31 protein-coding genes and 1 riboswitch (1 of these 32 running past the window's edge) are annotated in these 57,671 nt (G+C 72.7%); of the genes, 22 read left to right on the top strand and 9 right to left on the bottom strand.

Annotated features, from left to right (window positions below; translation table 11 throughout):
• Both ACWDX7_RS24685 and cobN read right to left on the bottom strand, forming a co-directional pair.
• Positions 1-1,198, bottom strand: partial view of a terpene synthase family protein gene (locus ACWDX7_RS24685; protein WP_451489351.1) — the 5' portion only. It extends 1,019 nt beyond the left edge of the window; 1,198 of the gene's 2,217 nt are visible here — the first part of the coding sequence; its start codon is at positions 1,196-1,198; its stop codon lies off the left edge, out of view.
• Positions 1,199-1,410: 212 nt separating this feature from the next.
• Positions 1,411-5,019: a cobaltochelatase subunit CobN gene (cobN, locus tag ACWDX7_RS24680; RefSeq protein WP_451489352.1), complete on the bottom strand. Its 3,609-nt coding sequence runs from the start codon at positions 5,017-5,019 to the stop codon at positions 1,411-1,413.
• Between the two features lie 40 nt (positions 5,020-5,059).
• A riboswitch (cobalamin riboswitch) is annotated at positions 5,060-5,186 on the bottom strand.
• Positions 5,187-5,550: 364 nt separating this feature from the next.
• Here cobN and ACWDX7_RS24675 point away from each other — a divergent pair.
• Genes ACWDX7_RS24675 through ACWDX7_RS24665 form a run of 3 tightly spaced genes read left to right on the top strand, consistent with a single transcriptional unit; the run spans position 5,551 to position 9,090 of the window.
• The gene (locus tag ACWDX7_RS24675; protein ID WP_451489353.1) at positions 5,551-6,873 is read left to right on the top strand and encodes a cobalamin biosynthesis protein CobG; all 1,323 of its coding nucleotides are present in this window, start codon (positions 5,551-5,553) and stop codon (positions 6,871-6,873) included.
• Positions 6,874-6,877: 4 nt separating this feature from the next.
• Positions 6,878-7,525: a precorrin-8X methylmutase gene (locus ACWDX7_RS24670; RefSeq protein ID WP_451489354.1), complete on the top strand. Its 648-nt coding sequence runs from the start codon at positions 6,878-6,880 to the stop codon at positions 7,523-7,525.
• Positions 7,522-9,090 carry a precorrin-2 C(20)-methyltransferase gene (locus ACWDX7_RS24665; protein WP_451489355.1) on the top strand — a complete coding sequence of 523 codons (1,569 nt, stop codon included), beginning with the start codon at positions 7,522-7,524 and terminating at the stop codon, positions 9,088-9,090. The genes ACWDX7_RS24670 and ACWDX7_RS24665 overlap by 4 nt, the downstream gene beginning before the upstream one ends.
• Positions 9,091-9,158: 68 nt before the next feature.
• On the opposite strand, the gene ACWDX7_RS24660 is transcribed toward ACWDX7_RS24665, so the two are convergent.
• From ACWDX7_RS24660 to ACWDX7_RS24640, 5 genes are all read right to left on the bottom strand, one after another.
• Positions 9,159-9,998, bottom strand: a complete 840-nt coding sequence (locus ACWDX7_RS24660) for a cobalt-precorrin-6A reductase (RefSeq protein ID WP_451489356.1) — start codon at positions 9,996-9,998, stop codon at positions 9,159-9,161.
• Positions 9,988-10,737 (bottom strand): precorrin-4 C(11)-methyltransferase, encoded by a 750-nt coding sequence (cobM, locus tag ACWDX7_RS24655; RefSeq protein WP_451489357.1) that lies wholly within the window; start codon positions 10,735-10,737, stop codon positions 9,988-9,990. The genes ACWDX7_RS24660 and cobM overlap by 11 nt, the downstream gene beginning before the upstream one ends.
• Positions 10,734-11,999 carry a precorrin-6y C5,15-methyltransferase (decarboxylating) subunit CbiE gene (gene cbiE / locus ACWDX7_RS24650; protein WP_451489358.1) on the bottom strand — a complete coding sequence of 422 codons (1,266 nt, stop codon included), beginning with the start codon at positions 11,997-11,999 and terminating at the stop codon, positions 10,734-10,736. Before cbiE ends, cobM begins: the two co-directional genes overlap by 4 nt.
• A 375-nt stretch (positions 12,000-12,374) precedes the next feature.
• Positions 12,375-12,971 carry a TetR/AcrR family transcriptional regulator gene (locus ACWDX7_RS24645; protein WP_451489359.1) on the bottom strand — a complete coding sequence of 199 codons (597 nt, stop codon included), beginning with the start codon at positions 12,969-12,971 and terminating at the stop codon, positions 12,375-12,377.
• Positions 12,972-13,143: 172 nt separating this feature from the next.
• The gene (locus ACWDX7_RS24640) at positions 13,144-14,091 is read right to left on the bottom strand and encodes a trypsin-like serine peptidase (RefSeq protein WP_451489360.1); all 948 of its coding nucleotides are present in this window, start codon (positions 14,089-14,091) and stop codon (positions 13,144-13,146) included.
• A gap of 214 nt (positions 14,092-14,305) precedes the next feature.
• Here ACWDX7_RS24640 and ACWDX7_RS24635 point away from each other — a divergent pair, with 214 nt between their 5' ends.
• The 6 genes from ACWDX7_RS24635 (at position 14,306) to ACWDX7_RS24610 (ending at position 20,479) form a co-directional block, all read left to right on the top strand.
• Positions 14,306-15,373 carry a phosphatidylinositol-specific phospholipase C domain-containing protein gene (locus ACWDX7_RS24635; protein WP_451489361.1) on the top strand — a complete coding sequence of 356 codons (1,068 nt, stop codon included), beginning with the start codon at positions 14,306-14,308 and terminating at the stop codon, positions 15,371-15,373.
• Positions 15,325-15,831 (top strand): hypothetical protein, encoded by a 507-nt coding sequence (locus ACWDX7_RS24630; protein ID WP_451751664.1) that lies wholly within the window; start codon positions 15,325-15,327, stop codon positions 15,829-15,831. Before ACWDX7_RS24635 ends, ACWDX7_RS24630 begins: the two co-directional genes overlap by 49 nt.
• On the top strand, positions 15,828-17,159 hold the full coding sequence (locus ACWDX7_RS24625) for an erythromycin esterase family protein (protein WP_451489362.1): 1,332 nt from the start codon (positions 15,828-15,830) through the stop codon (positions 17,157-17,159). The genes ACWDX7_RS24630 and ACWDX7_RS24625 overlap by 4 nt, the downstream gene beginning before the upstream one ends.
• Positions 17,160-17,318: 159 nt before the next feature.
• Positions 17,319-18,530, top strand: coding sequence for a glycosyltransferase 87 family protein (locus tag ACWDX7_RS24620; protein WP_451489363.1), 1,212 nt, complete (start codon positions 17,319-17,321; stop codon positions 18,528-18,530).
• The gene (locus tag ACWDX7_RS24615; RefSeq protein WP_451489364.1) at positions 18,527-19,270 is read left to right on the top strand and encodes an FkbM family methyltransferase; all 744 of its coding nucleotides are present in this window, start codon (positions 18,527-18,529) and stop codon (positions 19,268-19,270) included. Before ACWDX7_RS24620 ends, ACWDX7_RS24615 begins: the two co-directional genes overlap by 4 nt.
• 54 nt (positions 19,271-19,324) lie before the next feature.
• Entirely contained in the window at positions 19,325-20,479 is a 1,155-nt protein-coding gene (locus ACWDX7_RS24610) for a glycosyltransferase family 4 protein (RefSeq protein ID WP_451489365.1), read from the top strand.
• A gap of 3 nt (positions 20,480-20,482) precedes the next feature.
• On the opposite strand, the gene ACWDX7_RS24605 is transcribed toward ACWDX7_RS24610, so the two are convergent.
• Positions 20,483-21,151 (bottom strand): LuxR C-terminal-related transcriptional regulator, encoded by a 669-nt coding sequence (locus tag ACWDX7_RS24605; protein WP_451489366.1) that lies wholly within the window; start codon positions 21,149-21,151, stop codon positions 20,483-20,485.
• Positions 21,139-22,416 (bottom strand): sensor histidine kinase, encoded by a 1,278-nt coding sequence (locus tag ACWDX7_RS24600; RefSeq protein WP_451489367.1) that lies wholly within the window; start codon positions 22,414-22,416, stop codon positions 21,139-21,141. The genes ACWDX7_RS24605 and ACWDX7_RS24600 overlap by 13 nt, the downstream gene beginning before the upstream one ends.
• Before the next feature lie 172 nt (positions 22,417-22,588).
• On the opposite strand from ACWDX7_RS24600, the gene ACWDX7_RS24595 reads away from it, so the two are divergent.
• The 13 genes from ACWDX7_RS24595 (at position 22,589) to ACWDX7_RS24535 (ending at position 57,480) form a co-directional block, all read left to right on the top strand.
• The gene (locus tag ACWDX7_RS24595; RefSeq protein WP_451489368.1) at positions 22,589-23,335 is read left to right on the top strand and encodes an ABC transporter ATP-binding protein; all 747 of its coding nucleotides are present in this window, start codon (positions 22,589-22,591) and stop codon (positions 23,333-23,335) included.
• Positions 23,335-25,320 (top strand): FtsX-like permease family protein, encoded by a 1,986-nt coding sequence (locus ACWDX7_RS24590; RefSeq protein WP_451489369.1) that lies wholly within the window; start codon positions 23,335-23,337, stop codon positions 25,318-25,320. Before ACWDX7_RS24595 ends, ACWDX7_RS24590 begins: the two co-directional genes overlap by 1 nt.
• 153 nt (positions 25,321-25,473) lie before the next feature.
• Positions 25,474-26,145, top strand: a complete 672-nt coding sequence (locus tag ACWDX7_RS24585) for a response regulator transcription factor (protein WP_451489370.1) — start codon at positions 25,474-25,476, stop codon at positions 26,143-26,145.
• A gap of 27 nt (positions 26,146-26,172) precedes the next feature.
• Positions 26,173-27,546, top strand: a complete 1,374-nt coding sequence (locus ACWDX7_RS24580; RefSeq protein ID WP_451489371.1) for a sensor histidine kinase — start codon at positions 26,173-26,175, stop codon at positions 27,544-27,546.
• 130 nt (positions 27,547-27,676) lie between these two features.
• On the top strand, positions 27,677-29,023 hold the full coding sequence (locus tag ACWDX7_RS24575) for a serine hydrolase domain-containing protein (RefSeq protein WP_451489372.1): 1,347 nt from the start codon (positions 27,677-27,679) through the stop codon (positions 29,021-29,023).
• Positions 29,024-29,261: 238 nt separating this feature from the next.
• On the top strand, positions 29,262-39,458 hold the full coding sequence (locus tag ACWDX7_RS24570) for an amino acid adenylation domain-containing protein (RefSeq protein ID WP_451489373.1): 10,197 nt from the start codon (positions 29,262-29,264) through the stop codon (positions 39,456-39,458).
• Between the two features lie 76 nt (positions 39,459-39,534).
• Complete coding sequence (locus ACWDX7_RS24565) at positions 39,535-39,738, top strand: MbtH family protein (RefSeq protein ID WP_451489374.1); 204 nt, start codon at positions 39,535-39,537, stop codon at positions 39,736-39,738.
• A gap of 53 nt (positions 39,739-39,791) precedes the next feature.
• Positions 39,792-52,244 carry an amino acid adenylation domain-containing protein gene (locus ACWDX7_RS24560; protein WP_451489375.1) on the top strand — a complete coding sequence of 4,151 codons (12,453 nt, stop codon included), beginning with the start codon at positions 39,792-39,794 and terminating at the stop codon, positions 52,242-52,244.
• Between the two features lie 20 nt (positions 52,245-52,264).
• Positions 52,265-53,245 (top strand): TauD/TfdA family dioxygenase, encoded by a 981-nt coding sequence (locus ACWDX7_RS24555; RefSeq protein ID WP_451489376.1) that lies wholly within the window; start codon positions 52,265-52,267, stop codon positions 53,243-53,245.
• Entirely contained in the window at positions 53,245-54,624 is a 1,380-nt protein-coding gene (locus ACWDX7_RS24550; RefSeq protein ID WP_451489377.1) for an MFS transporter, read from the top strand. The genes ACWDX7_RS24555 and ACWDX7_RS24550 overlap by 1 nt, the downstream gene beginning before the upstream one ends.
• A gap of 61 nt (positions 54,625-54,685) precedes the next feature.
• Positions 54,686-55,864 (top strand): cytochrome P450, encoded by a 1,179-nt coding sequence (locus tag ACWDX7_RS24545; RefSeq protein WP_451489378.1) that lies wholly within the window; start codon positions 54,686-54,688, stop codon positions 55,862-55,864.
• Between the two features lie 51 nt (positions 55,865-55,915).
• A complete protein-coding gene (locus tag ACWDX7_RS24540) occupies positions 55,916-56,731 on the top strand; it encodes an ArsR/SmtB family transcription factor (protein WP_451489379.1) in 816 nt (271 codons plus the stop codon).
• Between the two features lie 14 nt (positions 56,732-56,745).
• Positions 56,746-57,480, top strand: coding sequence for a thioesterase II family protein (locus ACWDX7_RS24535; protein WP_451489380.1), 735 nt, complete (start codon positions 56,746-56,748; stop codon positions 57,478-57,480).
• Positions 57,481-57,671 lie beyond the last annotated feature (191 nt).

Below are 57,671 nucleotides of genomic sequence, written 5' to 3'. Positions count from 1 at the left end.
GGGCGTGGGCCAAGTGCGGGCTCAGGGCCAGGGGGTGCGGCATGTAGATGTCGGGGATGACGGAGGGGCCGGTCTTCTCGAACGGCACGTGGGTGAAGGAGCGCCGGCGCAGCTCCATCGAGCGGGGTGTGAACAGGGAGCGGACGTCGAGCGCGGTGGTGCCGAGCCCCGAGGGGAGGAAGGGCAGGGAGAGCGGCGCCGTGGCGCGGGCCTCCTTGTTCATGTAGCGGCTGGAGACCATGTGCCACTCGTGGCCGCCGGACTGCCAGTCCTGCAGGCCCTTGGCGTAGGCCAGGACGGCCGCGATCTCCTCCGGGTTCATCGCGTGGTCGGCGAAGAGCTGGGGCAGTTCCGCGAGCGCGGTCTGCTCGAACTGCTGGAGGCGAGAGGTGAGCAGGTCGTTGGAGGCCTCGGCGGCCTCCTGCGTGGTGCAGCCGAGGAAGGTCTCCAGGACCAGGATGGCGTTGGACAGCTCGCCCTCGTCGGCGACCTCGCGTTCGTAGGAGAAGATGTCGTTCCTGATGTGCACGGCGTCGGAGAAGGCGTCGCGCAGCACGCCGAGCGGCCGGGAGTGCGCGACGCGGGCGGGGACCTCGGCGGAGACGTACTCGACGAGGCCGGCCGACCAGGGGGCGCCGCCCACCTTGCGGCGCATCTCGATGTATTCGAGGGGATTGGCCACCCGTCCGATGTTGATGTTGGCCAGTTCCCACATCGACTCGTTGAGCAGGTTCTTCGTGGACTCGGAGAATCGTTCCCGCCAGTGCGAGGACATCGCCGGGACGGTCCGCGCCCACAGGTCCGCGAGTCCCGCCTCCACCGGATTGGTGGCCTCCGGGAAGCCGTCGGCCAGGTCCATCGGCATGAAGGCGGCGAGCCGGTCGAGGTACTCCTTGGCGCCGTCCCGGTCCTGCGAGCGCTTGTACATCTCCAGGAAGTGGTCGTCGAAGAAGAACACCCACACGTACCAGTCGGTGACCAGGGACAGCGCCTCAGTGCCGCAGTCGGGGTGGGTGTAGGAGCACAGCAGCGCGTAGTCGTGCGAGTCGAGGTCGCTCTCCTCCCAGACGCCGGAACCCTCCAGCATGCCGAGGGCCCGCGCCCACTGCTTGGTGTGGACCCTCGCGTCCTCCAGGTGGGGGTTCAGTCGCGCCGGATAAGGCACATAGAAATCCGGCAGTTGAAACGGCTGCGTCACGGCGGGGTCGGCCTTTCGTCTGTCTGTGTCCCGGCGCTCTCGCCCGAGGTGCGGGGGCCGGGCCACCCGGCCCCCGCACGAGATCAGCAGTGCCCTACCCGTGCCGCCCCTGGGATAAGGGGCAGTTCACCGCTTCAGGTGACGCGGTCGCCGTTCCGCCCTCGCGCCCGCCTGACACCGGGTACGGCGGCCGCCCGGCGCCCTGGGAGCCGCTACTCCGCTTCGCCCTCCAGCCGGCCTTCCGAGTCCAGGTACACCTGGCGCAGGGATTCCAGGATCCGCGGGTCCGGCTTCTCCCACATGCCGCGGGACTCCGCTTCCAGCAGGCGCTCCGCGATCCCGTGCAGCGCCCAGGGGTTGGCCTCCTCCAGGAAGGCGCGGTTCTCCGGGTCCAGGACGTAGGTCTCCGTGAGCTTGTCGTACATCCAGTCCGCCACCACGCCCGTCGTGGCGTCGTAACCGAAGAGGTAGTCCACGGTCGCCGCCAGCTCGAAGGCGCCCTTGTAGCCGTGGCGGCGCATCGCCTCGATCCACTTCGGGTTCACCACGCGCGCCCGGAAGACGCGGCTGGTCTCCTCCACGAGGGTGCGGGTCTTGACGGTCTCCGGGCGGGTGGAGTCGCCGATGTACGCCTCCGGGGCCGTCCCGCGCAGGGCGCGGACCGTGGCCACCATGCCGCCGTGGTACTGGAAGTAGTCGTCGGAGTCGGCGATGTCGTGCTCGCGGGTGTCCGTGTTCTTGGCGGCGACGGTGATCCGCTTGTAGGCGCTCTCCATCTCCGCCCGGGCGGGGCGGCCTTCCAGGCCGCGGCCGTACGCGTACCCGCCCCAGACCGTGTAGACCTCCGCGAGGTCGGCGTCCGTACGCCAGTCCCGGGAGTCGATCAGCTGGAGGATGCCCGCGCCGTACGTGCCGGGGCGCGAGCCGAAGATACGTGTCGTCGCGCGGCGCTCGTCACCGTGCTCGGCCAGGTCCGCCTGGGCGTGGGCGCGGACGAAGTTGTCCTCGGCCGGCTCGTCCAGGCCCGCCACGAGCCGCACCGCGTCGTCCAGGAGGCCGATCACGTGCGGGAAGGCGTCCCGGAAGAAGCCCGAGATGCGCAGGGTCACATCGACGCGGGGCCGGCCCAGTTCGGCGAGCGGGATCGCTTCGAGACCGGTCACGCGGCGCGAGGCCTCGTCCCAGACCGGGCGCACGCCCAGCAGCGACAGGGCTTCGGCCACGTCGTCGCCCGAGGTGCGCATCGCGCTCGTGCCCCACAGGGACAGGCCGACCGACGCGGGCCATTCGCCGTTGTCGGTGCGGTAGCGGTTCAGAAGGGACTCGGCGAGCGCCTGGCCCGTCTCCCACGCGAGGCGGGAGGGGACAGCCTTCGGGTCCACGGAGTAGAAGTTGCGGCCCGTCGGCAGCACGTTGACCAAACCGCGCAGCGGCGAACCGGACGGGCCCGCCGGCACGAAGCAGCCGTCCAGCGCGCTGACCACGTGGGCGATCTCGTCCACCGTGCCCGCCAGGCGCGGCGCCACCTCGCGCGCCGCGAAGTCCAGTACGGCCGCCACGTCCGCCGAGTACCCGGAGGCGACGGCGGCGACCGCCGCCGGGTCCCAGGCCGCGTCCTCCATCGCCTGCACCAGCGTGCGGGCCTCTTCCTCCACGGCGTCGGCCGAGGTCCGCGTCGCGGCCGACTCGTCCAGGCCCAGCGCCTCGCGCAAGCCGGGCAGGGCCGTCGTACCGCCCCAGATCTGCCGGGCCCGCAGGATGGCGAGGACCAGATTGACCCGCGCCGGACCGGTCGGCGCCCCGCCCAGGACGTGCAGACCGTCGCGGATCTGGGCGTCCTTGATCTCGCACAGCCAGCCGTCGACATGGAGCAGGAAGTCATCGAAGCCGTCGTCGTCCGGGCGCTCTTCGAGCCCCAGGTCGTGATCGAGCTTCGCCGCCTGGATCAGCGTCCAGATCTGCGCGCGGATCGCCGGCAGCTTGGCCGGGTCCATCGCGGAGATCTGGGCGTACTCGTCGAGGTGCTGCTCCAGCCGCGCGATGTCCCCGTACGACTCGGCGCGCGCCATCGGCGGCACCAGGTGGTCGACCAGGGTGGCGTGCACGCGCCGCTTGGCCTGGGTGCCCTCGCCCGGGTCGTTGACGAGGAAGGGGTAGATGAGCGGGAGGTCACCGAGGGCGGCGTCGGGGCCGCAGGCCGCCGACAGGCCGGCGTTCTTGCCCGGCAGCCACTCCAGATTGCCGTGCTTGCCCAGGTGGATCATCGCGTCGGCGCCGAAACCGCCGTCCTCGGCGCGCGCCTGGATCCAGCGGTACGCGGCCAGGTAGTGGTGCGAGGGCGGCAGATCGGGATCGTGGTAGATCGCGATCGGGTTCTCGCCGAAACCGCGCGGGGGCTGGATCAGGATCAGCAGGTTGCCGCGGCGCAGGGCCGCCAGGACGATGTCGCCCTCCGGGTTGCGGGAGCGGTCGAGGAACATCTCGCCCGGAGCCGGACCCCAGTGCTCCTCGACCCGCTCGCGCAGCTCGGCGGGCAGCTCGGCGTACCAGCGCTTGTAATCGGCGGCCGGAATGCGGACCGGGTTGCGGGCCAGCTGCTCCTCGGTAAGCCAGTCCTGATCGTGGCCGCCGGCCTCGATCAGGGCGCGGATCAGCTCGTCGCCGTCACCGGAGACCAGGCCCGGGACCTCCTCGACGGGACCGAAGTCGTAGCCGCCGGCGATCAGGGTGCGCAGCAGCTCGACGGCGCTGGCCGGGGTGTCGAGCCCCACCGCGTTGCCGATGCGGGAGTGCTTGGTGGGGTACGCGGAGAGGACCAGCGCGATCTTCTTGTCACGGCGCTCGATGTGCCGCAGCCGGGCGTGGCGTACGGCGATCCCCGCGACCCGGGCGGCCCGTTCGGGGTCCGCCACGTACGCCGGCAGGCCGTCCTCGTCGAGCTCCTTGAAGGAGAACGGGACGGTGATCAGACGGCCGTCGAACTCCGGTACGGCGACCTGGGTGGCGGCGTCGAGCGGGGACAGCCCCTCGTCGCTCTCCTCCCACGCCGAGCGCGAACCGGTCAGGCACAGCGCCTGCAGGATCGGCACCCCCAGCGCGGCGAGCGCGCCCGCGTCCCACGACTCGTCGTCCCCGCCGGCTGAAGCGGTGGCGGGGCGGGTGCCGCCCGCGGCCAGGACGGTGGTGACGATCGCGTCGACGCCCGCCAGCTCCGTCAGCAACTCCGGCTCGGGGGTGCGCAGGGAGGACACGTACAGCGGGACCGCCTGCGCGTCATGGGCCTCGATGGCCGAGCACAGGGCGTGGACGAAGGCGGTGTTGCCGCTCATCTCGTGGGCGCGGTAGTAGAGCACGGCGATGCGGGGACCGTCCGTCCGCGACGCGGTGCGCTCCAGCGGGCCCCAGGTGGGGGCGGCGGCGGGCGGCTCGAAGCCGTGGCCGGTGAGCAGGACGGTGTCGGAGAGGAACCGCGCCAGCTGCTCCAGATTGGCGGGGCCGCCGTGCGCGAGGTAGCCGTGGGCCTCGGCCGCGATGCCGATCGGGACCGTGGAGGCCTCCATCAGCTGGGCGTCAGGCGCCTGTTCGCCGGTGAGGACCACGACCGGGCGGGTCTGGTCGGGCGCCAGGAGCACGTCGAGGCCGTCCTGCCAGGCGCGCAGGCCGCCCAGGAGGCGTACGACGACGAGGTCCACGCCGGCGAGGAGGCCGGGAAGCTCGTCCAGGGGAAGGCGGGAGGGGTTCGCGAACCGGTACGGGACGGGGCCGTCCGCGGCGCGGGCGCTGAGCAGATCGGTGTCGGACGTCGACAGCAGCAGGATCATGCGGCGGCAGGCCTTCCTCGGGGTTTCCGCGCCCCGGGCAGTGAGGACAGCGGGAGTTCCTGACTCACCCCGCCGATCGCTCCGCGGGGTTCACAGTGGCGGGACCGCGCCGGAATCTCACCGGGCTTCCTCCCATGTCGCCGTCCTCGGCGACGGCGGGCCGTGTGGTCCGCCGGTGGTCATCCTAGGTGGCCCTCGCCCTGGCCGGGAGTGGGGGTCGGCCCGGCCGGGGCGGACGGGCGGCGCAGGCGGCTCCGTCGCGGGGGCGCGTGGGCCGGCTGGGGCGGGCCGGCTCGGAGGGTGCGGGTCCGTTGCGGGAGCGGTGCGAGGGAGCCCGCGCCTCGAACGCCGGAGTTGGCAGGGGCGGCGCCTCCAACGCGGGCGGGGCCGACTCGGACGGACGGGTCGGCCGGGACGGTGGGGCGCTGGTGGGGCGCTGGTGGGGTGTGGTGCCGGGGTGGTGCCCGAGGTGGTGCCGGGGTGGTGACGGACACAGGCCGGGCGATCGGATTCGTGGGTATGCTCGCCGCCATGCCCCAGTCCCCCTCCGCCGCATCGCGGGACGAACCCGTCATACGGGACCGTGGCGACGCCTGCCCCGGCGCGCTGCGGCTGCACGCGGCGGACGACGGGTTCCTGGCCCGGGTCCGGATACCAGGCGGGCTGCTCGACTCCGAGGGCGCCGAGGCCCTGGCCGGTGCCGCGGACCTGCTCGGGGACGGCCACATCGAATTCACCTCCCGCGGCAATGTGCAACTGCGCGGACTCGCGGACGGATGCGGCGCCGCGCTGGCGGAGCGGCTGGACGCCGCCGGACTGCTTCCCGCACCCACCCATGAGCGGGTGCGCAACATCGTGGCGAGCCCGCTCAGCGGGCTCGACGGCCGCGGCCGGGCGGACGTGTCCGCCCGGGTCCGCGCACTGGACCGGATGCTGTGCGCGAGCGCGCGGGCGGCCGAGCTCTCCGGGCGCTTCCTGTTCGCCCTCGACGACGGGCGCGGGGACGTCGCCGCGCTCGCCCCCGACGTGACGCTCCTCGCGCTGTCCCCGCGGCGCGCCCTCGTCCGGCTCGGTGCGGCGGCCGACGCCTGCGAGGTGGCCGCCCAGGACGCGCCCCGGGCCGCGCTGCTCGCCGCCGCGTACTTCCTCGACGCCGCCGCGGCGGCCGGCACCCGCGCCTGGAGGGTGACCGAGCTTCCCCCCGAACACGCCCTGCACGCGACGGAGTTCGCCGTACGACTGGCCGCCGCCGGGATCGCCGGCCGGTATGCGGGCGAGGCGGACTGGCCGTACGCCGCCCCGCCCCGGCCCGGACCGGCCGGCGCCCGCGCGCTGTGCGTACTGGCGCCGCTCGGCCGGATGACCTCGCGCCAGTGGCGCCTGCTGCTGTCGGTGGCCGGCGGGGACGGGCTGCGGATCACACCCTGGCGCACCGTCGTCCTGCCGCGCCCTCGGCAGGCCGGACCGCTCGCCGACGCCGGGCTGGTCCTGGACCCCGACAGCCCCTGGCAGTCCGTCACCGCCTGTACCGGACGGCCCGGCTGCGCCAAAGCCCTCGCCGACGTGCGCGCCGACGCGCGGGCGCTGGTGCACGAGGCGGCCGGGGCGCTGCCCGTGCACTGGTCCGGCTGCGCCCGCAGGTGCGGGCACCCGCGCGGAAGCGCCTGGGTGGACGCGGTCGCGACCGGCGAGGGCTACGCGCTCTCCGTCCACGGCCGGCCCGTACACCACCACCCCGGTCCGGCGGCAGCGCCCCACCCCGGTCCGGCGGCGGCGCACCAACCCGACCTGGCGGCAGCCCTGGCCGCCGCGCGCAGCACCACCCCAGATGCCCAGAACCCCCAGCCGCAGTGAAGAAATGAGCGAGTACACAGTGTTCGAGTACGAGAAGGACGGCGCCGCGATCTACCGCCAGTCCTTTGCCACGATCCGCGCCGAGGCGGACCTCTCCGGGCTGCCCGCCTCGGTCGCGCAGGTCGCGGTGCGCATGATTCACGCCTGCGGAATGACCGATCTGCCGCAGGACTTGGGCTACACCCCCGAGGTGGTGCTGCGCGCCCGCGCGGCCCTGAAGGCGGGCGCGCCGATCCTGTGCGACGTGCAGATGGTCGCCAGCGGAGTCACCCGCAAGCGGCTGCCCGCCGGCAATGAGGTGATCTGCACCCTCTCCGACCCGGCCGTGCCCGGCCTCGCCGCGAAGACGGGCACCACGCGCAGCGCCGCCGCGCTCGAAGTATGGCGCGACCGGGGTCTGTTGGAAGGTGCGGTGGTCGCCGTAGGCAACGCTCCCACCGCGCTGTTCCGGCTGCTGGAGATGATCGAGGAGGGCGCCCCGCGCCCCGCCGCCGTCATCGGCGTTCCCGTCGGCTTCATCGGAGCCGCCGAGTCCAAGGACGCCCTCGCCGAACACGCCTCGCGGCTCGACCACTTGATCGTGCGCGGCCGGCGCGGCGGCAGCGCCATGGCGGCCGCCGCCGTCAACGCGATCGCGAGCGAGGAAGAATGAGCGACCACGACAAGGACCTCGACCAGGGACGCCTCGACCAGGGACCCCTCGGTGAGGGCCGTCCTGACACGGGCCGTCTCGGCCAGGGGCGTCTGTACGGCGTCGGCCTCGGGCCCGGCGACCCCGCGCTGATGACCCTGCGCGCCGTCGAGGTGATCGCCGAAGCCGACGTCGTCGCTTATCACAGCGCCCGCCACGGCCGCTCCATCGCCCGCTCGATCGCCGCTAAGCACCTGCGCGCCGACCACATCGAAGAGCCCCTCGTCTACCCGGTCACCACCGAGACCACCGACCACCCCGGCGGCTACCAGGGCGCCATGGAGGAGTTCTACGAGGCCGCCGCCGTCCGCCTGGCCGCGCACCTGGACGCCGGCCGGACCGTGGCCGTCCTCGCCGAGGGCGACCCGCTCTTCTACAGCTCGTACATGCACATGCACAAGCGGCTCGCGGAGCGGTACGAGACCGAGGTGATCCCCGGGGTCACCTCGGTGAGCGCCGCCGCCGCCCGGCTCGGCACCCCGCTGGTGGAGGGCGAGGAAGTCCTGACCATCCTCCCCGGCACCCTGCCCGAGGACGAGCTCACCGCCCGGCTCGCCGCCACCGACTCGGCGGTCGTCATGAAGCTCGGCCGCACCTTCCCCGCCGTGCGGCGGGCGATGGAGGGCAGCGGCCGGCTCGCCGAGGCCCGTTACGTCGAGCGCGCCACCATGGCCGGCGAGCGGACCGGAGCCCTGGCCTCCACCGACCCGGACAGCGTGCCGTACTTCGCCGTCGCCGTCGTCCCCAGCCGGACCGGAAACCCGGGCAGTGTGCCGTCCGGCCCCGGTGAGGTCGTCGTCGTCGGCACCGGCCCGGCGGGCCCGCTGTGGCTCACCCCGCAGACCCGGCGCGCCCTGGCCGACGCGGAAGTGCTCGTCGGCTACACGACGTACCTGGACCGGGTCCCGGTCAGGCCGGGACAGATCCGGCACGGCTCCGACAACAAGGTGGAGTCGGAGCGTGCCGAGTTCGCCCTCGACCTCGCCCGCCGCGGCAAGCGGGTGGCCGTGGTGTCCGGCGGGGACCCCGGGGTCTTCGCCATGGCCACGGCGGTCCTGGAGGTGGCCGGGCAGGCGCAGTACAAGGACGTGCCCGTACGGGTCCTGCCGGGGGTGACCGCGGCCAACGCGGCGGCGGCCGCGGCCGGCGCCCCGCTGGGCCACGACTACGCCACCATCTCCCTTTCGGACCGGCTCAAGCCCTGGGAGGTCATCGCGGAGCGGCTGCGCGCGGCCGCGGCGGCGGACCTGGTCCTCGCCCTGTACAACCCCGGTTCGCGCAGCCGGACCTGGCAGGTGGCGCAGGCCCGCGAGCTGCTGCTCGAACTGCGCTCGCCGCAGACCCCGGTGGTCGTCGCCCGCGACGTGGGCGGCCCGGCGCAGTCGGTGCGGATCGTCACGCTCGCCGAACTGGAGCCGTCCGAGGTGGACATGCGCACGATCCTGCTGATCGGCTCCTCGCAGACCCAGGTCACCGACCGGGCCGACGGTTCGAGGATCACGTGGACGCCGCGCCGGTACCCGTGACCGGCTGAGTGGTGTGCGGGCCGGGTGCCGGGGCGGTCAACCGCCCAGGCACCCCCGCCCGGGATGAGCTACGAGGACTGCGTGCCGCCGAGCCAGGACAGGACCGCGGCGACCGATCCCCCCTCCGGTACGTGCTCCGGCACGGGAGGACGGCGTACGACGAGGACCGGGATGCCGGCTTCGCGGGCCGCGGTCAGCTTCGGGGCGGTGGCCGAGCCGCCGCTGTCCTTGGTGACCAGGACGTCGATCCGGTGGCGGGCGAGCAGCTCCCGCTCGTCCTCCAGGGTGAACGGGCCGCGGGCCAGCAGCACTTCGAGGCGCGCGGGCACCGGCGCGGCCGCGGGGTCCCCGCGGACCAGGTCCGGGGGAGGGTCCACCGAACGGGCCAGGAACCAGGTGCCGGTGAGGTGCGCGAAGGCGTGCAGGCCCATCCGGCCGGTGGTCAGGAACGCACGGCTGCCGAGTCCGGGCAGCAGGGCCGCCGCCTCGGCGAGGGAGTCGGCGAAGGTCCAGGCGTCACCGGGGCCGGGCGTCCATCCGGGGCGCCGCAGCGCCAGCAGCGGGACTCCCGTGCGGGCCGCCGCCTCGGCCGCGTTGAAACTCATCCGCGCCGCGAAGGGATGGGTGGCGTCGACCAGGTGGGTGACGTGGTGGTCGGTGATCCACCGCGCCAGCCCGGCGGGACCGCCGAAGCCGCCGATCCGGGTCTCGCCCGGCGGGAGCACGGGCGCGGAGACCCGCCCGGCGAGCGAGGTCGTCACGCGGTCCGGGTCCGGCCGTCCCGCCGGGTGCCGCTGTGCGCCTTCCGGCGCCGCCGGAGGGCCGGTCAGGGCCACCGCGAGGCGCCTGGCCTCCGTGGTGCCGCCCAGGATCAGGACGTGCCGTCCGGGGGCCCGCTCAGCAGACATGCCGGTCGCGCTCGGGGGAGTACAGGTGGCTGTCGCGGAACTGTTCGGCGCCCAGGGTGCGGCCCACGACGATGACCGCCGTGCGGACCAGCCCCGCCTCCTTCACCTGGGCGGCGATGTCCGCCAGCGTGCCGCGCAGGATCAGCTCGTCGGGACGGCTGGCCATGGCCACCACCGCCACCGGGCACTGGGGCCCGTAGTGCGGCAGCAGTTCGTCCACGACCCGGTCCACGTACCGCGTGGCCAGGTGCAGGACCAGCAGGGCGCCGCTGCGGCCCAGGGTGGCCAGGTCCTCGCCGGGCGGCATCGGGGTGGCCTGCTGGGCGATGCGGGTGAGGATCACGGTCTGGCCGACGGTGGGCACCGTCAGCTCCCGCTTCAGGGCGGCAGCCGCGGCCGCGAAGGCCGGTACGCCGGGGACGACCTCGTACGGGATGCCCGCCGCGTCCAGCCGCCGCATCTGCTCCGCGACCGCGCTGAAGATCGAGGGGTCGCCGGAGTGCAGCCGCGCCACGTCCCGGCCCGCCGCGTGGGCCCGTACGCACTCGGCGATGATCTCGTCCAGGTTCAGCCGCGAGGTGTCGACGAGCCGCGCGTCCGGCGGGCACTCGGCCAGCAGTTCGCGCGGGACGAGGCTGCCGGCGTACAGGCAGACGGGTGCGGCGGCCAGCGTCCGGGCACCGCGCACCGTGATCAGGTCGGCGGCGCCGGGGCCCGCGCCGATGAAGTACACGGTCATGTTCGATCGTTCTCCTTAGACGCCGTGGCCGGCTTCGTCACCGACCACTGGGTGACCGGCATCGCCTGCCGCCAGCCCGTGAAACCGCCCACCGGCACGGCGTGCGCGACGGCGAGCTTCACCAGTTCCCCGCCGTAACGCCGGTAACGGCCGGTCAGGACCGCCTCCGACTCCAGGGTGACCGTGTTGACCACCAGCCGGCCGCCGGGGACCAGCGCCGCCCAGGCCGCGTCCAGCAGACCCGGCGCCGTCAGCCCGCCGCCGATGAAGACCGCGTCGGGGCCCGGGAGCCCGGCGAGCGCCTCGGGGGCGGCGCCGGCGACCACGCGCAGGCCCGGCACTCCGAGCGCCGCCGCGTTGCGGGCGATCCGTGCCGCCCGTACCGGGACGCGCTCCACCGCCACCGCCCGGCAGGAGGGGTGCGTCCGCATCCACTCGATGCCGATGGAGCCGGAGCCGCCGCCGATGTCCCACAGCAGCTCACCGGGTGCGGGGGCCAGGGCGCACAGCGTCGCTGCCCGGACGTGGCGCTTGGTGAGCTGCCCGTCGTGCTCGTACGCGGCGTCCGGCAGGCCGGGGGTCGCGCCGAGCCGCGGGCTCCCGCTCGTCGGGTCGCGGCGGCACTCCACGGCCACCACGTTCAGCGGGTCGCCGGGCGGACGGTCCCAGCCCTCGGCCAGTGCCTCGTACGCGTCCTCGCGCTCGGAGCCGAGCTGCTCCAGCACCCGCATGCGGCTCGGGCCGAAGCCCCGCTCGCGCAGCAGGGCGGCGATCTCGCCCGGGGAGTCCGGGCCCGCGCTCAGGACCAGTACGCGCCGTCCCTCGTACAGCGCGGCCCCGAGGCGGGCCACCGGGCGGCCGACGACCGTGACCACCTCCGTGTCCTCCACCGGCCAGCCGAGGCGGGCGCAGGCGTACGACACCGACGAGGGGTGCGGATGGACGAGCAGGGCCTCGGGGCCGAGCTCCTGAGCCAGCGCGCGGCCGATTCCGTAGAACATGGGGTCGCCGCTGGCCAGCACCGCGATCCGGCGGCCCGCGTGCTCGGCCATCAGCTTCGGTACGGCGGGCCGCAGCGGGCTGGGCCACGCCACCCGCTCACCGGCGCACCGATCGGGCGGCAGCAGGGCGAGCTGGCGCGGCCCGCCGATCAGCACCTCGGCGGAGGTCAGCGCGGAGCGCGCGGCGGCGGTGAGCCCGGCCCAGCCGTCGGCGCCGAGGCCGACGACCGTGACGGGTATGGGGGGTGGTACGGAGCTCACTGCGTGGTACCTCGGAGAAGGGGAGAGGGAAGGGGCCAGGCCGCAGCCTACTGGCCCGGCCGGCCGCGCCCGGGCGGGCACCGGCTACCCCCGGTAACTGGCCGCCTCGCGCGGGAGCCTCCAGGTCGCGCCGGACGCCCTCGCGGGGCCGGCTTCGGCGGGCTGGCGACGGCGAGTCGGCTCCGGCGGGTCGGCTCCGGCGGGTCGGCTCCGGCCGCCGACGCTGCGGGCGCCCCGGTGTGAGCCCGTCCGCCCCCGCGACGCCTCCGTCCGCCCCGTAGGGGACCTGACCCGCGCGCCCCCTCGGGCGCAGACTCGGTGGCATGGACGACGACGCCCCGGACAATCACCCACAAGCGCCCGGCCCGGGGGAGCCTAGGCCGGGCGCAGGGAGCGCCAGATGAGGTCCGGCAGCAGTCGCGCCGCCTGGTCGAGGTCGATGTCGCAGGTGCTGGAGAGCCAGCGGTGGGAGGCCTCGCGGGGCGGTCCGACGACCAGGACCTCCAGCAGTGACCCGGGGAGGGCCGCGATCTCGCCGCACTCGACGCGTGCCCGCATCCACTCCGTCATGACGGCCGAGGCGGCCGCCTCGGCGGCGCCGATCCGCTCGCCGTGGGCCGCCAGGTAGCCGGAGTAGGCGCAGGCGTGCAGGAACAGCGCGGAATCCCGGTGGTCCCGGGTGAAGCGCAGGTAGGCCGTCACGAGCGCGCGGATGCCGGTGCGGGCGGTGCGGGTCCGTCGCAGCGCCGCCGTCATCTCCTCGTAGAGCTCCTCCATGCAGCGGATGTGGAGGGCGGCGACGAGGCCGCCGAAGCTGCCGAAGTGGTGGTACAGGCTTCCGAGGCTGACTCCGCTGGCCGCGACGACCGCGTTCACCGTGAAGCCCTGCGGTCCGGCGGCGGCGTACACGCGCAGTGCGGTGGTCAGGAGGAGGTCGACGGTGGCCTCGCCGCGCTGCTGCTTAGGAGACATCGTTCGGTCCCGCCGGTCTCTCTCGTCGTGCCTGTCCGTCGTGCTGTCCGCACGGCGAGAGCCTAGCGCACCGGATAACTAGAGAGTCTTTCTAGAAAGGAGCCTCAGCAACCCGCCTACGGCCGGCCGGCGGGATGTGAAAAGCGGAGGATCCGAGGAGCTGGCACACGCCCTAAGGGCGGGGCCCGGTGGCACGTTCGTACAGGGCGCGGACGCCGTCGCCGAAGTAGCTGCTGTACGAGGTCTGGTCGTCGCCCCCGCCGTCCCGGCCGCCGATCACCCCGATCAGGGTGCGGGCGTCGGTGAGGACGGGGCCGCCGCTGCTGCCGTTGGGGATGTCCGCGCAGTCCAGGCGCAGTTGGGTGCGCCCGGCCGCGAAAGCCGTCGTGCGGCAGTCCACCGGGTGCTCCTCGACGTTCGGGTAGCCCACCACCCGTGCGGGGACGGGGAGTTCGCGCCCGAACGCGATCACCGCGGCCCCGGTGACGTCCTCCAGTCGCTGCCCGGGGTGGCCGGGACGGCGCAGCCGCAGGAAGGCGACGTCGTGGTCGGGATCCTGGTCCTCGGCCCAGCGGGGGTCGACGTCGATCCGGGTGGGCACCCAGATCCCGTACGGTGCCACGCCGTCCCGGTAGCCCGGTGCGAAGGCGAGGTTCGTGCGGAAACCGCCCCGGTAGACGCAGTGCGCGGCGGTCACGATGAGGTCGCCACCCGGGGAGTGGACCACGCCGGCCGAGCAGTGGTGGTCGGGGTCGGCGTCGTTGCCGGGGGAGAACAGCGCCCCGATCGCGGGTTCGGCGGGGGCCGGCCGGGCCTCCAGGGGGTCGGAGGGCCGCCAGCCGGCGGATCGCCAGTCCACCGGGGCGCCGTCGCCGAAGTCCTTGCCGTCGGTGGGGGCCTCCGCAGCCTCGCGGACGATCCCGTCGAGCACGGCGGAGGCCGTCCGGTCGGCGCGCTCGGGGTCCTGCCGGTAGCTGCCCTGTTCGGGATCGCCGTCGGCGAGGTGTGCGGTGATGCCGCGCCACTGCCAGGCGAAGGCGGCGCCCGCGAGGAGCAGCGCGCACAGGACGCCCGCGAGCAGGCAGACCCGTACGGCCCGCCTCCGACCCCTGCTGACCATGTGACACTCCCGCCCAGGCGACCCGTCCGGGGCGGCTCCCATGCGGCGCCCGGCGCCTCGTTCGACGGGCGGCGAGCGGAGATGGGTTCCGGAGACGGGACGTGTCCATGATCACAAACCTCCGCGCGTCATCCCCCGTCCTTCCGTACGTCACCCAACTCCCCTACGATCCGGGCGCCTTGAGCAATTCGACCGGACGGACGGGAACCGAAGCATGAGATCGCTCAACCGGATGGCGGGCACGGTGGTCGCCGCACTGGCGGCCGCAGCCCTCGCGTTCAGTACGGCACCGGCCGGCGCCACCGCGTCCGCCGCGTCCGCCGCGTCCCCCGCGGACGGGCTCCCGTACGCGCGATCGACCGGCGTCGGCGTGCACAACGCCTACGAGAAGTCCAAGTACCCCTACTTCGCCGATGCGCTGGACTCCGGCGCGGCCATGCTCGAACTCGACGTGTGGACCAACTTCTTCGGCAGCTCCTGGCGGGTCTCCCACGACAACCCCTTCGGCAACGACAACAACTGCGAGAACGCCACGAGCCCCGCCCAGCTGCGCACCAAGTCGCGCAACCAGAACCTCGCGGGCTGCCTCTCCGACATCCGCAGCTGGCACGACGCCCACCCCGGTCACCGGCCGGTCATCCTGAAGCTCGAACTCAAGGACGGCTTCGCCGCCAACCTGGGGCGCGGGCCCGCCGACCTCGACGCGCTGCTGACGGGAAAGCTCGGGGACGCCGTCTACCGTCCCGGCCAGCTGGCCGCCGGCCACCCCGACCTCGACACCGCGGCCCGCGCAGGGGCCTGGCCCAGCCGGGCCGCCCTGGCCGGGAAGTTCATCGTGGAGCTGATCCCGGGCACCGTGGAGGAGGGCAACGGCTCGGACACCCTGTGGACCGACCGGGAGTACGCCACCCACCTGCGCTCCCTCGCCGCGGCGGGCCGGCTCGGCCAGGCCGCCGCCTTCCCGGCCGTGCACCGGGCCGAGCCCGGTGATCCGCGCGGGCGGTACTCGGACGCTTCGATCCGGCCCTGGTTCGTGATCTTCGACGGGGACGCGGGGGCGTACGCCAGCGGCTCCATCGACACCGCCTGGTACTACCGCAACCACTACCTGCTGATCGCCACCGACGCCCATGGTGTCGCCCCCGCCATCGACTCCACCCGGCCGACCGAAGCCCAGGCCCGCGAACGCCTCGCGCTGCTCGCCGGACACCACGCCTCCGTCGTGTCGTCCGACTGGTATCCGCTTCCGCAGGTCCTGGGGACCGTGGTGCCCCGCGGTTAGGGCGTGTCTTTTCGGCTTCGTGCCGGGCAGCGCGGGCCCGGCACGACCGGAACCCGCCGTTTCCACCCGGCGGCGAGGTCGTTGGTCAGCCGGGTGATCCCGGGGCGGCGGCCAGGCTTTCGCCTCCCAGGCTCCGGAACCCACGCCTCGGCAACCGGACCACAGGTCCTGTACGGCGGCGAGGCCGTCCGCGCCGACGCGAGGGCAACGCCCTGGCCATCCGGGAGTTCAACGCGCACGTCCGCGCGGACGACCGGGTCGAATCCGTACTGCTGCCCATCGCGGACGGCCTCACCCTCGCCCGCAAGCGCTGGCCACCCCTACCGGGCCTCCCCGCACCCCCGCACGCGCCGCCCTTCCGGTTTAGCGGGGGGCCAGGGGTCGGGTCACCCGGGGGAATGACCGGGGGTGCGTCGGATGGCCGCGACGCCCGTCCCGGGCGGAGCCTTGCCCTATGACACACCACCGGCCCGCACTCCTGCTCGTACTGCTGCTCTGCCTGGGCGCCCTCCTCACGGCGGCGCTGCCACCACCCGAGCAGCGGGCCCTGTCCGCCATGGAACGCGCCGCCCGTCCGCTGGAGAGCACCGAGCCCGACGGCGACCTGAGCGACCTGCGGCCCTTCGGGCGGATGGTCGGCGACGCGCGGGTCGTGGGGCTCGGGGAAGCGACGCACAGCTCCCACGAGTTCTTCACCATGAAGCACCGCGTCATGCGCTACCTGGTCGAGGAGAAGGGCTTTCGGACCTTCGCGCTGGAGGCGAGCTGGAGCAGCGGCCTGCGGCTCGACGCGTACCTGCAGACCGGCAAGGGCGATCTGCGGCAGATCATGCGGGAGGAGTTCCAGGACACGTACGCGTGGTGGAACACCGAGGAGTACCTGGCCCTCGTCACATGGATGCGCGCCTACAACGAGGCGCATCCGCAAGACCCGTTGCGCTTCATGGGCGACGACTTCGCCTACGCCGGGCCGGAGCTCTACGACAAAGTGCTCGACCACGTGGCCCGGGAACACCCGGCGCTGCTGCCCCGCTTCAGCGAGCTCTACCGGGGCCTGCCGCCCACCACCGCGGCCGGTCCCTACATGAAGGGGTACCTCCACCGCCCCTTGGCCGAACGACGGGACATGGCGGACCGCGCGGAACGCGCCCTGGCCCTGCTCACCGAACAGCCGGTGCGCCCGGAGGTCGCAGCCCGGGAGGCGTACGCCTGGGCACGGCAGCATGCGACCGCCGTCGCCCAGACCGCCCGCGGCTACGCCTTCGACTTCGAGGACCCGGAAGACCTCAAGGAGTCCATGCGCTTCCGGGACCGGCTCATGGCCGACAACGTCGCCTGGTGGCACGCCCACACAGGACAGAAGATCCTGGTGTCCGCCCACGACGCCCACGTCTCCTACCGGACGTCCGACCCGCGCTATCCCACCATGCAAGGGGCCTTCCTGCGCGAGCGGTTCGGCGCGGACTACGTGAGTGTCGGTGCGACCTTCGGCCGCGGCTCGTTCAACGCGACCGGCCCCGACGGCGCCACCGGCGTCCACACGCTGGGGCCGGCCGCCCAGGGGAGCAACGAGCACCTCCTCGACCGTGTGAGCCGTCACGATTACGTGGCGGACCTGCGTACGGCCCCTGCGGCCGCACGGAGCTGGCTGGCAACCGCCCGCCCCACCCGGAGCATCGGCACCGCGTACCCGGAGCCCGAACACCGCATCGCACCGGTACGGTCGCACGACGTCCTCATCCACCTGCACCGGATCCGGGCCGCCCGGCTGCTGGCCGTTCCGTGAACCGCGCACGGTGGTAGGGGAAACCCGACCATCAGGTCTCGACCTGGCCGTCATGACGGGGCCCAAGGACCCCGCTGGAATGGACGGGTGCTTACTCATCGGGTTCAACAGCCTTGGAGCAACGGGGCCTTGTGGTGCGGGGGCTGGCTCCTCGCCGCTGTGTGGGCCGCCGGCTTCCCCCTGGTCTCCACCCTGGAGACCCACCGCGCCTGGGGCGTCAGCGCCGCCGTCGGTTACGGGTGCGCGGCTGCCGCCGCGCTGTGGATGCCGCGGGCGGGCGCTCGGACCGTCTCCGTCGCGTTCGCCCTCGCGGGAGCCGTCGTTGTGCCGTTCGCGTACCTCCTGCTGACGGGCGGCGCGCAGAGCGAGGTCGCGGTGATCGAGCGCTCGGGACAGCTGCTGATCCAGCAGGCCACTCCCTACCTGGCCGACCCCCGCACCGTCGGTGACGTCACTCCGTACCTGCCCGGGATGGCGCTCCTGGGCCTGCCCCGGGCCGTGTTCGGAACGGACGGCCCACTGCTCCGGCTGCTCGGTGACGCCCGGCTCTGGTGCGCGGCCGCCTTCTTCGCCTGCCTGTGGAGCGGGCGCCGGGTGCTGCGGCTGCCCGCCGGTCCGGACACCGGCCCCGAGACCGACCCCACCGGGCGGCCCTTTCCCTACGGGACGGCACTGGGCGCGCTGACCGCCTCGCCGATCGTGGCGCTGCCCCTGTGCGTGAGCGGGGTCGACCTGCCCCTCACAGGTCTGCTCTGCCTCGCCCTCGCCCTCGCGGCGCGTCGACGCCCGGCCGCCGCGGGCCTGGCCCTCGCCGCCGCCTGTTCCTTGAAGTGGACGGCCTGGCCGGCCGTCGCGGTCGCCGTGTCACTGCTCGCGTACGGTGCGGGGCGCCGGGCCGCCCTGCGCTGCGCCGGTGTGTCGCTGGCCGGCACGGCCCTGGCGCTGCTGCCGAGCGCACTGCTCTCGCCGGGCCCCATGGTCGAGCAGGTGCTGGCCTTCCCCACGGGGCGGGGCGAGCTGCGGACTCCGGCGAGCAGTCCGCTGCCGGGCCGGCTGCTCGCCGAGCTGGGCCCCTACGGCTGGTACGCGGCGGTGGGGCTGCTGCTGGCGGGCGGACTGGCGGTGGCGGTGTCCCTCGTGCTGCGGCCCCCCTGCGGCCTGGTGCCGGCCGCCGACCGCCTGGCCGCCGGGCTCTGCCTGGCCTTCCTGCTGGCCCCCGCCGGGCGGTTCGGATACCTCGCGCTGCCGGTCGTGCTCGCGGTGTGGGCCCGGCTGGTCCCCGGCGGGCAGCGGCCCGCCCTGGTGGCGAGCCGCCTCGTACGGGGCGCCGTACCGGGTCGCCGGCAGCTGACGGCGGAGGGCGCACGGTGAACGGCTCGCACCCTTCCCGGCGCACGGCCGCGGTCGCCGCCGCTCTGCGATGGAGTGCGCACCGGCTGGCGTGCGTCGAGGACGAAGTGGCGGGGCTGGGCGAGCTGGTGAGGCCGGGCGCGGTCTGCGTGGACGTCGGCGCCGAGTACGGGCTGTACACGTGGGTGCTGTCCGCACTGGCCGGCCCCACCGGCCAGGTGCACAGTGTGGAGCCGCTGCCGGGCCCGGCCCGGTGGTTGCGCACGGCCTCGCTGCTGCTCGGCTCCGGCAACGTGACCGTGCACCGCGCCGCCATGGGGGCGAGGGCCGGGCACGGGACGCTGAGCCTGCCGCGGCGTCGCGGACTTCCGGTCCATGGGCGCGCCTATCTCACGGACGACGCCCGCGGGCCGGGTCCGAACACCGAGTTCCGCACCTCCCGCCCGGTGGCGACCCCGGTCCGCACCCTCGACCAACTGGCCCGTCAGGAAGGCCTGGAGCGGATCTGCTTCGTCAAGGCCGACGTCGAGGGCGCCGAACTGGCGGTCCTGCGCGGCGGATCGCGGATACTGCGCCACCACCGGCCCACGCTCCTGCTGGAGGTCGAGAGCCGGCACCTGGAGAAGTACGGATCGCGGCCCGCCGACCTGCTACAGCACCTGCGCGACTACGGCTACGCGGCCCACCGGTGGCAGCACGGCCGCTGGTCGGCCACCGCGCGGATCACGGACGACAGCCGCAACTACCTCTTCACCGCCTGAGCCTTCCCCTCTCCTCCCCCTCCCCTTTCCCTCACGTGAGGCAGCGACGACCCCATGGGCACCACTCTGATCGTCACCAACGACTTCCCGCCCCGGCAGGGCGGCATCGAGACCTTCGTCCACGCGATGGCCACCCGCGTTCCGGGCAACGACGTCGTCGTCCACACGTCGAGCGAGCCGGGCGCGGCCGCGTACGACGCCACCTTGCCCTTCCCGGTGATACGGGATCGCACCCGCATGCTGCTGCCGACCTCCCGCGTCACCCGCCGCACCCTGGAGATAGCCCGTGCGCACGGCTGCGACCGGGTCTGGTTCGGGGCGGCCGCGCCGCTGGCCGCGATGGCGCCCGCGCTGCGCGAGGGCGGCATCCGCAGGATGGTCGCGACCACGCACGGGCACGAGATCTGGTGGGCCCGCACACCGGCGGCCCGGCAGCTGATGCGGCGGATCGGCGACCACGTCGACGTCGTGACCTACCTCGGCGAGTACACGCGGCGCCGCATCGCCCCGGCGCTCGGGCCCCGGGCCCGCCTGGAGCGGCTGGTGCCGGGCGTGGACGCGACGATGTTCCAGCCGGGTACGAGCTCCGGGCGCGCCGTGCGCGAGCGGCACGGCCTCGGGGAGCGGCCGGTCGTCCTGTGCGTCTCGCGGCTGGTGCCCCGCAAGGGCCAGGACATGCTGATCCGGGCACTGCCCCTGATCCGGCGGGCCGTACCGGACGCGGTCCTCGTGATCGTCGGGCAGGGCCCGCACGAGGCGCGGCTGCGTGACCTCGCCCGGCGCCACGCAGACGGGCACGTGGTGTTCGCCGGGGGCCGGGACCACGCGGCGACCGCCGGGTACTACGCGGCCGCCGACGTGTTCGCGATGCCGTGCCGGACCCGGAAGGCGGGCCTGGAGGCCGAGGGGCTCGGCATCGTGTTCCTGGAGGCCGCCGCCAGCGGACTGCCGGTCGTGGTCGGCGACTCCGGCGGAGCGCCGGACACGGTGCTCGCCGGTGTGACGGGCACGGTCGTCGACGGCACGGACGTACGGGCCGTCGCCGACGCCGTGGCCCGGACCCTGCTCTCGCCCGAGCGGGCACAGATGGGCGAGGCGGGCCGACGCTGGGTCGAGAAGCAGTGGTCGTGGGAGGTGTCGGCGGACCGGCTGACCCGGCTGCTCACCCCGGACACGGAGCGGGTGGGCGCGCCGGGACGGGCCGACTGACCGTCAGCGGCCCGGGTTCTCACCGCGCAGGTGGGCGAGGACGGCCAGTACGCGACGGTTGCCCTCGGTCGGGTCGAGGTCCAGCTTCATGAAGATGTTGCTGGAGTGCTTGACCACCGAGGCCTCGGTGATGGTGAGCCGCTCCGCGATGGACTGGTTGTTCAAGCCCTCCGCCATCCGGGCGAGCACCTCCCGCTCCCGGGGCGTGAGCCGCGCCAGCGGCTTGTCGGCGGTCTGCTGCAGGAGCAGGACGCGTACCACCTCGGGGTCGATGACGGTCTGTCCGCCGGCCACGCGGTCCAGCGCGTCGAGGAACTCCGAGACCTCGCCGACCCGGTCCTTGAGCAGGTAGCCCAGGCCCCCTCGGGCGGAGGAGCCGCCGCTGAACAACTGGGTGGCGTACGCGGTGGCGACGTACTGGGAGAGCACCAGCACCGGCATGCCCTCGTGCCGGGCCCGCAGTTCGAGCGCGGCCCGCAGCCCCTCGTCATGGAAGTCCGGCGGCATCCGCACATCGGTGATGACCACGTCGGGGCGGTGCTCGTCCACGGCGCACGCCAGTTCCTCGGCGTCGCCGACGGCGGCGGCCACCTCGTGGCCGACCCGGGACAGCAGCTCGACCAGCCCGGCGCGCAGCAGTACGGAGTCCTCGGCGAGCACTAGGCGGAGCACGGGACCTCCACGCGCAACTGGGTGGGTCCGCCGACGGGACTGGTCACGATGAGCCTGCCTTTCAAAATGGCCACGCGGTCGGCCAGCCCTTGCAGGCCGGCTCCGGCGGTGGGATCGGCGCCGCCGTGCCCGTCATCGGTGATCAGCAGGACGAGCTTGTCGTTCTTGAACCGGCCGACGACGGCGACGTGGTCGGCGCCGCTGTGCTTGGAAGCGTTGGTCAGTGCCTCGGTGATGGTGAAGTACGCCATCGTCTCGACGGAGGTGGGCATCCGGTGGGGGAGGTCGATGTCGACGGTCACCGGGATGGGGTTGCGGAGCGCGAGCTCGGCGACGGCCGCGGGCAGCCCGTGGTCGGTGAGCACCTGGGGGTGGATCCCGCGGACGAGTCCGCGCAGTTCGGCCAGGGCTTGGCGGGCTTCGCCGCGTGCCCGGGTGATCAGCGCGGCGGCGGGGGAGTCCTGGCCGCGCAGCTCCAGTTCGGCCAGGCCCAGGGTCATGCTCAGGGCCACCAGCTGCTGCTGGGCGCCGTCGTGCAGATCCCGCTCGATGCGGCGGCGCTCGGCTTCGAAGGCGTCGATCAACCGGGCCCGCGAGCGCGTGAGTTCGATCACGCGGCTGCTGAGGTCCTCCTCGCGGGCCGAGAGCAGGAACTGGGCGATGCGCACCTGCCCGCCCGCCAGCAGGCCGCCCGCGTAGGCGCAGACCAGCAGCCCGAACAGCCCTGCGGCGGTCCCCGGCAGGGCGCCGGCGGGATCCGAGATCGCCTGACCGGGGATCAGCATCACCGTGTCGGGGGCGATGGCCCAGACGATGACGGGCGCGACCGTCAGCATCAGGGAGAGTCCCAGGAGAGCGGTGAAGCCGACCCCGGTGGCGGTGAACACCACGCCGAAGACCAGGGCGTAGGCGAGCTCCCGCCATGTCGCGCGCTCCCGCAGCCGGGTCCGCAGCCACGGCAGGGCGCCGGTTCCGGGGAGCGAGCCGTGCGGGTCGAGCAGCGGGTCCGGTTCGATGATGCGCATGCGGCGCCGCTCCAGCGCGGCGACCGGGATGCCGGAGACCGCGGCGGCCATCAGCACCACGAGGCCGATGCCCACCACGGACAGGCCGACGCCGACGAAGAGCAGGGCGGCCAGGCCGAGCAGGACGAGGAAGCCCAGGACGGTCCCGCTCAGGAGGAAGGCCCAGGCGCGCAGTGGCCAGGCCGATAAGGGGAAGCCCAACGGCCGCCGTCGCAGGGCTTCCCAGACGGCGACGATCATGGCGCGGATCTCCCCGTGGTCGCGTCGGATCCTGCTCCTCGGTCGTGCCGGATCCTGTCCTGGACCTCGACTCTACCGTCCGGGGCGCGGGAGCGATGGTAGGGAAAACCCTCCCCCCATGACTCCGTGCAGAGCCACTGCGTCTGCCGGGACCCTCTGCTGAACTGGGGTTATGTCACTGCTCACCGACATCCAGCTGCCCGCCGTCCACCTCGCATCCGTTTCCAAGAGCTACCCCAGCGCCGCAGGCCCCGTGCCCGTGCTCCACGAGGTCAGCGTGGGCTTCCCGACGCGCGCCCTCACCGCGGTGATGGGCCCCTCCGGCTCCGGCAAGACCACCTTGCTGCACTGCGCGGCAGGTCTGGACAGGCCCGACAGCGGGAAGGTCCTCCTCGGCGACACGGATCTGGCGGCGTGCAGCGAGCGGCAGTTGACGGAGGTCCGGCGTCATCGCATCGGCTTCGTCTTCCAGCAGTTCAACCTGCTGCCGATGCTCACGGCCTACGAGAACGTGGCGCTGCCCCTCCGCCTCCGGGGCGGCCGCGTCAAGCGGGCGCAGGTCATGGCAGCGCTGCGCCAGGTGGGCCTGGAGGACAAGGCGGGCCGGCGGCCGGCGCAGCTGTCCGGCGGGCAGCAGCAGCGGGTGGCGATCGCGCGGACGCTGGTGGCCGAGCCGGAGATCGTCTTCGCCGACGAGCCCACCGGCTCCCTGGACCGGCGGAGCGGGCGGCAGATCATGGCGCTGCTGCGGGACACCGTGGACCGGGCCGGCCGTACGGTCGCCATGGTCACGCACGACCCGGCGGCCGCCGCATGCGCGGACCGGGTGATCTTCCTCTCGGACGGCAAGGTCGTCGGGCGGCTCGATCATCCCACCGCCGACGCGGTCGCCCACCAGCTGAGCCTGTGGGAGGGCTGATGTGGCGCATCTCGCTCCAGTCGGTGCGCCACTACTGGGCGCTCTTCGCCGGTACGTTCGTGGCGCTCGCCCTCGGTGTTGCGCTGATCGGGGTCTCGGCCTCCGCGCTGGCCGCCACCTGGGCGGTGGAGCAGCCCTCGGGCGCCGCAGCGGCGTCCGTGACGCTCACGGACGGTACGGGCACGGCCCGCACGCTCTCCAGCGGCGCGCTGGACATGGGCGGGGTGCAGAGCGTGCTGGCCATCGCCGGTGTGGTCTCGGCGTTCGTGACGGTCTTCGTCATCGCCGGCACCTGCGCCTTCAGCATCGCTCTGCGGCGCCGTGACATGGGTCTGCTCCGGCTGGTCGGCGCGGGCGGTGCGCAGGTGCGCCGCATGGTGATGGGCGAGTCCCTCGCGGTGGCCGTGCCCGCCGCTCTCATCGGCTGCGCCGTCGCGGCAGTGGCGGCGCCCCACGCGGTGGACGCTCTGAACGGCACCGGTCTGTCACCGGTGGATTTGCGACCGGGACCGCTGTTCGGGCCGCTGATGCTGGCGGCGGGCAGCGGCCTGGTCATCGCGGTGGCGGGAGTGCTCGCCGCGTCGAAGCGCGCGGCGCGGGTGCGGCCCACGGAGGCGCTGCGGGAAGCCGACCTGGATTCTCACACGATGACCGCCGGACGCGCCGTGATGGGCGTGCTGACGCTCGTCACCGGCGCGGTGATGCTGGCTCTGGCCCCGAACACGGGTGCCGAGGCGGCTACTCCGCTGGCGCTCTTCGGCACGATGGCGCTGGCCGTCGCGGCGACCCTGCTGGGTCCCCTCTACCTTCCGGCGCTGCTGCGCCTCGTGTCGCTACCGCTGCGCTGGGCCGACCCCGTCGCCGGGCGGCTCGCGGTGGAGGCGGCCGGTACCTCCCGGCGCCGAACCGCGTCACTGGTGGGGCCGGTCCTGGCGATCGTGGCGATCGTCGGGGTGTTCACCACGGTGATGTCCACCACCCGCGCGGCCACCGAGGCCGACGACCGGGCCCGCACGGCGGCTCAGCTCGTCGTCGAGCCGGCCGGGGGCGGTGGGCTGACCGAGGGTGAACTGGCCTTGCTGCGCGCCGACGTGCGGGTCGCGGCGGTGTCGGCGCCCGCGCCGGTGGACGTCGCGGTGGCCGGACCACACTCGGTGTGGAAGGACCAGGCCGCGGTCGCCGACCCTCTCGCCCTCGCACGCGCCCATCGGATCACCGTCACGGAAGGGGCTCTCGGGCCGCTCGTACCCGGTCAGGTCGCGGTCTCCAAAGAGTTCGCCGACTGGTACGGGCACCACGCGGGAAGCGAGATCACCTACGGGCTGTTCGGCGGCACACCGGTCAGGGCACGGGTGACCGCGGTCCTGGACGGCGGGTCCGCCGTACCGCATCTGCTGCTGCCCGCCGGCGCTCCGGACACGGCGGCGGCGCCGGCACGGGCGGACGTCGTGCTGGACGCCGCATCGGGGGGCCCGGTCGCGTCGGTCGCCGCGGAACTGACCCGGCGGCTGGGCCCGGAGCGCGTGAAGGTCACCCCGACGGACCTCTGGTTCCAGCACGCCGCCACCGACCAGGACCGCCTCAATCAGCTCGTGCTGCTGGTCCTGACGGGCCCCGCCTCCCTGTACGCGCTGATCGCCGTGGCGAGCACGCTCGTGATGTCGTACAGCCGGCGCGGGCGCGAGATCGCCGGCATGCGCATGGTCGGCGTGAGTACGGGACAACTCCGCCGGATGGCATGGTGGGAAACACTCGGCACCACCTTGGTCGGGGTCGCGATCGCAGCGGCCGTGGTGGCTCTCGGCGCGCGGGCCTACCGGGGAGCGCTCACGGTGTTCGGCGGCGAGGCGCCGCTGAGCGTGCCGTGGGCTCTGCTGGGAACACTGGCCGGAGCCTGCCTCCTGGTGGGCGTGGTGGTGAGCCTGTCGGCCGTCGGACGACTGGTGCGGCGGGGAGGCGTGGCTGCCATCACTTCGCGTCAGTGAACTGGGGCATAGGGTGTGGTGCGGCGGCTGGCGTAGCGTTCCCCGCCCGGCCGCCCCTATGCTGAGCGCCCCCAGACACTCAGATCTACTTCAAGGGCACCGTTCGGCGGCCGAGTCCGCCCAATGGCACGATCCTCACGAGCAGGAGTCTTCATGCGCGTCGCGATCGCCGAGGATTCCGCGCTCTTGCGCGCAGGAATAGCGCGGCTGCTGGCGGACGAGGGAATAGAGGTCGTCGCTTCCATGGGTGACACCACGAATGTGCTCGACGTGGTGGAGAACACTCGGCCCCATGTGGTGATTCTCGATGTGCGCATGCCGCCCACCTACACCGACGAGGGCATCCGAGCAGCCATCGAGATCCAGCGGCGCTGCGCGGACACCGCCGTCCTGTTGCTGTCGCAATACGTGGAACCCACGTACGCGGAGGAACTGGTCCGTAACGCCCGCGGCGGTACGGGATATCTGCTCAAGCAGCGGGTCGGGGACTTCGAGGAGTTCCTTTCGGCGCTGCAGCGGGTCCGGCGCGGCGAAACCGTCCTGGACTCCGACATCTTCAAGCAGTTCATCGGCAGTCCGCGCGAAAAGCGGGCCACGGACCTGCTGACGCCCCGGGAACGCCAGGTGCTGGAACTCATGGCTACAGGTCTGACGAACAGCGGCATCGTCAACCGGCTCGGCATCTCAGAACGCGCCGTCGAAAAGCATGTCACCTCCATCCTGGGCAAGCTGAAGATCCCCAACTCGGGGGAGAACCACCGGCGCGTGCTGGCGGTACTCGACTATCTGCGCGGCATAGAACGGCCGCACGACGGCACTGAGTGAAATGTAGTGGTTCGTAGTTCCGTGAAATTGCCGAATCCTTACCGCGTCGCGGCCGGGCTCATCTACCTCTCGGTCGGCAGCCTGGTCGGTCTGCTGGTCGCCCCACTGGTCGTCATCTCCCTGGTGCTGCGCGCCGTCTCGTGGTTGCTGCTCGTCGGACTGCCGATGTCGGTGGCCCTGTGCGTGCGCGGCGGGGCGCGTCTGGCCCGGCTGGCCGGGATCGGCACGGGGAAGAGCACGACCCCCGGGCAGGGGCAGGCGCTGCGCGATGCCCTGCGGGAAGTCCCGGCGCGGATGGCGGCCCTGCGCGACGGCCTCTCCTTCAGCCTGCCGCTGCTACGGGCGGTCGCCGACCTGGAACGGCTGCTGGCCCACTCCGTCGCCGGGGACTCCGTGCCCGGCGAGCCGGCGCACCGGGCGGCCCTGCGGGAGGAGCGCGGCCGTTCCTCGGAGGCGAGCTGGGACGACATCGGGTACCTGGGCCTGCTGCTGCTGGGCACGGTCTGGCTGGTCCCGCTCGCCGCTCTGATGATTCCCCTGGTCGCCTTCATCGTGGCCCTGCCGGTGGGGGCGCCCGAACAACTGGCCTTCGGGCCCGGCAACACGATCCTGGTGGCGGAGCCCGCCACGCGCGTGCTGGTCGCGCTCGCGGCCGTGCTCGCCTTCGCCGTGCTGGTCTGCCTGTTGTTCTGGATGGGGAAGCTGCGCGCCCGCATGGTGCGCGGAATCCTCAGCCGTATCGACGAGGCGGAGGCGCAGCGCCGGGAAGAGGCCGCCGAAAGGCAGCGCATAGCGGCCCTGCGGGTCAACGACGCCGACTACCGCCGGCTCGAACGGGACCTGCACGACGGAGCCCAGGCCAGACTCGCCGTTCTCCTCATGCACCTTTCGCACGCGAAACGCCGCAGGAGCGATGACGCGGAATACCTTGCCCGACTCGTCGACGAGACGCACCAGGAGATCCGAAAGGCGCTCGACGAGATACGTGACCTGGTCCGGGGAATCCAGCCCCCCATACTGAGCGACCGTGGACTCGACGCGGCGGTCACGGCCCTGACCGAGAGATTCCACGTACCCGTCACGGTGTCCAGCAGCCTCGACCGGCGACCGGACGTCGACGTGGAATCGACGGCCTATTACATCATCGCCGAATGTCTGGCCAATACGGTCAAGCATGCGTACGCCACGTCCATTCACGTGAGTCTGGAGCAGGACGACAGCCACCTGGTCGTCTCCGTCACGGACGACGGCGCCGGCGGGGCCTGCGTGCGGTCCGGAACGGGCCTGCGCGGTCTGGAGGACCGTGCCGCCGCTCTCAGCGGGCGGCTGGAAGTCACCAGTCCACCCGGTGGACCCACCAGGGTCCAGGCCACTCTCCCGTGGTCGAAGAACCCTATCTGACCTGCATCTTTGCCTTATATCGAAAGCCCTTGCCCTGACTCGATCAAGTGACCGAAGATGAGGGGGTACGGGTAGCCGCACCCTCGGGGGTGCGGCTACCCGTACCGAAGGCGCTCGACGAGGGGGAAACATGGAAGGGCAATTCCCGGCCGCCCGATTGCGTGAGATCGCGCACGGCCATTCGGTTCCCGGCGTGCAGCTGACCGTCCACCAGGCGGGCCGGACCCGGTCCGAGGCCGTCGGGGTGGCACATTCCGGGACCGCGGAGCCGCTGACCACGGCTACCGCGTTCCCTCTCGGTTCCGTGACCAAGGCTTTCACCGCGACGGTGGTGGCCCAGCTCGTATCCGACGGCGAACTCGACCTGGACGACCCGCTGGGCGAGTACCTGGCCGAGTTCGACGGAGCGGCGGACGAATTCCCGTCCTCCATCACTCTGCGGCATCTGCTCACCCACACCGCCGGACTGGTCGCGGACCACGAGCTCGACAATGCCGAGGAGTCCTCGCTGGCCCGTTATGCTGCGAGTCTCGCGACCACGTCCCCCCTGTACGCTCCCGGCGCCTGCTTCTCGTATTCGAATTCCGGCTACAACATTCTCGGCCGGGTCATCGAGTCCGTCGCCGACATGAAGTGGCAGGCAGCGATGGACAATCTCCTTCTCCGTCCGCTCGGTATCGAGCCGCTGTTCCTGGGCAGCGGAGATTCCGTCACCCGGGAGTCGGCCACCTGCCACGTCGTCCGGCCCGGCCGGGGTGGAGCGCAGCCGGTGGGCCTGTTCCTGCCGCGCACCTGGGCGCCGGCCGGCGGACTCGCGGGCAGCGCCGACGATCTGATCGCCTTTGCCCGGCTGCACTTGGGAACCCACCCGGCCTCCGAGAGCCTGCTGGAGGAGGAGCTGCGCGCCGCGATGCACGTGCGGGAACCCGCCGCCGAAGCCTTCGGCATGGCCGACGGCTGGGGCCTGGGCCTGGCCCACTACGCCTCCCCCGAGGGTGACTGGCTGGGCCACGACGGAACCGTCGACGGGGCAACCGCCCACCTGCGTTTCCATCCCGGTACCGGGACCGCCGTGGCGCTGACCACCAACTCCACCACGGGCACCCTGATGTGGGCCGACGTCGTGGACGAACTGCGCGCGCGGGGCGTGCCGGTCGGCGACTACCGGCCGAGCGTGCCCACCGCGACCGCGGCGGCTACGAGCGCTCATGGCGGCCTGCTGGGGGAGTACCGCAACGGCGACACGTACTTCTCGGTCCGCTGGGCCGACGGTAAGGGCGCCACCGGCCTGCGCCTGTCCGACGGCACTGGCCTCGTCGCCGACATGACCTTGCACGACCACCTGGTCTTCACCGCCCGGCGCCTGGACGCCGAGGAGGCCCCGTACACGGGCCGGTTCGTCACCGACCCCGACACCGGCGAGGCCACCCTCATGCAACTCGGCGGCCGTTCCGCCCGGCGTGCCGCCGCTGCCTGAGCCGCACCGCCCCACCTTCGCCCCCCACCTTCGCCCCCGCCTCCCGTCACCGGTTCCACCGGCGCCGAGTCGAGTCACCGCGGTACACCGTCCCGCCCGGCCGACGCGTTCGGCGGGCCGGCTCCCCACCCCTCTCCCCGCCCCCCGCTCCGCATCCCCTTTTGCCGGCTTCCGGGCTGCCACACCGTTGGCATGCCCATGTCCTACATCTGGAAGCCGCCCCGTCTGGAGGTACAACGTGGCTCGCGCCGACGCGTCGGTAAACCAGGGTCTCCCCGCTCAGGTGGAGCGCTGGCGAGACCGGCTGAAGGGCGTCGCCCCTCTCGATCTGCCGACCGACCGACCGCGCCCGGTCATCCGCTCCACCAGCACCGCGGTCCACGAGTGCCCTCTTCCCCGCTCCGCCGCCGCTGCCCTGACCGGGCTCGCCGCCGCAGCCGGGGCCACGCCGTCGGCGGTCCTGGCGGCTGCCTTCACCGCGGTGCTCACCCGCTACTCCGGGCAGGAGGACATAGCCCTGGGTGCCGTCTCCCCCCGCACCGGGCACACCGTGGTGCTGCGCACCGCCGTCGACGCGGCAGCCCCCTTCGAGTCGCTGCTGCGGGACGCCGTCCGCAGCGAGCGCGACGCCTTCTCCGACGACGGCCTCCCGTTCGCTGACCTCGTGGCGGCGCTCGCCCCGCAGCCGGACACCAGCACCACCCCCTTCACCTGCGCCATGGTCACGGCCTGCGACGAACTCACGCCGCAGCAGAGGCAGTTCGATCCCCTCGACCTGTCCGTCGAGGTGTCCGCAGCGGAGCTGCGCGTCCGCGTCCGCTACAGCACCGCCCTCTTCGACGAGACCACCGCCGCCCGGCTGGCCGGCCATCTCACCGTGCTGCTCACCGGGGCCGCCGCCGACCCGTCCCGCCCCCTGACGGCGCTGCCGATGCTCACCGACGCCGAGTTCGAGCAGGTCGTCAGGGAGTGGAACGACACGGCGCGCGAGGTCCCCACCGCCACTTTCCCGGAGCTGTTCACCGCCCAGGCCACCGCGCGCCCAGACGCCACCGCCGTCATCGACGAGCGGGGTCCGGTCAGCTACCGCGAGCTGGACGAACGGGCCAACCAGATCGCCCACCACCTCCTGGGACTGGGCGCCGGGCGTGACCAGTTGATCGGGCTCTGCGTGGAACGCGGCGCCGCCATGGCCGCAGGCCTGCTCGGCATCATGAAGGCAGGCGCCGCCTACCTGCCGCTCGATCCCGCCTACCCGGCCGACCGGCTCGCCTACATGCTGGAGGACTCCGGCGCCCGGATCGTCGTCACCCAGCGAGAACTGCGTGACCGGCTGCCCGCCACCGACGCCGCCCTCCTGGACCTCACCGCCGACCGGGCCGCCCTGGAGGCCCACCCGGCCACCGCCCCCGACGTGGCCCCGGCACCCCAGGACCTCGCCTACGCCATCTACACCTCGGGCTCCACCGGCCGGCCCAAGGGCGTGCTGGTCTCCCACACCGGCATCGGCAACCTCGCCGCCGTGCAGGCCGAGGCCTTCGACGTCACGTCCGACAGCCGCGTTCTGCAGTTCGCTTCGGCCAGCTTCGACGCGGCCTTCTGGGAGGTCTGCATGGGCCTCCTGACCGGCGCCGCGCTGGTGATGGGCTCCAAGGAGACCCTCGCGCCGGGTGAGCCGCTCGCCGCTTACGCGGCCGAGCACGGCGTCACCCACGCGACCCTGACCCCGGCGACCGTCGCCGTCCTGCCCGACGGCCGCGGCCTGCCCGCCGGCGCCACGCTGATCGTCGCCGGCGAGGCCAGTACGGGCGACCTCGTGGCGCGCTGGTCCCGGGGCCGCCGGATGGTCAACGCGTACGGTCCGACCGAGAGCACCGTCTGCGCGACCATGAGCGCCCCGCTCGGCGGGGCGGCCGTACCGCCGATCGGCAAGCCCATCGCCAACTTCCGGATCTACGTCCTCGACGACGCCCTGGAACCGGTCCCGGCGGGCGTGCGCGGCGAGCTGTACATCGCGGGTACGGGCCTGGCGAGGGGTTACCACCGCCGGCCCGGTCTCACCGCCGAGCGCTTCATCGCCAATCCGTACGGGGCCCCGGGCGAGCGCATGTACCGCTCCGGTGACATCGCCCGCTGGAAGTCCGACGGCACCCTGGAGTACCTGGGCCGCGCCGACGACCAGGTCAAGGTCCGTGGCTTCCGCATCGAACTGGGCGAGATCGAAAGCGCGCTCGCGCTCCACCCGGACATCGCCCAGGCCGTGGTCCTCACCCGCAACAGCAACCTGCTGGCCTACGTCTCACCCGCCGCCGGGCGCCGCCCGTCCCCGGGCGGGCTGCGGGCCCACCTCGCCGGCACACTGCCCGACCACATGGTCCCCTCGGCCGTCGTCGTCCTCGACACCCTCCCGCTGACGCCGAACGGCAAGGTGGACCGCAAGGCCCTGCCCGAACCCGGCACGCTCGCCGACAGCGCCGCCACCGACCGCGTCCTTCCCCGCACCGCCGTCGAGGAGACCGTCGCGGGAGTCTGGTCCGAGGTCCTGGGCGTCGCACCCGTCGGTGTCCACGACGACTTCTTCGCCCTGGGCGGCAACTCGATCCTCTCCGTTCGCGCCGTCTCCCGGATGCGGCAGGCCCTCGGCATCAAACTGTCCCCCCGCGTCCTGTTCGACACCCCGACCATCGCCGGACTCGCCGCCTCCGTCACGCCCGAGGAGTCCTTCGAGGAAGCCCCCATCCCCGCGTCCCCCCGGGATGACGTGCTGCCGATGTCCTTCGGTCAGCAACGGCTCTGGTTCCTGGAGGACTTCGACCCGGGCAGCGCCGAGTACCACACCGCCGTAGGCCTGCGGCTGACCGGCGACCTGGACACCGCCGCCCTGCGCGCCGCCGCCGTGGACCTCACCGGCCGCCATGAGTCGCTGCGCACCACCTTCGGCGTCGTCGGCGGTCGCGGCGTCCAGGTCGTCCATCCTGAACTGCCCCCGCAGTGGACGACCGCCGATCTGACGGACACCGCGGAGGAGGCACGCGAGGAACGGCTGCGCGACCTCGTCCGCGCCGAAACCGCCCGCGCCTACGACCTCCAGGCAGGACCTCTGGTCCGCGTACTCCTCGTACGCCTGCGCCCCGACGAGCACGTGTGCGTGCTGGGCATGCACCACATCGTCACCGACGGCTGGTCCATGGGCATCGTCACCCGCGAGCTCGGTGAGCTCTACGCGGCCCGTGCCGCAGGACACCCTGCCTCCCTGCCCGACGCCGCCGTGCAGTACCCGGACTTCGCGGCCTGGCAGCGGGGCCGCCTGCAGGACGGCGGGCTGCTGGAGAAGCAGCTCGGTTGGTGGCGCGAACGCCTCGACGGCGTCGCCCCGCTGGAGCTGCCCACCGACCGGCCGCGCCCGGCCGTACGCTCCTCCGCCGGTGCGGTCCACGAATTCCGGATCCCCGCCGCGACCACCGCAGCCCTCAAGGCGCTGGCCCAGGAGCGGGGCGCGACCCTCTTCATGGCCCTGACCGCGGCAGTGAAGACGGTCTTCGCCCGCTACAGCGGCCAGCAGGACGTCGTCGTCGGCACCGCCTCCTCCGGCCGGGGCCACCGCGACCTGGAAAACCTGGTCGGGTTCCTGGTCAACACGGTCGTCCTGCGCTCCCGCGTCGAACCCCACCTGTCCTTCGAAGAGCTGCTGGGACAGGTCAAGGAGACCGTCCTGGACGCGTTCGCCCACGAGGACGTCCCCTTCGAGCGCCTGGCCCCGGTCGTCCAGACCGAGCGCGACACCAGCCGCACCCCGGTCGTCCAGGCCGTGATCGTCCTGCAGAACGCCCCCGACGGGAAACTCGAACTGCCCGGCGTCCGCGTCACCGACTACCCGGTGCACCGCGAGGCCGTGCCCTTCGACCTGACCGTCGAGTTCTTCGACACCGGTGACGGACTCACCGCCCGGGTGGGCTACAGCACGGCCCTGTTCGACGAAGCCTCCATCGCCCGCTTCGCCGGCCACCTCAACACCCTGCTGCTCGCCGCCCTGACCGAGCCCGGCCGCGCCTTGAGCGCACTGCCCCTGCTGACCGAGGACGAGCTGCGCCAGGCCGCGCGGGACGGCCGCGGCCCCCGTGCGGCGGCCCTGGAAGGGACCATCCCGCAGCTCGTGCAGGCGCAGGCACGGCGTCGTCCCGACGCGCCCGCCGTGGAGGACACCCACACCACCCTCAGCTACCGGGAGCTTGACGAGCGCGCCAACCAGCTCGCCCACCACCTGGCAGCACAGGGCGCGGGCCCGGGCCGGTTCGTCGGCCTGTGCGTCGAGCGCGGCGCCGACCTGGTCGTCGGCCTGCTCGGGATCATGAAGGCGGGCGCCGCCTACCTGCCGCTGGACCCCAACTATCCTTCCGAGCGCCTCGACTTCATGCTCCGTGACTCCGGCGCCCGGATCGTCGTCACCCGGACGGAACTCCTGCGCGAACTACCGCGGACCGACGCCACCCTCGTCGACCTCGTACGGGACCGCGCCCTGCTGGCGGCCCTGCCCCGGACCGCCCCACGGGTGACGCCCCACCCCGCCGATCTGGCGTACGTGATCTACACATCGGGTTCGACCGGCACGCCCAAGGGCGTACTCGTACCGCACCGCGGGATCGGCAACCTCGCCTCAGCCGAGATCGAACGGCTGGAGGTCACCGAGGACAGCCGCGTCCTGCAGTTCGCCTCGTCCTCCTTCGACGGCGCCGTCATGGAACTCCTGATGGCGCTGCCCGCGGGGGCGACCCTCGTCCTGCCGCCACACGGGCCGGTCGTCGGGGAGGCGCTGCAGACCTTCCTGCGCGAGCGACGGATCACCCACGCGCTGCTCGCGCCCTCCGCCGTGGCCACCCTCGTCCCCGACGGGCTGGAGGGACTGCGCACGCTGGTCGTCGGCGGCGAGGCCAGTACGGGCGACCTCGTGGCCCGCTGGTCCCGGGGCCGCCGGATGATCAACGCCTACGGCCCGACCGAGAGCACTGTCGTCGCCGCGATGAGCGACCCGCTCGCCGGCGGCGCCGTCCCGCCCATCGGCACCCCCTTGCCCAACACCCGTATCCACCTGTTGGACGCCGCGCTCCAGCCGGTCCCCGTCGGCGTCCCGGGCGAGCTCTACATCGCCGGCCCCCACCTGGCCCGCGGCTACCACGGCCGGCCGGCTCTGACAGCCGAGCGCTTCACCGCAGACCCCTACGGCGGGCCCGGCGAGCGCATGTACCGTTCGGGCGACGTGGCACGCCGCCGAGCGGACGGCAGCCTGGAGTACCTCGGGCGCGCCGACGACCAGGTCAAGATCCGCGGCTTCCGCATCGAACTCGGGGAGATCGAGACGGCGCTGGCCCGTCACCCCCAGGTCCGGGACGCCGTCGTCGTGGTCCACCAGGACGACGAAGGGCGCAGGCGCCTGGTCGCCCACCTGGTGACCGACGGCGAGCCGACGGCCGGCGAGCTCCGCTCCCACCTGTCCGGATCACTGCCCGAGTACATGGTGCCCGCGCTGTTCATGCCGCTGGAGCGGCTGCCGCTGACCCCCAGCGGCAAGGTGGACCGGCGCGCGCTCCCGGAGCCCGTGCTCCAGGACGGCGCGCCCGGCGCCGACTACACCGCACCGCGCGACGCGACCGAGGAGACCCTCGCCGCGGTCTGGGCGGAGGTCCTCGGCGTCGGCAGGGTCGGCGTCCACGACAATTTCTTCGACCTGGGCGGCGACTCGATCCTCTCCATCCAGGTGGTCTCCCGGGCCCGGCAGGCCGGTCTCCTGCTGACCTCGAAGCTGCTGTTCGTCCACCAGAGCATCGCCGCCCTCGCCGGGGTGGTCACCACGGCCGACGATGCCGCCGCCGGCCCCAAGGAGGTCTCCGGACGGGCCGAACTGACGCCGGTGCAGAGGTGGTTCTTCGACGAACACACCGTCAGTCCCGACCACTACGGCATGTCGGTACAGGTCGAACTCGCACCCGAGACCGACACCGCCCTGCTCGAACGCGCCCTGGCCGCGGTCACCGACCACCACGACGCCCTGCGCATGAGGTACGCGCGGGAGGGCTCCGGGTGGATCCAGGAGTACGGCGACGGCCAGGCCGGCGTGCTCTCCGTACGCGACCTGTCCGCCCTTGGGGACGAGGAGCGCGACCCTGCCCTCGGCGAGGCGGCGCTGGCCGCCCAGCGCTCCCTGGACCTCGCGGCCGGCGCCCTGGTGAAGGGCGTGTTCTTCCGGCTCGGCGCCGCCCGGCCGCCACGGCTCTTCCTGGCCGTGCACCACCTGGTGATGGACGGCGTGTCCTGGCGGGTGGTCCTGGAGGACCTGGCCACCGCCTACGGACAGCTCGCCGAGGGCCGTCCCGTCGACCTGGGCGCCAAGTCCAGCAGCTACCAGCAGTGGTCGCGCCGGCTCACCGACCACGTCCGCTCCGGCGGCTTCGACCACGAGATCGCCCACTGGCAGGACGTGTCCGCGGCCGTGCGGCCCCTGCCGTGCGACGCCCAGGGCGCCCCGAACACCTTCGGCACCACGGTCACCGCCTCGGTGCGGCTGAGCAGGGCGGACACCGAGGACCTCCTCCAGCGCGTGCCCGCGGCCTACCGCACACAGATCAACGACGTCCTGCTGACCGCGCTGGGCCGGGTACTGGGCGACTGGGCGGACGCCCCCGTCACCGTCGCCCTCGAAGGCCACGGCCGGGAGGAGCTGTTCGACGACGTGGACCTGTCCCGGACCGTCGGGTGGTTCACCACCATCCACCCCGTCACCCTCGACGTACCGGGCGGCGACTGGGGCCGCGCCCTGAAGACCCTCAAGGAGCACCTGCGGGCCGTCCCGGGCCGCGGCCTCGGCTACGGCGCCCTGTGCCACCTGTCCGAGCCCGGCACCCCGAGGCACACCGCGCTCGCCGACGTCCCGCGGCCCCAGATCAGCTTCAACTACCTCGGGCAGTGGGACGGCACGACCAGTCACAGCGGCCTGGTCCGGGCCCGGCTGGAAGCACTCGGCGCGGACCAGGCCCCCGAACAGCCCCGCCCGCACCTCATCGACATCGTCGCCGCCGTCGGCGACGGCGAACTGCGCATCGACTGGATCCATTCCCCCGGGACCCACGCCACCGCGACCGTCCAGCGGCTCGCCGAGGCGTTCGTGACCGCGTTGCGCTCCCTGATCGCGCACTGTCTGCTGCCGCAGAGCGGTGGGGCCACCCCGTCCGACTTCCCGCTCGCCGGGCTGGACCAGGCGGCCGTCGACCGCATCGCGGGGGACGGCCGGGACGTCGAGGACGTCTACCCGCTCACGCCCATGCAGAGCGGCATGCTCTTCCACACCCTCGCCGAACCGGGCGCCTATGTCGAGCAGATGACCTTCGTCCTCGACGGGGTGCGCGACCCCGGACTGCTGGCCGCGGCCTGGCAGCGCGTCGCCGACCACACCGAAGTGCTCCGTGCCTCGCTGGTCTGGCAGGACACCGAACGCCCGCTCATGGTCGTCGAGCGCCGGGCCGAGGTGCCCGTCACCCACCTCGACTGGCGGGCCCGGACCGCCGGGGAGCAGGAGGCGGCCGTACGCCGCTTCCTGGCCGAGGACCGCGAGCGGCCCCTGGACCTGACCACGGCACCGCTGATGCGGCTGACCCTGATCCGGCTCTCCGACAGCACCGTCCGCCTCGTGTGCGCCTTCCACCACGTCCTGCTGGACGGCTGGTCGACCTTCGACCTGCTGACGCAGACGTACACCGCCTACGCGGCCCTTGCCGCCGGTGAGCAGCCGGTCCTGTCCCCGCGCAGGCCCTTCAGGGCGTACGTGGAGTGGCTGGAGCGGCAGGACCTGGACGAAGCGGAGTCGTACTGGCGCGATCTGCTGTCGGGCTTCGAGGCGGCGACCGCGCTGCCTTTCGTACGGCAGACCGCCGCCGACCACCGCACCCGCTCCACCGGCAGGTGTGCCCGCCGTCTGTCCCCGGACGTGTCACGGGAGCTGTTCGACTTCGCCCGTCAGCACCGGGTCACCGTCAACACCGTCATCCAGGGAGCCTGGGCGCTGCTGCTCGCGCGCCACGCCGGGCAGGAGGACGTGGTGTTCGGGGCGACGGTCTCCGGGCGCCCGACGGAACTGGCCGGCGTCGACTCGATGGTCGGCATGCTGATCAACACGCTGCCGGTGCGCGTGCGGATCGACGAGTCCGCGCCCGTCGCCGACTGGCTGGCCGAGGTACAGCGCGGCCAGGTCGAGGCCCGGCAGTACGAGTACGTGCCGCTGCCCCGGATCCAGGGCTGGAGCGGTGCCGAGCGGGGCGCCGGCCTCTTCCGCAGCCTCGTCGTCTTCGAGAACTACCCGACGGACGAGGAGGCCGCCGCCGCCCACGGACTGCGCCTGCGCGGCCTGGAGGGCACCGCGGCCACCAACTACGCGCTCAACCTGATCGCCTACGCCGGCGACGACCTGGCGTACACGCTGGCCTACGACGCCGAGCTGTACGACGAGGAGACCGCCACCCGGCTCTGCGGCCACCTGGAGGTTCTGCTCGCCGGCATCGCGGCGAGCGGCGGGGACCAGCCGGTGGCGCGGCTGTCGATGCTGACGGACGACGAGGCAGAGCTGACGGTACGGGCGTGGAACGACACGGCCGGCGACCTGCCTCAGGCCTGCCTGCCGGAGCTGTTCGAGGCGCGGGTGGCCGAGCACCCCGACGCCGTGGCGCTCACCTACCGGGACGAGGAACTCACCTACCGGGAACTCAACGAGCGGGCCAACCGGCTCGCCCACCACCTGGTGGCCCTCGGCGCCGGACCGGACCAGCGCGTGGGCCTGTGCCTGGAGCGCGGGTCCCACGGCATCACGGCGCTGCTCGCGGTCGTCAAGTCGGGGGCGGCCTACGTCCCCCTCGACCCGGACTACCCGCTCGACCGGCTCACGTACATGATCGGCGACGCCGGAGTACGGCTGCTGATCACCGAGGAGAAACTGCGGGAGCGGCTGCCCTCCTCGCCGGCGCGGATCGTGGACCTCGACCGGGACCGGGCGCTGATCGCCGCGTCCCCGGCCCACGACCCGGCCCCGGGCCTCCTTCCCGACCACCTCGCGTACGTCATGTACACCTCCGGCTCGACCGGCACCCCGAAGGGTGTCCTGACCACGCACCGGGGCGTCGTACGGCTCGTCCACGAGACCGCCTACACCGACGTCGCGCCCGGCGACACCGTCGCGCAGTTCGCTTCCCTCTCCTTCGACGCGTCCACCTTCGAGGTGTGGGCGGCGCTTCTGAGGGGCGCGCGGCTGGCCGTCCACCCCGCCGGGCTGCCCACCGCCGCAGCCCTGGGCCGGTTCCTCAAGGAGTGCGAGGTCAGCCATCTGTGGCTCACCGCCGGCCTGTTCCACCAGATCGTGGACGAGGACGTCAGCGCCTTCACCGGGCTGCGCCAGCTGATCGCGGGCGGCGACCGGCTCTCGCCAGAGCACTGCCGGCGCGTACGGGACGCCCATCCCGGGCTGCGCCTGACCAACGGCTACGGTCCCACCGAGGCAACCACCTTCACCGCCACGCATGACCTGCGCGGCGCGGGCGGAGCGGGCCCGGTTCCCTTGGGCGCGCCGATCGCCCACACCCGCGTGTACGTCCTGACGGACGCGCTGGAGCCCGCTCCGGTGGGCGTTCCGGGCGAGCTGTACATCGCCGGAGCGGGCCTGGCCCGCGGCTACCTCGGGCGGCCGGGGCTGACGGCCGAAAGGTTCACCGCGGACCCGTACGGCGGGCCGGGGGAGCGGATGTACCGCTCCGGCGACCTGGTGGCCTGGCGGGCCGACGGGACCCTGGAGTTCCTCGGCCGCACCGACGGCCAGGTCAAGATCCGCGGGTTCCGCGTCGAAACCGGCGAGATCGAGGCCGCCCTGACCGTCCATCCGGCGATCGGCGACGCGGCGGTCGTCCCGCACACCGAGAACGGCCGCACGGTGCTGGTCGCCCATCTGGTCGCAGCGGACGGGGCGGAGGTCCCGCACAGCGCCGCACTGCGCCGGCACCTGGCGGCCTCGCTGCCGGACCACATGCTGCCGGCGGCCTTCGACGTCCTGGCCGCGCTGCCGCTGACCGCGAACGGCAAGGTCGACCGGCGGGCGCTGCCCGCGGGGGCGCAGCGGGTGGCGACGGGCATGCGGTACGAACCGCCGGCCACGGCCACGGAAGTGCTGATCGCCGAGGTCTGGCAAGAGCTCCTCAACGTCGAACGGGTGGGCGTCCACGACGACTTCTTCACCCTCGGCGGCGATTCCCTGCTCGCCCTGCGTGCGGCGTCGCGGATCAACGCGCTCTTCGGTACGGACCTTTCGCCGCGGGAGCTCTTCGACCGGCCGACGGTCGCCGAGACCGCGCACGGCGTCGAGGAACTCGTCCTGGCCGAGCTGGAGGCGGCCGCCGCGACGTCCTGATCCGCGAGCGTCCCCTCCTGCCCCTGCTCCCCGTCTCCTTCCTCCCCACGTTTCACCCCTCGAAAGGCACCTCTCCATGTCCAACCCCTTTGAGCAGTCGGACCGTTCGTACAGCGTCCTGGTGAACGACGAGGGCCAGCACTCACTGTGGCCCGCGACCATCGCCGTCCCGGCGGGCTGGCACACCGCCCTTGCCGACCGGCCCCGCGAGGAATGCCTCGCGTACGTCGAGGCCCACTGGACCGACATGCGGCCGCAGAGCCTCATCACCGCCGGCTGACCTCCGGCCCGCCGCCTCGACCCGCTGACCTGCACTCCCTGGGGGATCCTCACATGAACACGCCGTCTTCCCGCGCGGACCGGATAGCCGCCCTTCCCGACCGGCTGCGGGAGGCGCTCGCCGAGCGCCTCGCCGGCCGGGCCCAGGCCGCCCCCGCGGGCGGCGCCCGGCCGCTGATCCCCGCCGTCCCGCGCGAGGACGGGCTGCCCATGTCCTTCGGGCAGCAGCGGCTGTGGTTCCTGGAGGACTTCGAACCGGAGAGCGCCGACTACCACTCGGCGCTTCCCGTGAGGATCGCCGGAAAGCTGGACGCGGACGCTCTGAGGGCCGCCGTCGGCGATCTCGTGGCACGCCACGAAGCGCTGCGTACGACCTTCGAGACGCGCGACGGGCGCGGCGTCCAAGTCCTCCACGAGGAGCTCGCTCCCGGCTGGTCGGTGGCCGAAGCGGACGGCGAGCAGGACGCGCGGGAGGTCGTACGGGCCGAGATGGCGCGCCCGTACGACCTCGCGGGCGGCCCGCTGGTCCGCGTCCTGCTCGTACGCCTGGCCGAGGACGAGCACCTCTGCGTCCTCGGGATGCACCACATCGTGACGGACGGCTGGTCCATGGGAATCGTCGCCCGGGAACTGGGCGAACTGTACGCGGCGCGACTTCACGGGCGGAACCACCGACTTCCCGAACCGGCGGTGCAGTACCCCGACTTCGCGGCCTGGCAGCGCAGCCGGCTGGAGGACGGCGGGCTGCTGGAGAAGCAGCTCGGCTGGTGGCGGGAGCAGCTTCAGGGCATCGCCCCGCTGGAGCTGCCCACGGACCGTCCCCGGCCCGCCGTACGCTCGTCCGCCGGAGCCGTCTACGGCTTCGAACTGCCCGAGGACACCGTCGCAGGTCTCACCGAGCTGGCCCGCGAGCGGGGCGCCACCCCGTTCATGGTCCTGACGGCAGCCGTCAAGGCGGTCTTCGCCCGCTGGTCCGGCCAGGAGGACATCGCGGTCGGCACCTCATCCGCGGCCCGCGGCCACCGCGAGCTGGAGCAACTCGTCGGCTTCGTGGTGAACACCGTCGTGCTGCGCTCACGGGTGGAGCCCGGACTGTCCTTCGCCCAGCTGCTCCAGCGGGTCAGGGACACCGTTCTCGACGCCTTCGCCCACGAGGACATCCCCTTCGACAAGATCGTCGAAGCCGTCCAGCCGGAGCGCGACCCCAGCCGTACCGCACTCGTCCAGGCCATGGTCGTGCTGCAGAACGCGCCGGCCGACGCCCTGGAACTGAGTGGTGCGCGGACCTGCGCATACCCGCTGGAACGGGACGCGTCGCTCTTCGACCTGACCTTCGAGTTCGAGGAGCGCGACGGACGACTGCTGGGCCTGGTCGAGTACAGCACCGAGCTCTTCGACGAGGCCACCATCGCCCGCATGACCGGCCACCTGCGCGTCCTGCTCGCCGGGGCGCTCGCCGGTCCCGACACCGCCGTGTCCGCGCTGCCGCTCCTCTCCGAAGAGGAACACCGGCAGGTCGTCACCGACTGGAACGCGACCGGGCTCCCCGCGCCCGACGGGCCGCTCATCCACGAGCGACTGGCCGAGCAGGCAGCCCGTACACCCGACGCGGTGGCCGTCATCGCCGACGACGGCACCCTCACCCACCGGGAGCTGGACGAACGGGCCAACCGGCTCGCACAGCACCTGGTCTCCCTGGGAGCCGGCCCCGGTGCGCTGATCGGCCTGAGCGTGGAGCGCGGCACCGCCATGGCGGTCGGCCTCCTGGGCATCCTGAAGGCGGGCGCGGCGTACGTACCGCTCGACCCGGCCTTCCCGGCCGACCGCATCGCCTACATGCTGGCGCAGTCCGGTGCGCGGCTGGCCGTCACCCAGTCCGCGGTCCGCGACCGGCTGCCGGCCGCAGACGTCCGGCTCGTGGACCTGGACGCGGAGCGGGAGCAGATCGAGCGCCTGCCCGCCCGCGCACCGGACACCGCCGTGTCGGCGCACGACCTCGCCTACGTCATCTACACCTCGGGGTCGACCGGCAACCCCAAGGGCGTCGCCGTCGAGCACCGCAACGTACGGCACATCCTCACCGCGTGGGACGGGCGGTACGGGCTCGCCGAGCTCAAGTTGCGCTTCCTGTCGGTCTCCAGTCTCTCCGTCGACCTCTTCTTCGCCGACCTCATCCGGTCCCTGCCCTTCGGCGGGGCCCTGGTGATCGCCTCGAAGGACGTGACCACCGAACCGGCCGCCCTTCTCGACCTCATCGCGGAGAGCGGTGCGACCGGCCTGGAGATCGTCCCGTCGCTGCTCAACGCCGTCCTCCAAGAGGTCGAGCGGCGCGGCGACGGCTTTCCGCCGCTGCGGTTGATCTCCGTCGGTTCCGAGGGCTGGCGGGTGGAGGACTGCCGCGACCTGCTGCGACAGATCCGGCACGACGCCGTGGTCGTCAACGCGTACGGCGGAACGGAGGCCACCGTCGACTCGACCGTTTTCGTACCTACCGAAGCCGCCCTGAAGGGCCGGACCTACGTCCCGATCGGCCGGCCCCTGCCCGGCACCCGGGTGTACGTCCTCGACGCGCACATGAACGTCGTCCCCGTCGGGGTACCCGGCGAGATCTGGATCGGCGGCGAGGGCGTCGGGCGCGGCTACCACGGGCGCGACGACCTGACCGCCGAGCGGTTCCGCCCCAGCCCCTTCGTGGTGGGGGACCGCCTCTACCGGACCGGCGACCGGGCCCGCCTGCTGCCCTCGGGGGACCTGGAGTTCCTCGGGCGCGCCGACGACCAGGTGAAGATCCGCGGCTTCCGCATCGAACTGGCCGAGGTCGAATCCGCCCTGCTCACCCACCCGGACGTGCGGGACGCCGTGGTGCTGGCCCGGGAGGAGGACTCCGGCCGGCGACGGCTGGTGGCGTACGTGGTGACGGACGCCGCAGCCGGCGCGGAAACCGGCGATGGCGCCGGCGCGGCCTCTGAAGCCGTCCTGGACACCGCCGGCCTGCGCGGCCACATGAACGGGCTGCTGCCGGACTACATGGTCCCGGCGGCGTTCGTCGCCCTCGACCGGCTCCCGCTGACGCCGAACGGCAAGGTGGACCGGCGCGCCCTGCCGGAGCCGGACGCCCAGCCCGGACGGCTCGGCACCGAGTACACCGCGCCGCGCGACGCGACCGAGGAGGTCCTCGCCGCCGTATGGGCGGAGGTCTTGGGCGTCGAGCAGGTCGGCATCCACGACAACTTCTTCGACCTGGGCGCCGACTCGATCCTGTCCATCCAGGTCGTCTCGCGCGCCCGGCTAGCCGGCCTGCGGCTGACCTCGAAACAGCTCTTCCTGCACCAGACCATCGCCGCCCTCTCCACCGTCGTCACCGCGGCCGGCCAGGCCGTGCGCACCGGGCAGGTGCGGGCCCGCGGCCGGGCCGAACTGACGCCCATCCAGGCCTGGTTCCTCGCCGAGCACACCGTCGACCCCGACCACTACGCGATGTCCGTCCAGGTCGAGCTGGCGCCCGGCACGGAAGCCGGACTGCTGGAGCGGGCACTCGACGCGGTCACCGACCACCACGACGCACTGCGCCTGCGGTACGCGCGCAGCGGCGCCGACTGGATCCAGGAGTACGGCGACCGGCCCACCGGGATCCTCTCCGTACGCGACCTGACGGAACGCGCGGACGCCGACGGCGCGATGCACGCGGCAGCCCTGGAAGCCCAGCGGTCCCTGGACCTGGCGAGCGGCGCCCTGGTGAAGGGCGTGTACTTCCGCCTGGCCGACGGCGCCGCCCCCCGGCTCTTCCTCGCCGTCCACCACATCGTCATGGACGGGGTGTCCTGGCGGGTGGTGCTGGAGGACCTGGCGACCGCGTACGGCCAGCTGGCGCAGGGGCGCCCGGTCGATCTGGGGGCCAAGTCGAGCAGCTACCAGGAGTGGTCGCAGCGGCTCGCCGACCACGTCCGCTCCGGCGGTTTCGACCACGAGATCTCCCACTGGCGGGCCGTGGACCCGAACAACGCTCCCGCCCTGCCCGTTGACCACCCGGCCGGGGAGAACACCACCGCGCACGAGCGGACCGTCGAGGTCCGCCTCGGCCACGCCGAGACCAGGGCCCTCCTCCAGCAGGTCCCGTCCGTCTACCGCACCCAGATCAACGACGTGCTGGTCAGCGCCCTCGGCCGGACCCTGGCCGACTGGATCGGCTCGGAGCGCCTGGTCATCGGGCTGGAAGGCCACGGCCGCGAGGAACTCTTCGACGACATCGACCTCTCCCGCACCGTCGGCTGGTTCACCACCCACTTCCCCGTCGCCCTGGACCTCCCGAGCGGCCACGCCTGGGACGAGACCATCAAGTCCGTCAAGGAGCAGCTGCGGGCCGTCCCGACCCGCGGCCTCGCATACGACGCCCTGCGCTTCCTCTCGCCGCCCGGCACGCCGGGGCACGCGCTGCGCGCTGACCGGCTGCCGCAGATCAGCTTCAACTACCTGGGCCAGTGGGACGGCACCACCAGCGACAGCGGCCTGATCCGCGACCGCCTCGGCGCCCTGGGCCTCGACCACGCCGCCGACGAGCCCCGCCCGTACCTCCTCGACGTCGTCGGCATGGTCGAAGCCGGCACCCTCGGCTTCACCTGGATCTTCTCCGGCGAAGTCCTCGACACCGCGACCGTCGAGCGGCTCGCCGAGGCGTTCGTGACCGCGTTGCGCTCCCTGATCGCGCACTGTCTGCTGCCGCAGAGCGGCGGGGCGACCCCGTCCGACTTCCCGCTCGCCGGGCTGGACCAGGCGGCCGTCGACCGCATCGCGGGCGACGGCCGGGACGTCGAGGACGTCTACCCGCTCACGCCCATGCAGAGCGGCATGCTCTTCCACACCCTCGCCGAACCCGGCTCCGGTGCCTACTTCGAGCAGATGAGCTTCGTCCTCGACGGAGTGCGCGAGCCCGGCCTGCTGGAGCGTGCCTGGCAGCACGTGAGCGACCACCTGGAGATCCTGCGCGCCGCCGTCCAGTGGGAGCGGGTCGACCGCCCGCTGCTGGTCGTCCACCGCCGCACCGCACTGCCCGTCGTGCACCTGGACTGGCGTGGACTGTCCGCCGGCGCCCGGGCCGCGGAGTTGGACCGCTACCTGGCCGAGGACCGCGCCCGGGGCATCGACCTGTCGGCCGCGCCGCTGATGCGGCTCGCTCTGATACGGCTGTCGGACACCTCGGTGCGGGTCGTGCGAACCTCGCACCACGTCCTGCTCGACGGCTGGAGCACCTTCCAGATGCTCGACGAACTCGGCACCGCCTACCGGGCCCTCGCCGCCGGCGAGGCACCCGTACTCCCCGCGCGGCGCCCGTTCAGCGCGTACGTGGAGTGGCTGGAGCGCCAGGATCTGACCCAGGCCGAGCAGTACTGGCGTGGTCTGCTGGGCGGGGTGACGGAGCCCACCTCGCTGCCCTTCGACCGCCGCCCGGCCGAGACCCACCGCGCCCAGTCGTCCGAACGGCTGGTGACCTGGCTGACCGCCGAAGCCTCCGAGCGGCTGTACGGGTTCGCCCGCGCCCACCGGCTGACAGTGAACGCCGTCGTGCAGGGCGCATGGGCACTGCTCCTGTCGAGGTACTCGGGCGAGCCGGACGTGGTGTTCGGCGCGACGGTCTCCGGCCGCCCGGCCGATCTGGCGGGCGCGGACTCGATGGTCGGCATGCTCATCAACACGCTGCCGGTGCGCGTCGAGATCGACGGTGCGGCGCCCGTCGCCACGTGGCTGGCGGGAGTGCAGCAGGCGCAGGTGGAGGCACGGCAGTACGAGTACGTTCCCCTGCCGCAGATCCAGGGCTGGAGCGGCATCGAACGCGGCTCCAACCTCTTCGAGAGCCTCGTGGCCTTCGAGAACTTTCCCGTGAACGGGGCGCCGAATACCGCGGAGGGCGGTGATGACGTACGGCTGCACAGCCTGGAGGGCGCCGACGTCACCAACTTCCCGCTGAACCTCGTGGCCTACGCCGGGGACGCGCTGGCGTACGCGCTGGCCTACGACCCGCAGCTGTTCGACGCGGCCACCATCGAGCGCATGGCCGGCCACCTCGGCGCACTGCTGGACGGCATGGCGGCCGACCCCGGGCAGCGCGTGTCCGCGGTTGCGATGCTGGGGCCGGGGGAGTTCGAGCGGGTGGTGCACGAGTGGAACGCGACGGGTGGTGTGCCGGTTCCGGAGGGGACGGTGCATGGGCTGGTCGCGGAGCGTGCGCTGGCGTCGCCGGATGCGGTCGCGGTGTCGTTCCAGGGTGTGTCCTTGACGTACCGGGAGTTGGAGGAGCGGGCGAATGCGCTGGCTCATCGACTCGCGTCCTCGGGTGCCGGTCCTGGTGGGCTGGTGGCGTTGTCCGTGGAGCGCGGCCTGCACATGGTGGTGGGGCTGCTGGGAATCATGAAGTCCGGTGCGGCGTACGTGCCGTTGGATCCGGCCTATCCGGTGGACCGGTTGGCCTACATGCTTGAGGACAGTGGTGCGCGGCTGTTGGTCACGCACCGTGGCTCGGACCGTCCGCTGCCCGCTCCGGACGGGGTCGTCGTCGTGGACCTCGACGCGGTGGGGCTGGAGGGGGGCGAGGGGCGCACGGCGGCGCCGCGGACCGGTGTCACCGGCTCCGACCTGGCCTATGTCATCTACACCTCGGGTTCGACGGGCCGTCCGAAGGGGGTGGCGGTCGAGCACCGCACGGTGTTGAACCTGCTGGCCAACTGCCAGCCCCTGTACGACTTCGGTGCGGACGACGTCTGGACGGTCTTCCACTCGTACGCGTTCGACTTCTCGGTGTGGGAGCTGTGGGGTGCGCTGATCTCCGGTGGCCGCGCGGTCATCGTCGCGCACGACACGGCCCGCAGTCCGGAAGCGATGTGGCGGCTGCTGGGCGAGGAGCGGGTGACGGTCTTCAACCAGACCCCGTCGATGTTCCGCGAACTTGTCGAGCAGGCGGCGCAGTCGGCCTCTCCCAGTCTTCCCGATCTCCGCTGGGTGATCTTCGGCGGAGAGGCGTTGGAGCCGAAGCACCTGCTGACCTGGTTCGACCGGTTCGGTTCGTGCGGGGCGCGGTTGGTGAACATGTACGGGATCACCGAGACGACGGTGCATGTCACCCATCAGGAGATCGGTGCGGAGCATGTGGCCCGGGGTGGGCGGCTGCCGGCCGGACGTCCGCTGCCGAGTTACCGGGTGTTGTTGCTGGACGAGCACGGTGTTCCGGTGCCCGTGGGTGTCGCGGGTGAGATCCATGTCGCCGGTGCTGGTCTGGCCCGTGGCTACCTGCACCGCCCGGAGCTGACCGAGGAGCGGTTCCCCGTGAACCCGTACGGGGTTGCGGGCGAGCGGATGTACCGCTCGGGCGATGTGGCCCGCTGGCTGCCGGACGGCACGCTGGAGCATCTGGGGCGGGCTGACGACCAGGTGAAGATCCGGGGGTTCCGGATCGAGCTCGGGGAGATCGAGACGGCTCTGGTGGGGCACGAGGCGATCCGGGAGACGGTGGTCGTGGCCCATCAGGGCATCGACGGTCACCGGCGGCTGGTGGCGTATGTCGTCTTCGACGGTGATCTGTCGACGGCTGATCTGCGGGCGCATCTGGCGCTGAGTCTTCCGGACTACATGGTTCCGGCCGTGTTCGTGCCGTTGGAGAGGCTCCCGCTGACACCGAGCGGGAAGGTGGACCGGCGTTCCCTGCCGGCTCCCGAGGTCCGGGCCGAACAGCTCGGCACCGCCTACGCCGCCCCGCGCGATGCGACGGAGGAGGCCCTCGCCGCGGTGTGGGCGGAGGTCCTGGGGGTCGAAAAGGTCGGCATCCACGACAACTTCTTCGAACTCGGCGGCGACTCCATCCTCTCCATCCAGGTCATCTCACGCGCCCGCCGGGCCCTGGGCACCAGCCTGTCGCCGCGGCTGCTGTTCGAGGCTCCGACGGTCGCCCGACTCGCGGCCGCGGTCGTGCCGCAGGAGCCGACCGGAAACCATGGCATTCCGGTGGCCCCGCGCGACGGACTGCTGCCGATGTCCTTCGGCCAGCAGCGCCTCTGGTTCCTGGAGGACTTCAACGAGGGCAGCACGGAATACCACTCCGCCGCCGGTCTGCGCCTGACCGGTCCGCTCGACGCGAGCGCCCTGCGCGCTGCCGTCGGCGACCTGGTGGCGCGGCACGAGTCCCTGCGGACGACGTTCGACGTGGTCGGCGGCCGGGGCGTGCAGATCGTGCACCCCGTCCTCGCACCGCAGTGGCGTACGGCCGACGCGGCGGACGAGGAGCACCTGCGCGCGCTGGCCCGGGAAGAGGTGGCGCGCCCGTACGACCTGAGGAACGGCCCGCTCGTACGCGTCCTGCTCGTACGGCTGGCGGACGACGCCCACGTGTGCGTCCTCGGAATGCACCACATCGTGACGGACGGGTGGTCCATGGGTGTCGCGGCTCGCGAGCTGAGCGAGCTGTACGCCGCGCGCGTCAGCGGCCGGCCGGCCGGACTGGCCGACGTACCCGTGCAGTACGCGGACTTCGCGGCGTGGCAGCGCGAGCGGCTGGAGGACGGGGGACTGCTGGAGGAGCAGCTCGCCTGGTGGCGTGAGCGCCTCGCGGGCATCTCCCCGCTCGAACTGCCCACCGACCGTCCCCGCCCGGCGGTGCGCTCCTCGAAGGGAGCGGTTCACGGCTTCGACCTGCCGTCGGCCACGGTCGACGGACTGAAGACCCTGGCGCACGAGCGGGGCGCGACGCTGTTCATGGTGCTGACGGCGGCCGTCCAGACAGTTTTCGCCCGGTACACCGGGCAGCAGGACATCGCGGTCGGTACCGCCTCGGCGGGGCGCGGGCACAGCGACCTGGAGCAGCTCGTCGGCTTCCTGGTCAATACGGTGGTGCTGCGCTCACACGTCGAGCCCGAAATGACCTACGGAGCGCTGCTCGACCAGGTGAAGGAGACGGTCCTCGACGCCTTCGCGCACGAGGAGGTGCCGTACGAGCGCCTGGTGGAGGCGCTGCGGCCGGAGCGGGACACCAGCCGGACGCCGCTCATCCAGGCCATGGTCGTGCTCCAGAACGCGCCCGGCATGCGGCCGGACCTGGGTGAGGTGAAGGTCGAGGACTACCGGCTGGAGCGGGACACCGCGCTGTTCGATCTCACCATCGAGTTCGAGGAGCACGCCGGCACTCTGCGCGCCCTGGTCGAATACAGCGCCGAGCTGTTCGACGCGTCGACGATCGCACGTTTCGGGGAACACCTGAAGGTGCTGCTGGCCGGGATCATCGCCGACCCGGAGCAGCCCGTGGCCGCCCTTCCCCTGCTGACGCCGGGTGAGTTCGAGCGTGTGGTGCGGGAGTGGAACGAGACGGGCGGGGTCGCGGTCGCGGAGGGGACCGTGCACGGGCTGGTCGCGGAGCGGGCGGCCGCGGTGCCGGATGCGGTGGCGGTTTCGTTCGGTGACGAGTCTTTGACCTACCGGGAGTTGGACGCGCGGGCGAATGCGCTGGCGCATCGTCTGGTGTCGTTGGGAGCGGGTCCTGACCGGCTGGTGGCGCTGTCGGTGGAGCGGGGTCTGGACATGGCGGTGGGTCTGCTGGGGATCATGAAGTCGGGGGCGGCTTATGTGCCGTTGGATCCGGCGTATCCGGTGGACCGGCTGGCGTACATGCTCCGGGACAGTGGCGCCGAGTTGCTGGTGACGCACCGGGGGCTGGACGCGCGGCTGCCGGTGGTGGACGCCGTGGTCGTGGACCTGGATGCGGACCGGGCCACCATCAGCGCGTATCCGAAGACCGCCCCAGAGACGAAGGCGACGGCTGCGCATCTCGCCTATGTCATTTACACGTCGGGTTCGACGGGCCGTCCGAAGGGTGTGGCGGTCGAGCACCGGACGGTACTGAATCTGCTGGCGAACTGTGCGCCGCTGTTCGGCTTCGGCGCGGGTGACGTGTGGACGGTCTTCCATTCGTACGCGTTCGACTTCTCGGTGTGGGAGTTGTGGGGTGCGTTGGCCACGGGCGGCCGGGCGGTGATCGTGCCGCATGACACGGCCCGTAGTCCGGAGGCGATGTGGGAGCTGCTGCGCCGGGAGCGGGTGACGGTCTTCAACCAGACGCCGTCGATGTTCCGTGAACTCGTGGAGGAGGCCGCCCGGTCCGCCGCGCCGGTCCTTCGAGACCTCCGCTGGGTGATCTTCGGTGGTGAGGCACTGGAGCCGAAGCACGTGCTGACGTGGTTCGGGCGGTACGGATCCGGTGGTGCCCGGCTGGTGAACATGTACGGCATCACGGAGACGACCGTGCACGTGACGTACCAGGAGATCGAGGCCGGGCATGTGGCCGCTGGTGGCCGCCTGCCGGCGGGGCGGCCGTTGCCGGGCTACCGGGTGTTCTTGCTGGATCCGCTGGGCCATCCCGTCCCGGTGGGGGTGGCGGGGGAGATTCACGTCGCGGGTGGCGGGGTGGCTCGTGGGTATCTGCACCGGCCGGAGTTGACCGAGGAGCGGTTCCCGGTGAACCCGTACGGGGCCCCGGGTGAGCGGATGTACCGGTCGGGTGATGTGGCCCGTTGGAGGGCGGACGGGACGCTGGAGTATCTGGGCCGTGCGGACGATCAGGTGAAGATCCGTGGCTTCCGCATCGAGCTCGGTGAGATCGAGACCGCTCTGGTGGGGCACGAGCGGGTCAGGGAGACGGTCGTGGTGGCCCATGAGGGCGGTGACGGTCACCGCCGGCTGGTCGCCTATCTGGTTCCGGAGGGTGATCTGCCGGTCCGGGAGCTGCGGGCCCATCTGGCGGAAAGCCTTCCCGATCACATGATCCCGGCCGTCTTCGTCCCGCTGGAGCGGCTGCCGGTGACCCCCAGTGGCAAGGTGGACCGGCGTGCGCTGCCCGCTCCCGAGGTACGGGCGGAGCGGCCCGGTACTCCGTACGTGGCCCCGCGTGAGGGGATCGAGGAGGCTTTGGCCGCGGTGTGGGCCGAGGTGCTGGGCGTCCGGCGGGTCGGCGTCCACGACAACTTCTTCGAGCTCGGCGGGGACTCCATCCTCTCCATCCAGGTCATCTCACGCGCCCGCCGGGCCGGCCTGCGACTCACCTCCAAGCTGTTGTTCGTCCACCAGACGGTGGCCGAACTCGCGTCCGTGGTCGAGCACTCGGACCCGGCGGCGCCCGCGGCCGCACCGGCCGAGGCGTCGGGCCGCGTCACCCTCACGCCCATCCAGCGGTGGTTCTTCGAAGCGCACACGGTCAACCCGCATCAGTACGCGATGTCCGTCCACGTCTCCCTGGCCCATGGCACCGAGGCGGCCCTGTTGGAGCGGGCCCTGACCGCGGTCGTCGACCACCACGACGCCCTGCGCATGCGCTACTCGCGCGACGCCTCCGGCTCCTGGCACCAGGAGTACGCAGACCGGTCCGGCGAACTGCTCGCCGTCAGGGACCTCACCGGCGCCTTTGACGTGGAAGGCGCGCTGCACGACGTGGCTTCGCAGCTGCAGCGCGCCCTGGACCTGGAGAACGGCACCCTCGTGAAGGGCGCCTTCCTCCTCCTGCCCGACGGCGCGGCGCCCCGGCTCTTCCTCGCCGTCCACCACCTCGTGATGGACGGCGTGTCCTGGCGGATCGTCCTGGAGGACCTGGCGACGGCGTACGACCAGCTGGCGGCCGGGCGGGCCGTCGACCTGGGGCCCGGGTCCAGCAGCTACCAGCAGTGGTCGCGGCGCCTCACCGAACACGTGCGCTCGGGCGGCTTCGACCACGAGACGGCGTACTGGCACAAGGCCTCCGGCGCCGGGGGCATCCCCTGCGACGCCCCCTCGGAGAGCCGGGCGGACGGTTCCGGTCCGGGTACGTACGGGGAGCTCGCGGTGGAATCCGTACGAATGGACCGCGCCGAGACCGCGGCCCTGCTCCACCGGGTGCCGGCTGCCTTTCGCACGCAGATCAACGACGTGCTGCTGGCCGCGCTGGGCCGGGTACTGGGCGACTGGGCGGGCGCCGCGGTCACCATCGCGCTCGAAGGCCACGGCCGGGAGGAGCTGTTCGACGACGTGGACCTGTCCCGGACCGTCGGGTGGTTCACCACCATCTACCCCGTCACCCTCGACGTACCGAGCGGCGACTGGAGCCCGGCGCTGAAGGCGGTCAAGCGGACTCTGCGCAAGGTCCCCGGCCGAGGCGTCGGCTACGGGGCTCTGCGCTACCTGTCCGCACCGGGCAGCGCCGCCCACACCGCCCTCGCGGGGGCCCCGCAGCCGCAGATCAGTTTCAACTACTTGGGCCAGTGGGGCGCCGCGACCAGCGGGAGCGGCCTCGTCCGGGACCGCTTCGACGGCCTCGGCGCCGACCAGGCGCCCGACCAGCCGCGCCCGCACCTCATCGACATCGTCGCCGCCGTCAGTGACGGCGAGCTGCGGGTCGACTGGATGCACTCTCCGACCACGCACACACCGACCACCGTCCGCCGGCTCGCGGAGGAGTTCCTCACCGCGCTGCGGCAGATCGCCGCCACTGCCGGCAACGGCAGCTGACCGACCAGAAAGATGTTCCTGTGGCTCGCTACGTACTGAACGACGAAGAGAAGAACGAGATAGCGGCGATCGCCGACGGCTTCCGCGCCGGCCATCCGGTGTGGGCGCCGATGGACTACGCGGACGAGATCCGCGTCGAGGCGGAGCGACTGCCGGTCGGCCTGCGGCAGTTTCTCGTCACCTCCCGCGCCGCGGAGGACGCGGTGATCGCGGTGGCGAACCTGCCCGTGGACGAGCACCTCGTCCCCACGCCGTCGAACTGGCAGGTCGCGGAGAAGGAGGGCGCCGCGGTCCGTGAGGAGCTGGTGCTGCTCCTCGTCGCCTCCGTCCTCGGTGACCCGTTCGCCTGGTCCAACCAGCAGAACGGCCGTCTCGTGCACGACGTCTGCCCCGCCAAGGGGCAGGAGGCCTCCCTCACCAGCGCCAGCAGCCAACAGCAGCTGACCCTGCACACCGAGGACGTCTTCCACAGCTGCCGGGGCGACTACGTCGCCTTGATGTGCCTGCGCAACCCCGACGGGGTGGGCACCACGGTGGCGACGGTGGACTCGGTGGAGTTCGCGCAGCCCCTGCGCGAGGTGCTGCACCAGGACCGGTTTCGGTTCTTCCCGGACGACTCGCACGACGTGGTGCCGCTGCACAGCGCCGAGCACCCGTCCGCGCTGGAGGAGCGCCCGCACGAGGTGGCCTCGGTGCTCTTCGGGCCGCAGGATGCGCCCTACCTGCGCATCGACGCGGACTTCACCAGCCCGCTCCCCGGGGACGCGGAGGCGGAGCGGGCGATGAACGAGGCAGCGGCCCGGTTGGCCGGGGCCGCTGAGCGCATCGTGCTGAGCCCCGGCGAAGCGGCGTTCATCGACAACTACCGGGTCATCCACGGCAGGGACACCTTCACGCCCCGTTACGATGGCACGGACCGCTGGCTCAAGCGCACGAGCATGGTGCGCGACCTGCGCCGTACCTTCGTCCACACGAAGTCCCGCTCCAGGCTGATTGCCTGATGCCCGGCAGCACGGCCGCGCAGCCCGGCGGCGGGCGCGGGTTCACCCTTCTGTGGACGAGCCAGGCCTTCGGCGAATTCGCGTACAGCACCTCGCTGATCGTCCTGCCCCTGCTCGTCCTGGCCATCACCGGCTCACCCTCCCAGGCGGGGATCATCGGTTTCGTGGACGCGGCGGCCATGCTTCTGGCGGGGCTGCCCGCCGGAGCGGTCGCCGACCGGTACGACCGGCGAACCGTGATGCTGTGGTGCCAGGCCGCGCTCGTCGCGGTGTTCGGCGGGCTGGCCCTGCTGCTGTGGGCGGGGGCGGTCTCACTCCCCGCGCTGGTGGGACTCGCCCTCGTCAACGGCGCCGCCACGGCGATGACGATGGCCGCCGGTGAGGCGATGATCCCCGGCCTGGTGCCGCGGGACCGGCTCTCGCAGGCGGTCGCCATGAACTCGGCGCGGACGTACGCCGGCCAGCTCGTCGGCACCTCGGCCGGCGGGTTCCTGCTGGCGGTCAAGAACGCGTTCCCGTTCGTCGTCGGCTGTGCGGCGCACCTCATCGGGCTGGTGCTGCTGCTGTTCCTCGAACGACAGCCGCCGGCCGGTCCTCCGGCGGGCGCCGGTCCCGGCTTCGGCGCCGGGTCCGGGCCAGGGCCGGGACCCGGATCAGGACCGGGCGGACAGCGGGCACTCCTGGAGGGCGTGCGCTGGATAGCCCGGCACCCCTTCCTGCGCCTGGGGCTCTGCTACGCGACGGCGACGAACTTCTTCTTCGGCGCCATCTACTTCATCGTCATCGCCTCGGCGCAGGGCAGCGGCATGAACTCCGGGCTCATCGGCGTCATGGCCGCCCTGCTGGGCGTCGGAGGCCTGCTGGGAGCCCTGGCGGCGCCACTGCTGCGGCGCGTACTGACCGGCTCGCGGCCCATCTTCGTCGTGCTGTGGCTCTTCGCCCTGCTCACCGCGGGGATCGCGGTGCTGCCGGGCAGTTACACGCCGGGGATCCTGCTGGGCGCGATCGCCTTCGCCGCGCCGACGGCGAACGCGTACTTCACCACGTACCAACTGCTCCTCACGCCCGACAGCCACCGCGGCCGGGTGGTCAGCGTCGCGGCGCTGTGCAGTGGGGCCGGTGGCGCGATCGCCCCGCTCGCGGGCGGGCTGCTGCTGGACTTCACGGGCCGGTTCGCAGGTCTGATGGGTTGCGCGGCCGTGATGACGGCCGTCGCCTTGTCGGCGGTGCTGAGCCCAGTGATGCGGGGCGTCCCGGACGAGGTCGGGGACCCCGACCAGGACACGGACCGAAACCAGTCCGCGGACCCGGCCGCCCGCGTCATGGCACCGGGTGAGGGAGCGGACCCCGCGGCCGCCCCCGAGAAGACCCCGGCGTAACCCCCGCTCCCTCCACCTCACGGGTCCACCGTTTCTTACAGACAGGTAAAGACAGGTCCCCATGACCATCGATCTGGCACACCCCGACCTCTACACCACCGACGACCGCTTCCGGATGTGGCAGCGGTACGCCGCCTCGGACGCGAAGGTATGGAGCGAGCCGGGCGTCTCCCCGAGCGGCTTCTGGTCGGTGTTCTCGCACCGGGACGTGGCCGCGGTCCTTTCCCCCAAGGCTCCCTTCACCTCAGAGCACGGCATGATGATCGGCTTCGACGCCGAACACTGCGACAGCTCCGGCGGACGGATGCTCGTCGTGAGCGAGGGCAGTTGGCACTCCGTGCTCAAGCGGCTCATCGGCCCCTTCCTGTCCCGGCTGAGGGCCCCCGAGCTCCAGTCGGTGCTGTCGCAGGAAGTCACCGACATCGTCGAGCGGATGAAGTCCGAGGAGTCGACCGACGTGGCCGTGGAGGTCGGCCCCCGCCTGCCCGCGGCCATCGTCTGTGAGGTCATCGGCGTGCCGCTGAGCGAGCGCGAGCAGCTGATCGAGCTGACGAACCACGCTTTCGGTGGCGCGGACAGCGGCTTCGACAAGATGACTCCCGCCGAGGCGCACACGGAGATCCTCTTCTACTTCCACGAACTGATCGAGCGGCGGCGCGTGGAGCCCGGCCCGGATCTGGTGACGGCGCTGCTCGCGGACGGCCGGCTGAGTACCGAGGATGTACTGATCAACTGCGACAACGTACTGATCGGTGGCAACGAGACGACGCGGCATTCCATCACCGGTGCCTTCCACGTGTTCCAGAAGTTCCCCGGGACGCTGGACGCTCTGCAGGCGCATCCCGAGCTGACCGACCGGGCCGTGGAGGAGCTCGTCCGCTGGACCTCACCGGCGGCGCACGTACTGCGCGTGGCGACGCAGGACTGCGTGATCGGCGACCAGGAGATCCGCAAGGGCCAGGCGGTGGTGGCGTGGCTGGCCGCGGCCAACCGCGACGAGCGGGTCTTCGCCGATCCGCACACCTTCCTGCCGGGACGCACGCCCAACCGGCACCTCGGCTTCGGGACGGGCCCGCACCACTGCCTGGGCGCGGCGCTGGCCAGGGTGGAGCTGCGCGAGCTGCTCCACCGGCTTTCGGCCGAAGCGCGGTCCGTACGACTGCGGGGAGAGGTCGGCTGGATGCGCTCGAACCTCGTGCAGGGATACAGCAGTCTGCCCGTCTCGGTGGACTGGCGATGATCATCCGATTTGCATATGATCATGTAGAAATCGCGGCGGGGGTGCCCTAGCGTGTTGGAACTGCGTCTCAATGTCGAGGACCTGTCCCGGATCCGCATCATCAGCACGCTGGGCGTGCTGTTCGAAACCCACTTTGCCTGGGGGCGCTTGTCGGACCAGCGACGTGACGGGTTAGCCGAGTGGCGTCGCATCACCCGGCTCAGAATGCGCAGGCTGGCGGTCGCGCACAAGCTGCTGGAACCTCCGTATTCCCTGCTGGAAACCGTGGCTTCAGCCCTGCCGCGCGACGGCGACCTGTTCCACACCGTGGCCGTGGAGCCGTTCTGGGACCGGATCCTGCGCTCGCTGAAGGCGGAACGCGACGCCTGCGGCCGGGCGATGCTCGCGGGCGGTATCGAGCAGGTGCTCAACAACCTGCACGCGGCGGTCCGATGGGAGTCCCCCATCCTGCGCATCGACAACATCCAGCCGGCCCGGCGGGCCGACCTCGGAGGGCGGGGGATGGCCCTCGTCCCCTCGCTCTTCGCTCCCCATCCGTTCCTCATCGACTCCCACATGGGCTGGCCGGGTCCGCCGATCCTCGTCTACAACGTCACGCCCGACCAGGAGGCCACGGCCGCCCTGTGGCAGGGGCGTGAGGGCGAATCGGTGCTGCGGGCCCTGCTCGGCCGTACCAGGGCGGACGTCCTGGACAGCCTGCGGGAGACCCGTTCGACGGGCGAGGTCGCGGACCGCCTCCGCATCTCCAGTCCATCGGCCAGCAAGCACATCACGGTCCTGCGCCGCGCCGGATTCGTGACCACCGAACGCAGGCAGAACTCCGCGGTCCACAGCCTCACCCCGCTGGGCGAGGCCATCCTCGGCTGACGAATCGAGTCCACATGTCCTACCTGGTCCGCCACGCGTGCCCGGCGCGGCCCGCCCTGCGCCTGGTGTGCTTCCCGCACGCGGGCGGCAGCCCCAGCTTCTTCCGCGGCTGGTCCCGGCACCTGGACCCGTCGGTGGAACTGACGGCCGTCTGCTACCCGGGCCGCGAAGGCCGCTTCAGTGAGCCCCTGATCCCGGTCATGGACGAGCTGGCCGGGCAGATCACCGCGGAACTGCTGGCCGAGCCGCCCCTGCGAACCGTCCTGTTCGGCCACAGCATGGGCGCGGCCGTGGCGTACGAGACCCTCCTGCGCCTGCAGGGCGCGGGTGCGGACCACTTCACGCGCCTGTGCGTCTCGGGCCGCAGGCCGGCCGCCGCCGCCACCGGCGCGGCCGATGTGGCTCCGCGCACGGACGCGGACCTGATCGCGGCCGTCACCTCCCTGGGCGGTACGAACGCGGAGGTCTGGAACGACCCGGACCTGCGCGAGATGTTCCTGCCGATCCTCCGCAATGACTACCGCCTGATCGACGGCTACCGCCCGCGCGAGGACGCCCCGTTGCTGGACGCGGCGGTCCTGGCCCTCACGGGCGACCGAGACCCCCGGGCCACTCCCCGGGAAGTGGAGCAGTGGTCCGCGGTCACCGCGGGACCCTTCGCGTCCCACGTGTTCGAGGGCGACCACTTCTACCTCATCCCCCATGCCGCGCAGGTGGCCCGGCTGGCGGTGGGCCGCAACGACGGGTGACCGGCGGCACCTTCCGCGACAGCCAGGGCTACCACCTCGCAGCCCCCCACCTGCCCGGCCCCCTGGAGCGGCTCCGCGCCGACCCCTCCACGCGGCCAGCCGCACGGCGGAGCGCTCCGCCGTGCGGCCCGCCCCCCCCCAGACCCCATTTTGCATCCTCGTGGGTCATCCGTAGCGGCCCGGGGGGGTGG

It is taken from the genome of Streptomyces sp. NPDC003034 (genome assembly GCF_053591375.1).
This window is presented reverse-complemented; position numbering and strand designations above follow the sequence as displayed.

Coding starts and splice junctions, on each gene's coding strand:
- cobN (WP_451489352.1), bottom strand. CDS start 5,019: ATGATCCTGCTGCTGTCGACGTCCGACACCGATCTGCTCAGCGCCCGC.
- ACWDX7_RS24675 (WP_451489353.1), top strand. CDS start 5,551: ATGCCCCAGTCCCCCTCCGCCGCATCGCGGGACGAACCCGTCATACGG.
- ACWDX7_RS24670 (WP_451489354.1), top strand. CDS start 6,878: ATGAGCGAGTACACAGTGTTCGAGTACGAGAAGGACGGCGCCGCGATC.
- ACWDX7_RS24665 (WP_451489355.1), top strand. CDS start 7,522: ATGAGCGACCACGACAAGGACCTCGACCAGGGACGCCTCGACCAGGGA.
- ACWDX7_RS24660 (WP_451489356.1), bottom strand. CDS start 9,998: ATGTCTGCTGAGCGGGCCCCCGGACGGCACGTCCTGATCCTGGGCGGC.
- cobM (WP_451489357.1), bottom strand. CDS start 10,737: ATGACCGTGTACTTCATCGGCGCGGGCCCCGGCGCCGCCGACCTGATC.
- ACWDX7_RS24645 (WP_451489359.1), bottom strand. CDS start 12,971: ATGTCTCCTAAGCAGCAGCGCGGCGAGGCCACCGTCGACCTCCTCCTG.
- ACWDX7_RS24640 (WP_451489360.1), bottom strand. CDS start 14,091: ATGGTCAGCAGGGGTCGGAGGCGGGCCGTACGGGTCTGCCTGCTCGCG.
- ACWDX7_RS24635 (WP_451489361.1), top strand. CDS start 14,306: ATGAGATCGCTCAACCGGATGGCGGGCACGGTGGTCGCCGCACTGGCG.
- ACWDX7_RS24625 (WP_451489362.1), top strand. CDS start 15,828: ATGACACACCACCGGCCCGCACTCCTGCTCGTACTGCTGCTCTGCCTG.
- ACWDX7_RS24610 (WP_451489365.1), top strand. CDS start 19,325: ATGGGCACCACTCTGATCGTCACCAACGACTTCCCGCCCCGGCAGGGC.
- ACWDX7_RS24600 (WP_451489367.1), bottom strand. CDS start 22,416: ATGATCGTCGCCGTCTGGGAAGCCCTGCGACGGCGGCCGTTGGGCTTC.
- ACWDX7_RS24595 (WP_451489368.1), top strand. CDS start 22,589: ATGTCACTGCTCACCGACATCCAGCTGCCCGCCGTCCACCTCGCATCC.
- ACWDX7_RS24590 (WP_451489369.1), top strand. CDS start 23,335: ATGTGGCGCATCTCGCTCCAGTCGGTGCGCCACTACTGGGCGCTCTTC.
- ACWDX7_RS24585 (WP_451489370.1), top strand. CDS start 25,474: ATGCGCGTCGCGATCGCCGAGGATTCCGCGCTCTTGCGCGCAGGAATA.
- ACWDX7_RS24575 (WP_451489372.1), top strand. CDS start 27,677: ATGGAAGGGCAATTCCCGGCCGCCCGATTGCGTGAGATCGCGCACGGC.
- ACWDX7_RS24565 (WP_451489374.1), top strand. CDS start 39,535: ATGTCCAACCCCTTTGAGCAGTCGGACCGTTCGTACAGCGTCCTGGTG.
- ACWDX7_RS24560 (WP_451489375.1), top strand. CDS start 39,792: ATGAACACGCCGTCTTCCCGCGCGGACCGGATAGCCGCCCTTCCCGAC.
- ACWDX7_RS24550 (WP_451489377.1), top strand. CDS start 53,245: ATGCCCGGCAGCACGGCCGCGCAGCCCGGCGGCGGGCGCGGGTTCACC.
- ACWDX7_RS24545 (WP_451489378.1), top strand. CDS start 54,686: ATGACCATCGATCTGGCACACCCCGACCTCTACACCACCGACGACCGC.
- ACWDX7_RS24535 (WP_451489380.1), top strand. CDS start 56,746: ATGTCCTACCTGGTCCGCCACGCGTGCCCGGCGCGGCCCGCCCTGCGC.